Source organism: Puniceibacterium antarcticum, from assembly GCF_002760615.1.
Lineage (GTDB): Bacteria > Pseudomonadota > Alphaproteobacteria > Rhodobacterales > Rhodobacteraceae > Puniceibacterium > Puniceibacterium antarcticum.
Genome location: NZ_AWWI01000090.1, coordinates 1 through 41395 on the forward strand (window position 1 = coordinate 1; position 41395 = coordinate 41395).

Below are 41395 nucleotides of genomic sequence, written 5' to 3' on the forward strand. Positions count from 1 at the left end.
GGACCTCACCGACCGCCCCGTGGTCCGGCTGGTACAGCCCAACGCCCCGCAAGAGGAAAAGTGGGACCGCACCAAGGCGCAGATGTTCTTTGACCGTCAGGTCGATTTCACTGCCGCCCCGCCAGCCCCCGACAGCCCCACACCCGCCCTGACCATCTGGCCCGAAACTTCACTGCCCATGCTGCTTGCCTATGCGGACGGTGCACTTTCCGTGATTTCGGATGCCGCCGGGCCAACCACCCCCGTCATCGTCGGTGTTCAGCGCGAAGAGGGCGGCGCCTATTACAACTCCCTTGTTGTGACCGGCCCGAATGGCGCGATCCGTCAGATCTATGACAAGCACCATCTTGTGCCCTTCGGCGAATACATGCCTTGGGCCAGCCTGTTCGCGCGCTTCAACATCCTTGGGCTTGCCTCGCGGGCTGAGGGTGGTTTCAGTTCCGGACCTGGTCCGGCCATTCTGGACCTCGGCCCGCTGGGCCGCGCCCTGCCGCTGATCTGTTACGAGGCGGTCTTCCCTCAGGATGTCCTCTCTGCCCCCGAACGGCCCGACATGCTGCTGCAGATCACCAATGATGCCTGGTTCGGCGAATGGTCCGGCCCCTATCAGCATCTGGCCCAGGCGCGCATCCGCGCCATCGAACAGGGCCTGCCGATGCTGCGCGCCGCCAACACCGGCGTCTCGGCGATGATCGACGGGGCCGGGCGCATTCTGGGCCAGATCCCGCTGGGGCAGGCGGGCTATCTTGACGCGGCTTTACCACCCGCGCTGGCCCCCACGCTCTACAGCCGCACCGGGGATCTGCCGGTTTTCCTGCTGCTCTGCCTCCTCTGCGTTAGCACTGTCTTAATCTACCTGTGCAAATCACGTTGACCGGCCTGAACTGGCGGCGTAGGTCCCGTCTTAATGTAATTCCCGTCACAACGGCTTCCTGGCGTGACGGCTGACCCCAACGGAGCACTCCCCATGACGCGTAAGTCCTATATTTTCACTTCCGAGTCCGTCTCGGAAGGTCATCCCGACAAGGTCTGTGACCGCATCTCGGATGCCATTCTCGACGCCTTCCTGGCCGAGGATCCTTTGGCCCGCGTCGCCTGCGAGACGTTTGCCACCACCAACCGCGTCGTCATCGGCGGCGAGGTGGGGCTGAACGATCAGGCCAAGCTGACCCAATACATGGCCGCCGTGCCCGATATCGCACGTGCCTGCATCAAGGACATCGGCTACGAGCAGGACAAGTTCCACCACGCCACCTGCGAAATCACCAACCTGCTGCACGAACAATCCGCGCATATCGCGCAGGGCGTCGTGGGCGGCGACCGTGACGAAGGCGCCGGGGATCAGGGCATCATGTTCGGCTATGCCACAAACGAAACCGATGCGCTGATGCCCGCACCGATCCAGTTTTCCCACGCGATCCTGCGGCGTCTGGCAGAGGTGCGCAAGAATGGCACCGAACCCCTGCTGCGCCCCGACGCCAAATCGCAGCTCTCCGTGCGTTACGAAAACGGTATACCGGTCGGCGTGACGCAGATCGTGCTGTCCACCCAGCATGCGGATGAACGCCAGACATCTGCGGATGTGCGCGCCATCGTCGAACCCTACATTCGCGAGGTCCTGCCGGATGGCTGGATCACCGATGAAACCGAATGGTGGGTCAACCCGACCGGCACCTTCGTCATCGGCGGCCCCGATGGGGATGCCGGCCTGACCGGGCGCAAGATCATCGTCGACACCTATGGCGGCGCGGCCCCGCATGGCGGCGGCGCGTTCTCCGGCAAGGATCCGACCAAGGTTGACCGCTCTGCCGCCTATGCCGCGCGCTATCTGGCCAAGAACGTCGTCGCGGCCGGCATGGCCGACCGCTGCACGATTCAGCTCTCCTATGCCATCGGCGTCTCGCGGCCCCTGTCGATCTATGCGGATCTGCACGGCACCGGCGCGCTGGACCCGGAACAGATCGAACGCGCAATCCCCAAGGTGATGGATCTGACGCCGCGCGGCATCCGCACCCATCTGGAACTGAACAAACCGATCTATGCCCGCACCGCCGCCTATGGCCATTTTGGCCGCGCGCCAGAGGCGGATGGCGGTTTCTCGTGGGAACGCACCGATCTGGCCGAGGCGCTGCAAAAAGCGATCTGACGCCGCCGTATCACGATCTCAAAAGGGGGCGTCGCACTGCGGCGCCCCTTTTTCATGCCCCAACCGACGCTGCGCGATCTTTGAACGGCGCGGTTGCGTGCGGCGCAAAGCGGCAGTAAACGCCTGCGCATGGACAACGGTAAACATCCCTCGGGCGCCCCGTGGCGCAATTTTTACGGCCGCTTCAAGGGCAAGACCCTGCGCCCGAATCAAGAAACCTATCTGGACGAGGATCTGGGCGTCCTGTCGCCCGGTCCGATCAGCTGGGAAGAAAACCCCGACCGCACCCCCGTCGATCTGAGATCGGTGTTCGGCGATGTGCCGATCTGGCTGGAAGTCGGCTTTGGCGGTGGTGAACATCTGGTGCATCAGGCCGCCACCAACCCGGGCACCGGTCTGGTGGGCTGCGAACCCTTCATCAACGGCGTGGCGATGCTGCTGGGCAAGGTGCGCAAGGCCGGGGTGGAAAACCTGCGGCTTTATCCCGGCGATGTGCGCAACCTGTTTGATGTCGTGCCCGACGGCACCTTCGACAAGGCCTTTCTGCTTTACCCCGATCCTTGGCCAAAAAAGCGCCACCACCGCAGGCGCTTCGTCACGCCGGAATTCCTTGACCCGCTGCACCGCGCGCTGAAACCAGGCGCCGAATTTCGGGTCGCAACTGATATCCCAGATTATGTCCGCCAGACGCTTCTGGAAGTGCCCCGCGCCGGTTTCGAGTGGCTTGCCGAAGGGCCGCAGGACTGGCGCACCCCTTGGGGTGACTGGACCCGCACCCGCTATGAACAAAAGGCCCTGCGCGAAGGGCGCGTGCCGCATTACATGACCTTCCGCCGACTTTAGGGCGTGTCGGCGGGTGAATTCCATTTAACGCGACACGCTCTAAGGCGGGAATGCTTTAGGGTGCTGCGCGCCCCCCCCCCGAACCACAGCTCCCTGACGCGGGGCTTGCATGCGCCTATATGGAAAGAGAAGGAGCCGGGGATGTGGACGCCGTCCCGGCGTGCTGGTATCAGGCGCCTGAAACACGGAGAGTTCAAGATGTCCGCACATGGCACGCCCATTCCGATGACCGCCCATCCCTCCGGCGCCCTGAGCGGCGAGGCGCATGTTCCCGGCGACAAGTCGATCTCGCACCGCTCGCTGATCCTTGGCGCAATGGCGGTGGGCCAGACCCATATCACCGGGCTGCTGGAAGGCCAGGATGTGATCGACACCGGCCGCGCCATGCGGGCCTTCGGGGCCGAGGTCACGGATCACGGTGCGGGTGTCTGGACGGTTCAGGGCGTCGGCGTCGGCGGATTTGCCGAACCGGATCAGGTGATCGACTGCGGCAATTCCGGCACCGGTGTGCGGCTGATCATGGGCGCAATGGCCACCTCGCCGATCGCGGCGACCTTCACCGGGGATGCCTCACTCAACAAACGGCCCATGGCGCGGATCACCGATCCGCTCGGGCTGTTCGGCGCGCAGTCCTATGGCCGCAGCGGCGGGCGTCTGCCGCTGACCATTCTGGGCGCGCGGGACCCCTTGCCGGTGCGCTACACGGTGCCGATGCCCTCGGCGCAGGTGAAATCCGCGGTGCTTCTGGCCGGGCTGAATGCGCCGGGCGAAACAGTGGTGATCGAGCGCGAGGCGACACGCGACCATTCCGAACGGATGCTGGCGGGCTTTGGTGCCACCATTTCCACAGAGCTCACCAATGAGGGCCGCGTGATCACCCTGCAGGGCCAGCCAGAGCTGAAGCCCCAGACCATCGTGGTGCCGCGCGACCCCAGCTCGGCCGCCTTTCCGGTCTGTGCCGCGCTGATCGTCGAAGGCTCGGATGTGCTCGTGCCCAATATCGGACTGAACCCGACGCGCGCGGGCCTCTTCACCACCCTGCGCGAGATGGGCGCCGATCTCAGCTATGAAAACTTGCGCGAAGAAGGCGGCGAACCTGTCGCCGATCTGCGCGCGCGCTTTTCCCCCAATATGCAGGGGATCGAGGTGCCGCCAGACCGTGCAGCCAGCATGATCGACGAATATCCGGTGTTGTCGGTGGTCGCCGCCTTTGCGACCGGTGACACTGTCATGCGCGGCGTGAAAGAGCTGCGGGTCAAGGAAAGCGATCGCATCGATGCCATGGCCACCGGCCTGCGCGCCAATGGCGTCGCAGTGCAGGAGGGCGCGGATTGGTGGATCGTGACCGGACACGGCATGGGCAACGTGACGGGGGGTGCCACGGTGCAAAGCCATCTGGACCACCGCATCGCCATGTCCTTCCTGATCCTCGGCATGGCGGCGCAAAAGCCTGTGTCAGTGGATGATGGCGGCCCGATCGCCACGTCCTTCCCGATTTTCGAGCCGCTGATGGCGGGCCTCGGCGCGCGGATCGTGCGGACAGCGCCGCAGCAGGGTTAGGATCGGGTATGGCCTTCACAATCGCAATCGACGGGCCGGCGGCCGCAGGCAAGGGCACAATCTCAAAGGCTGTGGCGCAGCATTTCGGCTTTGCCCATCTGGACACCGGGTTGCTTTACCGCGCGGTGGGGCGGCGGATGCTCGACGGCATCCCGGCGCTGGACGCGGCGCGCGCGCTGATGGCGCAGGATCTTGACGCTGATGATCTGCGCACACCCGACGTGGCGCAGGCAGCGTCCAAGGTCGCCGTCATGCCGCAGGTCCGCGCCGAACTGATTGATTTCCAGCGTGCCTTTGCCCGCCGCGCAGGCGGTGCCGTTCTGGACGGGCGTGACATCGGAACGGTGATCTGCCCCGAGGCAGAGGCCAAGCTGTTTGTCACCGCCAGTGCCGAGGTGCGCGCACAGCGCCGCTTTGACGAACTCTGCGCCGCCGGGGTCAAAACCGATTATGACCGCGTTCTGGCCGATGTGCGGGAACGTGACGCCCGTGATATGGGCCGGGCCGACGCCCCCCTGCGCCCCGCAGCGGATGCGGTCAGGATCGACACGTCTGGGCTCGATATCGCCGCTGCCGTGGCACAGGCGATCACGGCGGTCACCCTCGCGCAGGGCAAGGGCTGAGCAACGGCATCCTGCCGACGCAAAGGGAACCCAGGACCGCTACACGTCTTCAAGCCTGTATGTGCCATTTGGCAGGTCCTCTGCATGGCGCACAAATCCGCGGTTCACCAGTCGCTTGAGCGTGCGGTGAAACGTGGGCTGGGACATGTGTTGGACTGTCGGATGCACGCGCACCCGGTCCGTCGTGCCCAGCACGCCCCGCTTGGGGTCTTTGATGGCATTTGCATGGAAGGCCAGCAGGATATCGCGTTCGTTCCTGCTCAGCTCCATGAGGCCATGGTCCTGTTCCAGCGCATCCAGAAGATCACGCAAAACAGCTATTCTACTCAATGTACTCGTCAAAACACGCTTCCCGGACCAAACGGTGCCAAAGGAAAACGCTACCACGTAAAATGCTTTGAAAGAAGCTCTTTAAAGCATTTCAACTCTGCCTTGAAATTGGGAATATCGCCACCCGTCGCCAATTCCAGAATTGAGGTCGGGAATGGCATTTCAGCTTTGAGTTGAAATGTCTTAAGGCGTTTCCGGGCTGGACGCAGCAAAGGGTTGCGGCCTCTCCCTCTTGCAGAACGCAAAGCGACAGGTCTCATGACCTCGGGGCGACCCCTGGGTGCAGCAGAAGGGCCATCCGCTGACGTAAATAATTCACTCAGGGCGCCCCTGCCGGACAAAGCCGGGCGTTGTGTGAAACACAGGTATCCGTGCGATCAGCCGGTCGCACAGGCAAGTGGTGCAGGCATCCCTTGGCCTCCATCAGTCCCCGTCGCACCACCCTGCTGGTGGCCGCCCAAGGCTGCGCCCGTGTCAGGACGCCTTTGACGATGTGACCGAGTAGATCGAGATCGACCGCAGGAGCAGCTTGATGGCCAGATCCTTGGCGGAGCGCCTGTCGGGCAAGGCCTGTTCGGCTTTTCCACTCGACAGGCTCAACACCCCGGCGGAGTCGTCGCTGGACAGGGACGTTGCCGTCACCTCGTCGGACAGCGGCGCGCTGTTCCCTTGCCCAATGCTGTCTGACGCATCACACAGTCTCATATTCAACTGATCGAACAACAGATCCGATACCGACGGAATGTCTTCGATCTCGCGCAACTGTCTGCGCAACTCGCGATTTTTGCGCGCAACTTGCGGTGCCTGATACGTGGTTTGGAACTCTTTAACATTCAACTCGTCAACCGGGAGACTGCCTATCTTCCGTGACATTTCCTGACTTCCTTATTCCGAAACGACCCGTTCCTATAATGATAAATGTAATTTTAGGTTGTCCACTTATGGTTGCAACAGATTGTATGTATACACCCAGAGTGGCCGGTATAGAAAAGCACGTCTTTTGGCACGTATGTGGTTATTTTTCAGACTTTTATTCTTACTTGGCGTCAGGCGTTACAGCATAGTTTTATTATGTGTTAAACTGTCGCGGCTTAGCGTCAAAGGCGCAAATTCTTGGCGCCGGTCCTTCCCGATCTGGTGCAGCGGCGACCTTCCCTTACGTCACTTTCTCCGCCGCCTCCCGGACTGATTCGCGCCTCTCTTTCGCGCCAGGGGTTTTATCCGGTGCCATCGGCAGGACCGGACCTGCGCCCAGCCAATGACACTGTGCGATTGCCGCGTTCGTCTCGGCCAGGGCAGGGCGTGCTCAAAGGAATGGCCGACCCACGCAACACCCCCGCCGACATCGCAAAACACTTGATCCTGCGGCCCGCTCGGGCTATAGCGCCCCGGTCGACATGGCGAAGAAGGCCACAGAACCAGAACCACAGGCAGGGTCGGACCACCACCGGCCCTTTTGCGTTTTTGGGCTGCCAAAGACCAACCCGTTCCGCCCAAGGCGGACACCCCCCAAAGACCGGCGGAGACAACCGCGCGGCCAGAAAACTGAAGTAGATAGGATATCAGACCCGTATGTGCGCTAAAGCATCCATGGAGGAATTCGAAGCCCTTCTGAACGAAAGCTTCGAAATGGACACCCCGGACGAAGGTTCGGTTGTCAAAGGCAAGGTCATCGCAATCGAAGCGGGACAAGCCATCATCGACGTCGGCTACAAGATGGAAGGCCGTGTCGAACTCAAAGAATTCGCGAACCCCGGCGAACAGCCCGACATCGCAGTCGGCGACACCGTCGAAGTGTTCCTCCGCCAGGTGGAAAACTCGCGTGGCGAAGCTGTCATTTCCCGTGAAATGGCCCGCCGCGAAGAAGCCTGGGACCGCCTCGAAAAAGCTTACGCAGACGATGCCCGCGTCGAAGGCGCGATCTTCGGCCGCGTCAAGGGTGGCTTCACCGTCGATCTGGGCGGCGCTGTTGCGTTCCTGCCCGGCTCGCAGGTTGACGTTCGTCCCGTGCGTGATGCAGGCCCGCTCATGGGTCTCAAGCAGCCGTTCCAGATCCTCAAGATGGACCGTCGTCGGGGCAACATCGTTGTGTCGCGCCGTGCGATCCTCGAAGAAAGCCGCGCCGAGCAGCGCGCCGAAGTCATCGGCAACCTCACCGAAGGTCAGGCCGTGGACGGCGTCGTCAAGAACATCACCGAGTACGGCGCGTTTGTCGACCTGGGTGGCGTAGACGGCCTGCTGCACGTGACCGACATGGCATGGCGCCGTGTGAACCACCCGTCCGAGATCCTCTCGATCGGCGAGACGGTCAAGGTTCAGGTCATCAAGATCAACAAAGAGACACACCGCATCTCCCTCGGCATGAAGCAGCTGCAGGAAGATCCGTGGGATATGGTTGCCGGCAAGTACCCGCTGGAATCCACCCATGCGGGTCGCGTGACGAACATCACCGATTACGGCGCGTTTGTTGAGCTGGAGCCGGGCGTCGAAGGTCTGGTTCACGTCTCGGAAATGTCCTGGACCAAAAAGAACGTGCACCCGGGCAAGATCGTGTCCACCTCGCAAGAGGTTGAGGTCATGGTTCTGGAAATCGATCAGGCCAAGCGTCGCGTTTCGCTGGGTCTCAAGCAGACCATGCGCAATCCGTGGGAAGTGTTTGCAGAAACACACCCCGAGGGCACGCAGGTCGAAGGCGAAGTCAAGAACATCACCGAATTCGGTCTGTTCATCGGCCTCGACGGCGAGATCGACGGCATGGTTCACCTCTCGGACCTGTCCTGGGACGAACGTGGCGAAGACGCCATCCAGAACTACCGCAAGGGCGACATCGTTCAGGCGGTTGTCTCCGAGACCGACATCGAGAAAGAGCGTATCTCCCTCTCGATCAAGGCTCTGGGCGGCGACAAGTTCTCCGAAGCTGTTGGCGGCACCAAGCGCGGTTCGATTGTGACCGTTGCCGTGACGGCGATCGAAGATGGCGGCATCGAAGTGGAATACGAAGGCATGAAGTCCTTCATCCGCCGCTCCGATCTGTCGCGTGACCGTGCTGAACAGCGCCCCGAGCGTTTCTCGGTCGGCGACAAGGTTGACGTTCGCGTCACCAATGTCGACGCCAAGACCCGCCGTCTGGGCCTGTCGATCAAGGCACGTGAGATCGCAGAAGAGAAAGAAGCCGTCGAGCAGTTCGGATCGTCTGATTCGGGTGCGTCGCTGGGCGACATTCTCGGTGCGGCGCTCAAGCGCGACGAGTGATCCGACCCTTCGGTTCGATCTGAGATGGAAGGCCCCGGGTATCCCGGGGCCTTTTTCACATGCGCCACACGCCGAATCACAACCGCGTCAGCATAGCGCGCGGGGGCTGGGGCCGGGTTGGGGTCGGGTAGAGGGTGGGCCAGGACCGGGCAGTTTCTGTGCCAAATCCAGCTTATCGGGCCGGGCGGGCGGCAAAGCGATTGCAATTAATGGATTTTCCCTGCAGATCATGGTTCCGTTTCACGGACTTCACCGTATAGTTCACACAGACGAAAAGTGGCCGCAAAGCGCGCACAGGGGGACGTAGACCATGATCAGGTCTGAATTGATCCAGAAGATCGCCGACGACAATCCGCATTTGTACCAGCGGGATGTCGAACGGATCGTGAATACGATATTCGACGAAATCACCGACGCCATGTCCCGCGGGGACCGGGTCGAACTGCGCGGCTTTGGCGCGTTTTCGGTCAAGCAACGCGATGCCAGGGTGGGACGCAACCCGCGCACCGGGGAATCGGTCGAGGTTGAGGAAAAGCACGTGCCTTTCTTCAAGACCGGTAAGCTCTTGCGCGACCGACTGAACGGAAAGTGATCTGATGCGCTATATCCGCTATGCCTTTCTGGCCTGTCTGGCCATCATCCTCGTCTCGGTGGCTCTGGCCAACCGGGGTGCCGTGACGCTGCAGCTGCTGCCGGTGGATCTGTCGATCCTGCTGGGCATGCAGGAAACCCTGCAGCTGCCCCTGTTCATCGTGATCTTCGGCAGCATCGTCGCCGGTCTGCTGATCGGGTTCTTCTGGGAATGGATGCGAGAGTACAAGCAACGCGCCGAAGCGGCGCGCCGCCAGGCCGAGATCAAGCGGCTGGAGCGCGAACTGCGCCGCGTCAAGGGAGAGCGCGACAAGGGCAAGGACGAGGTTCTGGCCCTTCTGGATCAGGCGGGCTGACCCAGTCGCCATTCCTGAGAGTTTGCGCTGTTGCGGGGGCTCTGCCCCCGTCACCCCTGTCGGGGCGACTCCCCCGGGATATTTATGGGCAGATGAAACGGGGGTGCCCATGCCCCTTTAGGAGGCTTCGTGTCGGATATTCGGGTAAAGATCTGCGGGCTGACGCGCGTCGATGATGTGATCGCCGTGGCCGAGGCCGGTGCAGCCTATGCGGGTTTTGTGTTCTTTGCCAAATCGCCGCGTGCGGTCAGCGTGGCGCAGGCCCGTGTCCTGGCGGTAGAGGCACCTGTGGGCCTTGCCAAGGTGGCGCTTGTGGTCGACGCCGAAGATGCCTTTCTGGACGAAATAACCGCTGCCGTGCCGCTGGACATGCTGCAGCTGCATGGACACGAATCGCCCGAGCGCGTGGCCGAGATCAAGCGCCGCTATGGTCTGCCGGTGATGAAGGCGGTCGGGATTTCCGATGCGTCGGATGTGGATCAGCTGGATATCTACAGCAAGGTGGCCGACCAGTTGCTGGTCGATGCCAAACCGCCCAAAGACGCCGTTCTGCCCGGGGGCAACGGGCTGACCTTTGACTGGCGGCTGATCTCCGCCCGGCGCTGGCCGGTGCCCTGGATGCTGGCCGGCGGGCTGACGCCCGAAACCGTGGCCACGGCGATTGCAGTGACCGGCGTGCGGCAGGTGGATGTCTCGTCCGGTGTGGAATCCGCGCCGGGTGTCAAAGAGGCTGATCTGATCCGCGCCTTTCTCACCGCCGCGAAATCCGGGCGCGGGGCGGTGCCGCGTCTATAGGGTGCGGAGCGCCGCAGCACTACAGCCAGTCTTCGCGCCCGGTACCTATCGCGTCAGAGACATTGGCAAAGCCGTCCCGGGCCAGCAGCTGATCCAGCCCTGCGGCAATCTCTTGCACCAGCGACAGCCCGCCATAGACCAGCGCGGAGTAGAGTTGCACCGCCGAGGCGCCTGCGCGGATCTTGGCATAGGCCTGTTCGGCAGAGCCGATACCGCCGACGCCGATCAGCGGCAGTGCGCCACCGGTCAGCTGCGACAGGCGCGCCAGCACGCGGGTGGATTTTTCGAACAGCGGCTGGCCGGACAGGCCACCGGCCTCGGGCGCATGGGGCGAGCGCAGAGCGTCGCGCGCCAGCGTGGTGTTGGTGGCGATGATGCCCGCCACACCGCTGGCCAGCGCCACCTCGGCCACGTCATTCAGGCCCTCTGCATCCAGATCCGGCGCGATCTTCAGGAACACCGGGATCTGGTTTGCCAGACCGTCGCGCGCCACCATCACCCCTGCGAGCAGGGCGGCCAGCGCATCCTTGCCCTGCAGGTCGCGCAGGCGTTCGGTGTTGGGCGAGCTTACGTTGACCGTGGCGAAATCCAGATGCGCGCCGCACTGGGACAGCACGGTGGCAAAATCTGCTGCGCGGTCGGCGCTGTCCTTGTTCGCGCCAAGGTTCAGCCCGATCACCGCATCGCGGGGGCGGGTGGCAAGGCGGGCGCCAATCGCCGCCATCCCATCATTGTTGAAACCAAAGCGGTTGATCACCGCGCGGTCTTCGGTCAGGCGGAAGAGCCGCGGTTTGGGGTTGCCGGGTTGCGGGCGCGGGGTGGCGGCGCCGACCTCGATAAATCCGAAACCGGCGCGGGACAGACCCGACAGCGCCGTGGCATTCTTGTCGAAACCGGCGGCAAGGCCGATGGGATTGCTCAGCGGCAGGCCTGCAACCGTGGTGCGCAGCCGGTCCGAGGTGACCAGACCGGGGGCAGGGGCCAGACCCAGCCGCAGCGCCTGCAGGGCGAGGCCATGGGCGACCTCGGGGTCGAACCGGCGCAGCAGGGACAGGCCAAGGCGTTCGCCGATCATGTCAGCAGCCCGTCGAACTGGTGCACGCCACCGATCAGCGGCAGGTCCCGCGCCCAGAGCACATCTTCGGCGCGCAGGGGCCGGTAGAGATGCGGGAACAGCGCACCGCCGCGCGATTCCTCCCACCTCAGCGCGTCGCCCAGCGTGTCGGCGTCGAGCGCCAGCAGCTTGAGCCCGTCGGCGCCTGCAAAATGCTTGGCCGCCGTTTCGGCGACCTGAGCGGCGGCAGAGATGTGGATATAACCATCGGAAAGGTCGATGGGCGCGCCATCGCTGACGCCGTCGCGGACAAAAGCGGCATATTCGTCGGCGCGGAAAATCTTGTATATGGGTGTCATGCGGCCGGTTTGCCCCGCCTGTGCCTGTGCGTCAAGCATCCATGAGGGCGCAGGCGATGGCATGACTTTGCGTAGGCTTTGACACATGCGATTCTGCGTTGCACCATCCGGGCAGGATCCCCACCGGATAGCAAAATCCGATACACCGACAGAGAGGAAACCACCCATGTCCCTTCGCCTTTTGACCAGCGCGGCCGTGCTGGCCCTGACCGCAGGTGCCGCAAGCGCTGACTATTCCCTGACCATATTGCACACCAACGATTTTCACGCCCGGTTCGAACCGATCAGCAAATATGATTCGGGCTGCTCGGCCGAGGACAACACGGCGGGCGAATGTTTCGGCGGCTCGGCCCGCCTTGTGACCGCGATCGAAGCGGCGCGGGCGAAGAGTGACAATTCCATCCTTGTCGATGGCGGCGATCAGTTTCAGGGCACGCTGTTTTACACCTATTACAAGGGCAAGCTTGCCGCCGAGATGATGAACAAGGTCGGCTATGACGCGATGACCGTGGGCAACCACGAATTCGACGATGGCCCCGAGGTGCTGCGCGGCTTCATGGATGCGCTCGATTTCCCGATCCTGATGAGCAATGCCGATGTGTCGGGCGAACCGCTGCTGGCGGATGTGCTGATGAAATCCACGGTGATCGAAAAGGCGGGCGAAAAGATCGGCTTGATCGGCCTGACGCCACAGGACACCGATGAACTCGCCTCGCCCGGGCCGAACATCACCTTCAGCGATCCCTCTGCCGCCGTGCAGGGTGAGGTGGACAAGCTGACCGCCGAGGGGGTGAACAAGATCATCGTGCTGTCGCATTCTGGTCTCAAGGTTGACGAACTGGTTGCCGCGAACACCACCGGCGTTGATGTGATCGTCGGCGGCCATGACAATTCGCTGCTGTCCAACACGATCGAGGGGGCCAAGGGGCCGTATCCGATCATGGTGGGCGATACCGCCATCGTGCAGGCCTATGCCTATGGCAAATTCCTGGGCGAGCTGAACGTGACCTTTGACGATGAGGGCGTGATCAAAGAGGCGGTGGGCGAACCCGTGTTGCTGGATGGTGGCGTGAGCGAGGATCAGGTGACCAAAGACCGCATCACCGAAGCCGCGGCCCCGCTGGAAGAAATCCGCAACAAGGTTGTGGCGGAGGCCGCAGCGCCCATCGTGGGCGACCGCGATGTTTGCCGCACCAAGGAATGCTCGATGGGCAATCTGGTTGCGGATGCGATGCTGGACCGGGTCGCGGATCAGGGCATCCAGATCGCTCTCTCGAACTCGGGCGGGCTGCGTGCCTCCATCGACGAGGGTGAGGTGACGATGGGCGAGGTGCTGACCGTGCTGCCGTTCCAGAACACGCTTTCGACCTTTTTCGTCAGCGGCCAGTCCGTGCTCGATGCGCTGGAACACGGCGCGAGCCAGCTTGACGAAAGCGCCGGCCGCTTCCTGCAGGTTGCCGGGATGAGCTATAGCGTGGATGCCGCGGCCGAGGTGGGCAGCCGGATTTCCGACGTCATGGTCGCAGGCGCGCCGATTGATCCGGCCAAGGACTATGGCCTTGTGTCCAACAACTACGTGCGCAATGGCGGCGATGGCTTCAAGATGTTCCTGGATGCCAAAAACGCCTATGACTTCGGCCCCGACCTCGCCGACGTGACGGCGGAATACCTTGCCGCAAACGCGCCCTATGCGCCCTACACCGATGGCCGCATCACAATAAAATAAGCCAACCCGCAAAGCTGATAAAGACGGCGCGCCAGAAGACCCTGGCGCGCCGTCTTTATTCACCCCTTCATCTGCCCCTAAATATCCCGGGGGAGTCCGCCGCAGGCGGACGGGGGCAGAGCCCCCGAGTCTATCGTTTGCCGCGCAGGCGCGGCGGGGGCAGAGCCCCCGAGTCTATCGTTTGCCGCGCAGGCGCGGCGGGGGCAGAGCCCCCGAATCTATTGTTTGCCGCGCAGGCGCGGCGGGGGCAGAGCCCCAGACTCCGTGCACCCGCCGCCAGTGTGCCCTCGACGGCAGCGCCCCCGCGCCGCGTGGACATCCCGCGGAACCCATGCCAGATTGCGTCGGCACTCAGACGGGGGACCCGCGCATGGTTTCGGTGCAGGAACAGTACGACACCTATCCCTATCCGGAACGTGATCCGGCGGACGAGGCAAACCGGCTGATCACCGGATCGCCGTCACATCCGCTGGAAATCGACCATTTCCTGTTTCAGGGGCGGCGCGACTGGTCCCAACCCTTGCGCGTGCTGGTCGCCGGTGGCGGCACCGGTGACGGGCTCATCCAGCTTGCGCAGGTGCTGACCTCTGCCGGGCGGCCCTATCAGATCACCTATCTTGACCTCTCCACCTCGGCCCGCGCCGTCGCCGAAGCCCGGGCGGAGGCGCGCGGGCTGGTCGGCATCACCTTCCTCACCGGCTCGCTGCTTGACGCGCCGCACCATGGCAGCTTTGACTATATCGACTGCTGCGGCGTGCTGCATCACCTGCCGGACCCTGCCGCAGGGTTTGGGGCCCTGCGCGCCGCGCTCGCCCCCGGCGGCGGCATGGGCTTCATGGTCTATGCGCCCTATGGCCGCTCCGGCGTCTATCCTCTGCAAGAGGCGTTTGCCGATCTGCTGCAGGACATGCCGCCCAAGGACCGGCTCGCCGCCGCCCGTGATCTGGTCGCGGCCCTGCCCGACGGTCACCCGTTCCGCACCAACCCCAACCTCAGCGACCATCTGCAAAGCGATGCGGGCTTTTACGACCTCCTGCTGCATTCCCAGGACCGCGCCTTTGATGTCCCCGCGCTAGAATCTGTGCTGGATCAGACCGGCTGGCGGCTTCTGTCCTTTGCCACACCGGCGCTTTACGACCTTGCGCGGATCACCACAGTCCCCAAGGGAATGGCGCCGGTCACCGCCTGGGGCATCGCGGAAAAGCTGCGTGGCACGATCAAGATGCATGTGGTCTATGCGGTGCCGTATGAAGAGGATCGCACCGTCGCACGCGGGCGCGACCGCAACCTGATCCCGCATCTGCGGGGCGTGGCTCCGGTGGCGCTCGGGCGCGCCGTGGCGCAGGGCAAACCGGTGCCGGTGCGCATGGGGCAGGTCTCCACCACCCTCCGCCTGCCGCGCGGCCTCGGGCGTGCCCTGTCGGCGGTGGATGGCCACCGCACTCTGACGCAGATTTCGGCCCTGTCGGGTCTGGACCCGGTTGTCTTTGGCGCAGGCTGGTCACAGGTGGAACGCGAACTCTGCGACTGGGGGCTGATGCTCTATTCCCGCCTCGGTGTGTGACCCCGTTACGGACGCTGTGCCCGCATCCTGCCGGGGGGGAGGCCACCCTTCCGGGGGGCTCTAGAGCGTGTCGCGTTAAATGGAATTCTCCCACCGACCCGACCGCGTTTGCGAATGCTGCCTCGGGCCGGTGGGTGAATGCTTTGATCTTATCAAACGCGACACGCCCTAGGCGCAGCTGTTTCAGGCCGCCCTGAACGCGCGCGACACGCTCCGCTCGCCGCCTCTCCCCGTGGGGCGGAGGCTCCCTGCGATTTGGTTTGTTGCAGCCTAGGCTCGAAACGCCTTACCCTCGCAACCCTGTCGGCCCTGTGCCACGCGCGCGGCGCAGGGCGACCAGCGCCAAGAACGCACTGCAGATCAGGATCAGCGATGCGGGCAGGGGCACGACCGGCGGCGGCGGGTCTGTTTCGCCACCGGGTGGTTTTTTCGTCGGGGGCGTTGTTGGCCCGAACGGAGGAGGGGAGGGGAACGGCGATCCACCGCCACCGCCCGTTCTCCGGAACGTCTGTGATCCCCGGTTTGCGGGGGACGCACCGGCCAATCCCGGACCGCCCAGTGATGGCCCAAGTCCGCCCAGTTCAGGGACAAAGCCCGTCGCATCCGGGAACATGCTCATATCATCGCCCAGAATGCAGGGCCCGATCAGGAACGAACCGGGTTCCGGAATGCTGCTGCAGACCTGTATCTCGGCATCGCCAAGGCAGCCTTTGACGTCGTTCGGCTCTGACGGCACGTTGGAATTCGCAGCAAGGCTCAGCCGGGCCGATTGAATGCCATCGCTGAAATTGCTGTCGAATATCCCCGGGATATAGGCTCGCGCTACAGTTCCGTCCTCATTGAAGGACACAAAAATGTTGTTTGTCTGGGAAAAGAACCCATCCACCGCTTCCAGCTTGGCCAGATACAGCAGGCCGGGCGCATCGTTCATGCGGCAGGCGCGCAGCTCGGGCAGGGTGGCCAGCGGTGTCGTTGCGGGATCGGCCTTGAATGCAACCCGCACAGCGTTGCTCACCTCTTGCGGCGTTGTCGCGTCGCTGGCCAGCTCGTCCTTGCAGGCGTCAAGCGTGCTCATCTCCGGCGCGATCAGACTGTCAGTCACATGGTGCCACGTGTCACCTGACACGGCGGAAAGTCTGGGCGTTACACCCTTGCGGAATGCCGCATCCAGAAGCGCGGCCGCCTCGCCGGTGATCAGCAGGCTGTCAGTGCTGATTTCCATCATATCCCGCAGGTCCATCACCCTGTCCCCCAGGTCGAGGGAAATCGGCGCGTCCAGCGTGGGGCTGTATTTCATCTGGATCCGGAACGACGTCTCACCGGGCAGATCAAAGGCCACAACCTCTGCATCAGGCGCCAAAGGCACCTCCATGTCCCCAACAGGCGCCTCCGTGTCCTCCATCGACGTCTCGGACACCTCCATGTCCCCCAGCGGGGCTTCATCGGTTCCTTGAACATTCGCCGCCGTACCGTCGGACATGGGCGCCTCAGACATGGGCGCGCTTGGCCTTGGCACGCCGAACACCGAGGTGTCAAAGTCGGACAGGACGGTTTCGGGGAACGCCGACGGAGGAACATCAAAGTCCGGCATGGCTGCGTCTGCCGTGTTCGCTACGGGAATCTGATCCTCCAGAGGGCTGGAAAGATGCGCGGTGGAAATGGCTTGTATGGACGTGGCCGGGCTGCGCACGATCCGCTCGAAATCAAGCGCATCGCCGTCCGCACTGGTGTAAACGGAGTTTTCAATTTCGATTCGCCGGCTGATAACGCAGGATTTTGTGTCACGGGTTGTCACGATCGACGCGCCGTTTGGCAGGAAACGCTGTCGGAGCGGCACGCCAAGGTCCTGAGGCAGAAGGTCGAATCCGTCCATCACCGCCGCCTGCGCCGCAGACATCGGGGCAAACGGGACGAGCAACATCACAAGCAAAAACAAACTGGTTATCACACGCATCTTGTTAACTTCTCAAAACAATCAAACACACACCAACGCAGGCCGGAAATCGCCGAAAAAAACAGACGTTTCTGAATCATGCCGTAAATCTAATTCTATATGAAAACCGGTGTAATATATAGCAGGCGTTTGGACAAGCTGCTGCGTTTTAGCCACTTTTCCGTGATCATAACTTACTCCTCATTTGGGAATTATGAACGTCCTCAGGCGGTTTCAACGCGTTGTGGCTTCAGTTTCATTTTGCCGACGGGTCCGGAAACACTCCATCCTGCATCGAATCAGCAGTGCACATCCGCTGCGATGTGCCGCTTCCGCGCCCGGACAGGGGCGCGGCTGCAGACAGCGAATCCTGGCCCTACAAACCTTGGCTGTTTCAAATCCCTCAAAAGTGATGTATGCGCGACCAATCTGAGACGTGACGCCCGACTCCGGCGCATGACATGATGAAAGGAGTCGGCGGCAATGGGGCCGCCATGCAAAACGGGAGACCCGGAGGGCCGGGAGAGCTCCCTTACAGGATACGCTTGATGTTCAACGTTACGACGAAATCCATGCAGTGGGGCGAAGAGACGCTTACACTGGAAACGGGCAAGGTTGCCCGTCAGGCCGACGGTTCTGTCATCGCCACTCTGGGCGAGACATCCGTGATGGCCAACGTGACCTTCGCCAAGAAGGCCAAGGAAGGTCAGGACTTTTTCCCGCTGACCGTCCACTACCAGGAAAAATACTATGCCGCGGGCAAGGTGCCAGGCGGTTTCTTCAAACGCGAGGCGCGCCCGACCGAAAAAGAGACGCTGACCGCGCGTCTGATCGACCGTCCGATCCGCCCGCTGTTTGTCCCCGGCTTCAAGAACGAAGTTCTGGTGATGTGCACCGTGCTGTCGCACGATCTGGTCAACGACCCGGACATGGTTGCGATGATCGCAGCCTCTGCCGCGCTGACCATTTCGGGCGCGCCCTTCATGGGTCCGATCGCGGGCTGCCGCGTCGGGTATGAGGGTGGCAACTACATCCTGAACCCTGAAATCGACGACATGCACAAGCTCAAGGACAATCCCGATCAGCGCCTTGATCTGGTTGTTGCCGGCACCAAAGACGCCGTGATGATGGTCGAGTCCGAAGCGTATGAGCTGACCGAAGAAGAAATGCTGGGCGCCGTCAAATTCGCCCACGAGCAGATTCAGCCGGTCATCGACCTGATCATCTCGCTGGCCGAAGCCTGCGCGAAAGAGCCCTTCGATTTCCAGGCGCCGGATTACTCCAACCTTTACGCCGCTGTGAAAGCCGCGGGCGAGGACAAGATCCGCGCCGCCTATGCGATCATGGACAAACAGGAACGCACCACCGCCGTTTCCGACGCCAAGACCGCGATCAAGGCAACGCTCAGCGAAGAGCAGCTTGCAGATGTAAACCTTGGCACCGCGCTGAAAAAGCTCGAAGCTTCGGTTCTGCGCGGCGATGTCGTCAAAACCGGCAAGCGGATCGATGGCCGCGCGCTTGACACCGTGCGCCCGATCGTCTGCGAAACCGGCCTGCTGCCGCGCACGCATGGTTCGGCTCTGTTCACCCGTGGGGAAACCCAAGGCCTCGTCGTGACCACGCTGGGCACCGGCGATGACGAACAGATGATTGATGCGCTGCAGGGCACCTACAAGTCCAACTTCCTGCTGCACTACAACTTCCCCCCGTATTCGGTGGGCGAGGTTGGCCGCGTCGGCAGCCCGGGTCGTCGTGAAATCGGCCATGGCAAACTGGCATGGCGCGCGCTTCAGGCGGTTCTGCCTGCTGCCACCGATTTCCCCTACACCATCCGTGTGGTGTCCGAGATCACCGAATCCAACGGCTCCTCCTCGATGGCGTCGGTTTGCGGTGGGTCGCTGTCGATGATGGATGCGGGCGTTCCGCTCAAATCCGCCGTTGCCGGTGTCGCAATGGGTCTGATCCTCGAAGAGGACGGCTCCTACGCGGTTCTGACCGACATCCTGGGTGACGAAGATCACCTCGGGGACATGGACTTCAAGGTTGCGGGTACCGAAAACGGCATCACCTCGCTGCAGATGGACATCAAGGTTGCCGGCATCACGCAGGAAATCATGGAAAAGGCACTGGCGCAGGCCAAGGCCGGTCGTCTCCACATCCTGGGTGAAATGTCCAAGGCCCTGACCGGTGCAGCTGAATTCAGCGTCCACGCACCGCGCATCGAGACCATGCAGATCCCCACCGACAAGATCCGTGAAGTCATCGGCTCCGGCGGCAAGGTCATCCGCGAGATCGTCGAACTCTCGGGTGCCAAGGTCGACATCAACGACGAAGGCATCATCAAGATCGCCTCTGCCAATGGTGAAGCGATCAAGAAAGCCTACGACATGATCTGGTCGATCGTGGCTGAGCCCGAAGAGGGTCAGGTCTATGACGGCAAGGTTGTGAAGATCGTCGATTTCGGCGCCTTCGTGAACTTCTTTGGCAAGCGTGACGGTCTGGTCCACGTGTCCCAGATCGAAAACCGCCGCCTGAACCATCCGTCGGATGTGCTCAAGGAAGGTCAGGACGTGAAGGTCAAGCTTCTGGGCTTTGACGAACGCGGCAAGGTCCGTCTGTCGATGAAGGTTGTGAACCAGGAAACTGGCGAAGAGATGACGCCTGAGCAGCAGAAAGAAGCTGCCGAAAGCTGATCTCTGACGGCTCTACCGCCTGAAGAAAAGAAAACCCCGGCGCGCTCGCGTCGGGGTTTTTCATGTGCGCAGGAAACGCCGCCTGAATTTCGAAAATTACGCAAAATCCTATCCGAAAGGATAGGACCTTAGCCGAACGGGTCGCTTGGCCCTCCCTATGCGCGAATGCATTCTTACCGCTGCAGGGTTAGAAAAAGCTCAAGTAGTTTGGTTCTGAGCGGATGTGCTGAAACGATCTGCGCACCTTTCCGGTCCTCCCTGGTTGTGTTGTGTTGAGTAGCGAGTTGAGTGGCGGTTACCGCGACCCGGGGTCAGGCTACCTACCTGAGTATTAACGAGTTTCCTCTATCCGCTGAACAGGTCGCTGGCTTTCGCCGCAAGACCTGAACCGGAGTTTATTGCGCCAGTGTATTGTCCGCAGCTGTGCACTGGTGCTTGTACTTTCGGATATCTGACGCTCATGGCGCGTGCGGACTTGCCTTGTGTAAAGGCTCTGATGCGCTCGTCCTCTGGCGTGCACCCCCAGATATCTGAAAAAAAGGCCCGGGCAACAGCCCGGGCCAGTCCAACAGGGAGGTGCATGTGATTACCCGCACATGCAACGGGGTTCGTTGGCTAACGCCTGTTCAACCTATAGGTTCCTTGAGGCGAAAGAAAAAGCAAGACCTTATGACACCAGCCGGTATCCGCCGGACTCGGTGACCAGCAAACGGGCATTCGACGGATCGGGTTCGATCTTCTGGCGCAGGCGGTAGATGTGGGTCTCCAGCGTGTGTGTGGTCACCCCGGCATTGTAGCCCCAGACCTCGTGCAGCAGCACATCGCGCGCCACGATGCCATCGGTCGACCGATAGAGGAACTTCAGGATGTTCGTCTCTTTCTCGGTCAGGCGAATCTTCTTGTCGTCATCGGTCACCAGCATCTTCATCGACGGCTTGAACGTATACGGCCCAAGCGTGAAAACGGCGTCTTCGGACTGTTCGTGCTGACGCAGCTGGGCACGAATGCGCGCCAGCAGCACCGGAAACTTGAACGGCTTGCTGATGTAATCATTGGCCCCCGCGTCCAGACCCAGAATCGTATCGGCATCGGTGTCATGCCCGGTCAGCATCAGGATCGGCGTCTTGACCCCCTGCTTGCGCAGAAGACGACACAGCTCGCGGCCATCGGTATCGGGCAGACCGACATCCAGAATGATCAGATCGTAATTCTGTTCCTTTGCGCGGCTCATGGCGCTGGACCCGTTCTCGGCCTCGAAAACTTCGAAATCCTCGGTCATCACCAGCTGCTCGGCCAGCGCCTCGCGCAGGTCGTCATCGTCATCGACCAGCAGGATATTCTTGAGCTGCGCCATGTTGCCTTCTCCTTGTGTTGTGATGCAGATGTGATGCGCAACGCTGCGGCGCAAGTTTTGCTGCAATGCTTTCACGGCCTCGTGTATCACAGGGCCAAATGTTACAGATTTGCGTCTGATTGTTTCAACCGGATGCAGGAAATGCCGCAACAAGGCCCGAGGAGCGCATGACCCTACGACCTGATCTGACCGAGGTTCTGGCCCGTGCCCGCGCCGATCTGCGCATGGGTGTGCCGGTGGTGCTTTGTGTGGCCCGCGCCAGCGTTCTGGTGCTGGCGGTCGAAACCCTGACGGCGCAGCGGCTGCGCGATGTGCACTCTCTGGGCGTGCAGACCGATCTGGCGCTGACCCGCTGGCGCGCCGAAACGCTCAAGGCGCGCGCCTACGATGGCGATCTGGCGCGCGTGGCGCTGCCCAAGGGTGCTGATCTGGCCTGGGTGCAGGGCCTTGCCGATCCCGCCAATGACTTGTCGGCCCCGATGAAAGGCCCGCTCCAGACCCGCCGCGACGGCGACGCCGATCTGCACCGCCTGGCCCTGACTCTGATCAAAAGCGCGCGCCTGCTGCCCGCCGCCCTTGTGGTCCCGCTTGAGGATGGCGCCGGTTTTGCCGCCTCCCATGACCTCGGCGTGATCGACGCGGCCGTGGCCGCGCCGCATCTGCTGACCCTCAGCGGGCTGGAGCGGGTGATCTCGGCCCGTGTCCCGCTGCGCGCGGCCAAGGATGCCCGCCTGCACATCTTCCGCCCCGAAGATGGCTCTGATGAACATTACGCCATCGAAATCGGTCGCCCGGACCGCGCCACACCGGTTCTGGCGCGGCTGCATTCTGCCTGTTTCACCGGCGATCTGCTCGGCTCGCTGAAATGTGACTGCGGCCCGCAGCTGAACGCCGCCCTCGCCCAGATGGGCCAAGAGGGGGCAGGCGTCCTGCTCTACCTCAATCAAGAGGGGCGCGGCATTGGCCTTGCCAACAAGATGCGCGCCTATTCCCTGCAGGATCAGGGCTTTGACACGGTCGAGGCCAACCACCGTCTCGGCTTTGAAGATGACGAACGCGATTTCCGCCTTGGCGCGCAGATCCTGCGCAAGATGGGCTTTTCGCAGGTCCGCCTGCTCACCAACAACCCCCGCAAGATCGAGATGATGCGCGCCTGCGATATCAATGTGACCGAACGCGTGCCGCTCAGGGTCGGCGAAAACCCGTTTAACGAGGCATATCTGGCGACGAAGGCCAAGAAATCCGGGCATCTTCTATAAGGACATTGCAGAGACGTGACATGGATGGCGCCCGCCCCGCAGTGTTTCCAAGGGGCTCGTGACGCCTCTCTTTGCGTGGGGTCTTGGCAGGGTGCCTTGGGCTGCTTACCTTCTGACACAACAGAAGGATTCCGCCATGAAATATTCCGTCCTCGACCTTGCCCCGGTCCCCGAAGGATCAGATGCCGCTGACGCATTGCACAACACCGGTGAACTTGCGCAACACGCCGAACGCCTTGGCTATCACCGCTACTGGCTGGCCGAGCATCACAACATGAAGGGCATCGCCAGCGCAGCCACCTCTGTGCTGATCGGCCATGTGGCGGGGCTTACGAAAACACTGCGCGTCGGTGCGGGCGGGATCATGCTGCCCAACCACGCGCCGCTGGCCATTGCCGAACAGTTCGGCACGCTCGCCACACTTTATCCGGGCCGGATCGACCTGGGTCTGGGCCGCGCGCCCGGCGGCGACATGGCTGTCATGCGCGCCATGCGCCTGCGTCAGGATGCGGGTGACCGCTTCCCTGAAGATGTGGCAGAGCTGCTGACCTATTTCGGACCAGAGGCCCCCAACGCCCCCGTCGCCGCCCATCCGGGGCAGGGGACCAACGTGCCGTTGTGGATTCTGGGCTCATCGCTTTACGGGGCACAGGTCGCGGCGCATTTTGGTCTGCCTTATGCCTTTGCCTCACATTTCGCGCCTGCGGCACTGGAACAGGCGGCGCAGATCTACCGTGCCAAATTCCAGCCCTCCGCAACGTTGAAAAAGCCGCATTTCATGCTGGCGGTGAATGTCTTTGCCGCCGACAGCGACGCCGAAGGTGCGCGCCTGCGCACCTCCATGCAGCAGGCCTTTTATCGTCTGCGCACCGGCACCCCGGGCAAGCTGCCCCGCCCTGTGGACCGGATCGAGGATGCAATGCCCGCCAGCGCCCTGCCTGCGGTGAACGAGGCGCTGCGCATCACCGCCGTCGGTGGCCCCGACACGGTGCGCCGTCAGCTCGGGGATCTGATCGCGCAGCACCGTCCGGACGAGATCATCCTGACCGGGCAGATCCACGACCATGCCGCGCGCCTGCACTCTTTCGAAATCGCGGCAGAGGCTCTTCAGGGGTTAAACGAAAGCCTCGCTGCGTGACGCCTGTCGATCTGGTTCTGACCCGGCGTGGCCTGCGGTTTCGCGGCCGCTATTGGCCCTGCACCATCGGGCGCGGCGGCGTCTCTGCGCGCAAGCGTGAAGGCGACGGCGCGACCCCGGTGGGCGAACACCGGATCGTCGGCATGCTCTATCGCCCCGACAGGCTTGCGCCGCCCACCGACTGGGCGGTGCCGATCCTGCCGGGCGATCTCTGGTCTGATGATCCGGCGCATGAAGACTACAACATGATGGTCCGCGCGCCCTATGCGCACAGCCACGAACGCCTACGCCGCGCTGATCCGCTCTATGATCTTGTGATCCTGACCGACTGGAACTGGCCCTACGCCGTCCGTGGGCGCGGCTCTGCCATCTTCCTGCACCAGCAGCGGCGCAAGGGGTTCCCGACCGAAGGCTGCGTCGCCTTTTCGCGCAAAGATCTGTGGCAGATCGCCCAGGGCATCACCTATGGCAGCCGGCTGATCGTGCCTGAAACTCTGGCCTCTGCCTGAAAGATGAGTGGCGGGTTTAGAACGTTCCGCCCTTCACCCTAAAAGCTGTAAGGCGGGACGCTTTAAGCCCGCCGAAACATACCACCAGCCATACGGTTTCCATACGCAAACCATACGCTTTCCAGCCGCCGGTTTCCGGGTGTTTCAGACAGGCTGCGCGTCCCGCAATTCGCGCTGCAGCCGCTTGGCTTCCTCGGCCTTGGGCTTGGAAAATCCTGCCAGCAGCAGATAGGCGACCGGCGTCAGATAGAGCGTCGAAACAGTGGCTAGACCGAGTCCCCCAACGATCACCCAGCCCAACGCCTCGCGCGCCTCGGCCCCCGCACCGGCGGACAGGATCAGGGGCACACCCCCCAGCACGGTCGAAATCATCGTCATCATCACCGGCCGCAGCCGGATGGTCGACGCGTCAAGTATCGCGTCGTGAACCGATGCGCCCTCATCCCTCAGCTGATTGGCAAATTCGACGATCAGGATTCCGTTCTTGGCCATGATTCCTATAAGCATCACCAACCCGATCTGGCTGTAGACGTTCAGGCTCAGCCCTGAAAACACCAGCGCAAAGGCCGCACAGGCCAACCCCAAAGGCACCGTCGCCATCACCACGATGGCCGAGATAAAGCTCTCAAACTGCGCGCTCAGCACCAGAAACACCACCAGAATGGCAAAGCCAAAGGTGACCAACAGCCCCCCTGCGGTCTGATCCAGCGTCGCCGCTTCGGCCAGCGGAACGATTCGGTTGTTCTCGGCCAGAACTTCTGCGCCCATTGCCTCGACCTGTGCCAGCGCATCGCCCAGGGCCAGCTCCGGCGTCAGCCCGGCGCTGATCGAAACCGACCGGCTCTGCCCCTCGCGGTTCAGCTCGGGCGCAATCGCCCGCTCTTCCAGCCGCACAAATGTCGACATCGCCACCATCTGCCCGTCCGCCGCCTGGACAAAGACATTCTCCAGGTCGCCGGGGTCGTTCACAGGGTCGGTGGTGGACAGCATCTGCACATCGTAGCTTTTGTCCTGCACAAAGACCGTGCCGATGGTCCGCCCTTCCAGAACGGCGCGCAGGGCATCGCCCAACCCACTGATATCTATCCCAAGGTCAGAGGCCCGCGTGCGGTCGATCTCGATGAACAGCTGCGGCTGTGTCGTCTCGTAATCCAGCCGCACCTGCCCAAACGCCGGGTTCTGCTCCATCCGCGCGACCAGCGTTTGCGCCACCTCGGAAAGCTGCGCATAGCTGTCCCCGGTGATCGCAAAGCTCAGACCGCTCCCCGCGCCCCGGATGCCCAGACTGTTGGGCTGAATGGCAAAGGCGCGCACACCGATGATGTTGCGCAGCTTGCCGTTGATCTCCTCCACGATCTCGGACTGTCCACGGCTGCGTTCGCCCCACGGGGCCAGCGACATCACCATGAAACCGCTGTTGTCCGACCCGCCGGATCCGGTGATCGAAAACACGCTGCGAATCTCGCCCGTATCGACCAGAGGCTGGATCGCACGCTCGATCTCCTGCATCTTTGAGGTGGTGTAGTTCAGCGACACGCCTTGCGGTGCGCTGACGCGCAGCAACGCCACGGCGCGGTCCTCGGGCGGGGTCAGCTCCTGGCGGATGCCGCCGCCGACAAACACCGCCGTCGCCGCAAACAGCCCCGCCGCCAGCACGATGACAAACGGCACGGCCAGCGCGCCTTTCAGCGTTGTCTTGTAAAATGCCGCCAGACGGTTGCCCAGCCAGATCATTGGCCCGCGCGGGTCCTTTTCCGGCTCCGCGGTCAAAAGGCGGCTTGCCAGAACCGGGCACAGCGTCAACGCCACAACCGATGACAACAGCACCGCAATCGCAAGCGTAAAGCCGAATTCGCGGAACAATCCGCCCGCCTGACCGGGCAGAAACGACAGTGGAATAAACACCGCCGCCAGCGTCGCGGTGGTGGTCACGACGGCAAAGAACACCTGCTGCGTGCCCAGCACCGCCGCCGCCCGTGGCCCCATCCCCGCCGCCCGCTGACGCACGATGTTTTCAAGCACGACAATGGCATCATCCACTACCATCCCTGTCGCCAGCACCAGCGCCAGCAGCGTCAGGATGTTGATGGAAAACCCCGCCATATAGATCGCCGCCAGCGTGCCGATCAGCGCCACCGGCAGGGTCAGCGTCGGGATCAGCGTCGCGCTGAAACTGCGCAGGAACAGAAAGATCACCACCACCACGATTGCGACGGCCATGCCCAGCGTGCTCAGCACCTCCTTGATCGACCCGTTGATGAAAACCGCATCATCCGAGGTGACAAAGATGTTCACATCCGGCGGCAGCGTCTTGCTCAGCTCGTCCACGACCTCGCGCACAGAGCTCGAGATTTCCAGCGTGTTCGACGTTGCCTGACGGATCACGCCCAGCCCCAGTCCGGTCTGCCCGTTGGCACGCAGGATCGTCTCGTTCGGGGCCGGGCCAAGCGTGACAGAGGCCACATCGCCCAGGATCACGTCATCCTTGATCTTCAGCGCCTCAAACGCGGCAGGGGTATTGACCGACGCCGTTGTGCGCACGTTGAGCGACTGACGCTCTCCGGTCAGATCACCGGCAGGCGCATCAAAGGCGATGGTCTGCAACGCCTCCTGCAGATCCGCCAGGGTCAGCCCGCGGCTTGCCAGTTCCATCTGGTCGATGTCGACGCGAAAGATCGGTTCGCGGTCGCCATAGATCTGCAGATCCGCCACCCCGTTGATCGAAATCATCCGGTCCTCGACCCGGTCCTGCACGATCTGGGTCAGCTCCTGAGGGGACCGGCTGGCCGATGTGACGGCAACCCGGATCACCGGCTGTGCATTGGCGTCGGCCTTGACGATTTCGGGGTCGTCGACATCATCGGGCAGGTTGTTGGCGATCCGCGCCACCGCATCGCGAGTGTCGCTCGCAGCAACATCCAGGTCCACGTCATCGTTGAATTCCAGCGTGACCCGGCTGCGGCCAAAGCGGGAATTGGACGATATAGCGCGCACACCCGCAACCCGCCCCACAGCCCCCTCAACGCGCGAGGTAATCTCCTGATCCACCGTTTCGGCAGAGGCGCCCTCGAACTCGGTGGTCACCGTGATCACCGGGCGGTCCACATCCGGCAGCTCGCGGATTTCGACGCCGAACAGGGCGGCAATCCCGGCAATCACGATCAGCGCATTCAGCACAAAGGCCAGAATGGGCCGCTGGACGAACAGTGCCGTGCCGGCGGTCTTTTGTGGGGTATCTGTCATGTCAGCCCTGTTTTTGCTGCAAAGTCGCGCTGATGTCCGTGGCAGGCTCGACCTCGGCCCCAGGGCGCAGGGTCTGCAGACCTTCGGTCACCACCTGCTCCCCGGGCGCCAGATCCGCCTCGACCAGGACAGCGTCGCTGTTGCGCTGGCGGATCACGATGGCGACGCGCTGGACTTTGCCATCGCGCACGGCCCAGACGAACGATCCCTCGCTGGACCACTGCACCGCCAGCGGGTTGATCGCCGGATAGTTTTCGCCCTCGAAATGCAGCAGGACGGAAAAGGCCATGCCCTCGCGCAGCCGGTCATCGGCGTTGTCAATCCGGGCCTGCACCCGCAGCGTGCGGCTAGAGCGGTCAACGACGTTGTCCAATGTGGCCACCGTACCGGTCATGACCTGCGCGCGGTTGGACAACGGCGAAAGCTCCACCGGCATGCCCGGTTTCAACTGGCCGATCACCCGTTCCGGCACGCGAAAATCGATCAGCAGCTGCGACCGGTCGGTCATGGTTGCGAGCTCTTCCTGCGCGGCAACGCGGTCGCCCTGATCGACCGCGAAGATGCCGATCCAGCCCGAAATGGGCGCGCGGATCACCCGCTGCGACAGGTCAAATTCCGCTTGGCGGATCTCCAGCTCGGCATTGCGCAGCGCCAGCTCTGCCTCGCGGATCTGGACCGAGGTGACGGCGCCGGAATTCTGCAGCGACCCCAGCCGCCCGACCTCGACCTTGGCGTCCTCAAGGGTCAGGTGGGCGCGGTCCAGCGCGATCTGCTCGGCCTCGTCATCCAGCCGCACCATGACGGCGCCTGCATCCACATAGCTTCCCGCGTCAAATGTGATCTCGCGGATGCGCCCCGTGGCTTCGGACCGCACGGTGACCGATTTCAGCGCGCGCCCGTCGCCCACGGCGGTGATCCGGTCGTTCAGCGTGCCCTGCATCACCTCGGCGGTGATCACCTGTGTGGCACCGCCCCCGCGCCTGTCACCTTCCTGCGCGGCCGGTTCCGCCGCCTGCGCGATGGTGATGCCAAGTGCGTCTGGCAGCCCGGTTTTCTCCAGCCACTGCGCGGCAGAGGGCACATATGTGATCCACAGCGTCAGCGTTGCGGCGATCACACCTGCGCCTAGCAGGATCTGTCTCAAGATGGCCATCGGTCGGGTCATTCCTCAATACGGCGTCGCTACAGGATAGGCACATAGCAGGTGACGGCAAAATGACAGTATGTCACGCATACATTACCGTTACCGAGCCGCCTGCGCGCGCCTGTTGTGGACTTATACGGGCAAATGCCGCCCCTACGTCGCAACTTGCCCGAATTTTGGTACCTCTGGAACCAGGATGCCGCGCTGACCTCTCTCAGACGTCATGCACTTTCAGCCAGTCCTGCAGGATCCGGTGCAGGCGTGCGCCGCTGAAGCTGGGGAAATGCCCGCCATGCACCACCCGCACCGGCAGATCCATCAGGCGCCGCATGGACGCGATGTAATCCGCAGCATCCGCATGATAGGTGTCTTCGATCAGCGGCCCATCATAAACGATATCGCCGGAAAAAAGCACCCCCGTCGCGCGTTCCAGCAGGGCAATGCCTCCCGGCGAATGCCCGGGCGTGTGCACCACCTCGAACAGCCGCCCGCCCGCATCGATCACCTCGCCATCCTCCAGCAGCCGCGTCGCGGGGGCAGGGGTCACGGTATAGCGCTCGGACCGGTAGGGTTCGGGCGGAAGCGTTTCAAAGATCTCGTCGGTGACATAGGGATCGGCCAGCACGGCGCGCCGATCCGGGTTGGCCAGCAGATGCGCCTCGGCGCGGTGCACGGCGCGATGGTCGAATTCGTGATGGCAGCCGATATGGTCAAAATGCGTGTGGCTCGCCACGGCCAGCAGCGGGCGTTCGCTGACCAGCGGCACCCAGTCGCGCAAGCTGACCACGCCCATGCCGCTGTCGACCAGCAGATCGCCGTCCGGCCCGCGCACATGCCAGCAGTTGCAGCGGTAAAACGGCAGGATATGCGGCTCGTCGATCAGGCTGATGCCGTCGTCCAGCCGGGTGACACGCCACCAGTCCTCGGGTCTTGCACGGATCATGTATCCTCCAGCAGCGTCAGATGTTCGGCGTCCAGCGCCAATGTGATCAGATCGCCCACATCCGCCGCCAGTCCCACCGGCAGACGCGCGCGCAGCGGGGTGTCCGGCGCAGCTTCGGGCAGGACCGTCACCTTGCGGTGCATCCCCTGAAAGACCGCCTCGATCACCCGCACCACCCCCAGCGACACCCCCGCACCGGGGCGCAGATGTTCGGGGCGCGCGCACAGCGTGACGCGCGCGCCCTCGGGCAGCTGCGTCGCCGGTCCCAGTGCGCCAAAGACCGTCATCGCCCGCCCGCCCTGCACCACACCGGGCACAAAGTTCATCTCGCCCAGAAAGGCGGCGGCAAAGCGGCTGGCGGGGCGGCGATAGACCCGTTCGGGCGGGCCCTGATCCTCGATCCGGCCCGCATTCATCACCACGATACGGTCGGCAATCGCCATGGCTTCTTCCTGATCATGGGTCACATGCACAAAGGTCGCGCCGACCCGGCGCTGAATCGCCTTCAGCTCGTCCTGCATGGCGCGGCGCAGGTTCAGATCCAGGGCGCCCAGCGGTTCGTCCAGCAACAGCACATCGGGCTCCACCGCCAATGCGCGCGCCAGCGCAACACGCTGCCGCTGACCGCCTGACAGCGCGGTGGGGCGCTTGGCACCCGCCCCGGCAAGGCCGACAAGCTCCAGCATCTCTTCGGCGCGGGCAAGGCGCCGGGACCGCCCCAGGCCGCGCATCCGCAGGCCAAAGGCCACATTGTCCAGCAGGCTCATGTGCGGAAACAGCGCGTAATCCTGAAACACCGTGGTCGTCGGGCGCCGCGCTGCGGGCACACCCACCATTTCGCGCCCGTCAATCCGCACCGCGCCACCGGTCGGGTCGGAAAACCCGCCAAGGATGTCCAGCAAGGTTGTCTTGCCACAGCCCGACGGCCCCACCAGCACGCAATATTCCCCCGCCTCGATCCCAAGGGTGACCCCCGCCAGCGCCATCGCATCGCCATAGCGCTTGGTCACGTCCACAATATCGATCGGTGCCGTCATCGCCGCCTCATCATGGTCAGTTCAACCCCCAGCACCGCCACGGCCGAGACCATGAAAACCAGCGATCCCACCGCGTTTGTCTTCGGGTTCAGCCCTGATCGCAACAGCGACCAGATTTCGACCGGCAGGGTCACGTCAAAGCGCGACAGCAGAAAGGCGATGATGAATTCATCCCAGCTGAAGGTCACGCTCAGCAGAAACGCCGCCAGCAGCGCAGGCAGGATCATCGGCGCGGTGATCAGCCACATCACTCGCAGTTCTGATGCGCCCAGATCCCGCGCCGCCCGCTCTGCAGCCATCTGCGCCGGGCCGATGGCGGCGGCGCAGATGGCGAAACACAGCGGCGTGTTGATCACGATATGCCCCACAGCCACCGTGCTCAGCGACAGCCCCTGTCCCATCAGGTTGAAACTCGCCAGCAGCCCAAGGCCAATCACCAGATAGCTGACCGACAGCGGCGCGGTCAGCGCGGCACGGATCGCGCGTGCCCCGGGCAAACGCCCCCCCGCCACCGCCCGCGCGGCCAGAAACCCCAGCGTGACCGCCACGGCAGAGGAGGCAAAGGCCACCATCAGCGAATGCGCAAGGGCGGCCATCAGATCGCTGTCACCCAGAACCTCGATATGCCAGCGCAGGGAAAACCCCTGAAACGGCGGAATCGGGAACCGCCCGTCCTGAAACGAATACAGCGCCAGCACCCCCACCGGCAGAAAGATGAACCCATAGAGCAGAGCCATGTAACCGGCGCAGATCAGGAACCGCATCATGGCGCCGGCGCCTTCATCCAACGCGCCATGCACAGATAGGCCAGTGTCACCGCCGCCATCAGGATGATCGACAGCGCCGCCGCCATCGGCAGATCCGCCCGCCGCCCGATCTGCAGCATCACCAGCTGCGGCAGCGCCAGATCATTGCCCCCGCCCAGGATCTGCGGCGTCACGTAATCCCCGATACACAGCGCAAATGTCAAAAACGCGCCGACCATCACCCCAGGCAGGGCCAGCGGCCAGACGACAAAGCGAAAGATCTGCAGCGGCCCCGCCCCCAGATCCGCCGCTGCACGGCGCAGGTTGGGCGGCAGCTGCACAAGGCTCGCATAGATCGTCAGCGTCAGCAGCATGGTGAAAAAATGCGTGAACCCGATCACCGTCGCGGCGCGCGAATTCGCCAGATCCAGCAACGGCAGACCCAGATCCCCCAGCCAGCCGTTCAGCACGCCCCGCTTGGCCAGAACCAGCGACCAGGCGTAAGAGCGCACCACATAAGAGGTCCAGAACGGCACCACCGCCAGCGCCAGCGCCAGACGGCGGAACCGGGGGGGCAGTTCCACCGCGATGATCCAGGCCAGCGGATAGGCCAGCGCGACAGACAGCACCGTGACGACCACGGTGATCTCAAGCGAATTCAGCGCCGCCTGCAGATAGGCCGGGCTGTTCAGGAACTGCGCATAATTTGCCAGCGTCCAGGCCGCCTGAAGCCCCTGATCGGTGCGCTGCCACAGGCTCAGCACCGCCATCACGCCAAAGGGCAGGGCAAAGAACACCAGCGTCCACAGCAGGGCAGGCGCGGCCAGTGCAAGCGCGCGCCGCCGGTCGCGACCCTCGATGCTGGGTGGCGGCCTCATGCTCTACACCGTCCCGCCTTTGACCTGAAATACACGCATCGCCTTTCGCGTTGGAGGTTCTGCCGACAGACAGCGAACAAGGGGTCCAATTTCAAGGCGGGTTGCCCTAGCGTGCAAGGAAGCGCGTCCAGACATCCTGCATCGCGGCGTCCAGTTCGGCATCCGGGGCAGGGTAAAGTTCGGTCTTGTTGAGGTAATCGGTCTGCTGATCCCAGCGCAGCGCGTCTTTCTGCGCATCCGTCATCATCGCCCCGGCCATGCTGTTGGCGGGCATCGCCCAGTAGCAGGACGAGGTCGCCAGCGCCGCCTGACCCGCGGGGGACAGGACATGCTTGACGAATTCCACCGCCAGATCGGGCTGCTTGCTATCGGCAAAGACCCCGATCGACTGCGACCAGCGCACCGCGCCCTGTTCGGGGATCAGCCAGTCCAGATCCGGCAGATCCGCCGTCAGCCCTGCCGTGACCCATTCACCGCCACCAAACAGGATATCCACCTCTCCGGTCGCAATCGCGGTCTGCGATGCGACCACTTCCCCGACCAAGGATGCATTGTCCTTGAGCTTCATCAGCGCCTCTTCGATGGCAGGCAGATCCTCCATCGTGATCTCATCCGTGTGAAGGCCCAGACCCTTCGCCACCATGCCGATCACCGGCAGGTAATAGTCATAAACTGCGATGCTGCCCGGCGCCTTGTCCGACCAGAGGCGGGTCATGTCCGCCAGATCGTCCGGACTGATCACCGCCGAATTATAAGACACGGTGTTGTAGCCAAACTTTTCCGAAATCGCATAGGTCTTGCCGTCGATGACGTGGTTCTCTTCCATCACAAGCTCGGGGAACAGCGAATCATAGGGCAGCTGATCTGTCGGCAGCGGTCCCAGGATTCCCGCCTCGACCACGCGCGGCACGTCGATCCCATCGACCACCAGCACATCCCAGTCGCCGGGCTGGCTCTGTTCGATCAGCGACAGCGCCGCCCCCGTGCCCTCGTATTCCTTGAGGTTCACCTTCATCCCAAACTTGTCCTCAAACGGCTTGATCAGCGCCTCGTCGGTATGGTCACACCACACCAGTGCATTCAGCTGCTTTTCCTGCGCGGCGGCGGCCTGCGTCAGAAGCGTGGTGCCGGCAAGCACGGCCAGCAGTCGGGTCGTCGTTTTCATTCTGGTGTTCCCTGTTCTTATTCGTCGCAGGGCCATCCCCGGCCCCCGTGTCCCGCACCTTCTACGCCCACGCGCCTTGCGACGCAGCGCCGTCGCCCGGACCTTGGCAAGTTTCCGCACAGGCTGGCAACTGCAGAGGTCGGATGACAGCGGTGCGCGGGGCGAATTCTTCCCCGGTGGTTCGACCCTGTTGCCCGATTGCCTGAACAAACGGCACACACACCCGTCGCCCCGTCGCTGTCAGGGCCGTCCGACCTGACACCCGATCATCCCAAGCAGACTCAGACCAAGGGTTTGACCGCGAAAGGGTCAGCCCCCGAACCTCAGGCCAAAGGCGGGATGGCCTAGGGGCGTACCCCGCGCGAAAGGTTCTCGCGCCAGCGGCGGATGAACTGCGCGCGCTTCTGCTGATCCAGCGCCACGATCAGCGCGGGCGACAGCCCGATGGGCCGCAGCGCGGTTTCCGACAGCGGCGGGCGATCTTCGGCGCCGGCCTTGTCGCTCAGCGCGGTGATCAGCAGCACATCGCTCAGCGCCGCCCGCCCCGCCGCCGACAGCAGGAAATCCAGCAGGGCCTCCGCCTGATCCGCGTGGGCCGCCGCCTTCGGGATCATCAGCGCGCGCGACAGCACCAGCGTGTAATCCTGCGGCAGCACGATGCCGATGCGCGGATCGCTCTGCGCGGCCACCTGCGCGTAGGATCCCAGCACGTTATAGGCGATCAGATAGGTGCCATTCGCTACACCGTCGATGATCTCGGCGGAACAGCAGGTCGCCACCGCCCCTGTCCGCCCCAGACTTTCCAGCAGGGCACCGAATGTGGTCGCCTCGCGCGCATCCGAAAAGGCGAACAGATACCCAAGGCCCGAGGATTCCACATCATAGGTTGCAACCTTGCCGGCATAGGGGGACGCGGTCGGGCGCAGCAGATCCAGTAGATCGAACCGCGTCAGCGGCACATCCTCAGGCGGCACCAGATCGCGGTTGTAGACGATCACGGCGGCCTCGCGGGTGATGCCCCACAGTTCGTCCCGCCAGCGCAGTGCTGCGGGCAGGGCGGTGGTCAGGGCCGACACATGCGGCGCAGCGCAGGCGTTGTTCACCAGCTGCACCATCTGATGCACCCCGGACGAAATCACCACATCTGCGCCCCTGCGCCCCGACGCACAGTCCGACAGCGTCAGATCATACAGCAGGTTCGACCCCCATTGTTCGTAATCCACCGCCAGATCCGGCCGCACCGCCAGAAAGGCGTCGATCACCGGGCTGAACACCTCGATATCCGTGGTTGATCGCACCAGCAGGCGCACAGTGGCCGTCTGGCGGCCAAAGGACCGCCGTATCTCCTGCGCGGTGGCGGGCAGGGCCAGAAGGCACAGGATCACACACAGGATTCTCATTCCAACCCCTCCGCCAGCGGCAAAATCAGGGCGGCGCGAAACCCAGCCTCGACCTGCTCCAGCACCAACTCACCGCCATAGGCCTGCGCCACTGCCGCCGCGATGGCCAGACCCAGACCAGACCCTTCGCCCCGTGTCACGCTGTCATGGGCGAACCGCCGACCCAGCCGCTCCAGCAGGGCCGCCGACGGCCCGCGCCCGCAATCCTCGACCCATAGAACCGCACGTCCCTGTTCGACCGACGCTCCGACCCGCACCGGCGCGCGCCCGTATTTCACCGCATTGCCCAGCAAGTTCTTCGCCGCCTCGGTCAGCGACAGCAGATCCCCCCGCACCATCACCGCGCGCTCTCCGATCATCAGCCGGATCTCGACCCCCGGCGCCGTCAGCGCGACATCCCCCGCCTCGACCACCTCAAGCGCGGCATCGCGCAGATCCACCGTCTCACGGCGCACGGATTCGCCCCGGTGGATCACCAGCGCGCGGCTCAGCATCTGATCCAGCAGATGCCCCAGATCCAGCGTGCGCCGGTGGATGCGCGTGACGATGGCATCGCGCCGCGCGCCGTCAGGCTCCCCCGCCGCCAGATCCGCCTGTGCGCGCAGGGCCGCGACCGGCGTGCGCAGCTGATGCGCCGTGTCCGATATCAGCCCGCGCATCGCGCGCACCTGCTGATCGATCCGGCCCATGAACCCGTTCAGCGCGCCCACCATCGCTTCGGTTTCTTTCGGCACCGGCACCGCGATGGGCGTCAGATCATAGGGATCGCGCCGCGCCACCGCCTCGGCCAGCCTGTCCAGCGGGCGCAGCGCCGAACGCACCACAAACACCGCAAGCAGCGACATCAGCACCCCCGCGCCCGCCAACACCACCAATGCGCGCTGCGTGATCTCAAGCGCCAGCGCGCGGCGCGCCCGCAGGGTCTGGCCCACGATCACCTGCACCGGACCCGATACGTTGCGCTCTGCAAACCGGCGGGTGACGGCGGCAAAGCGCGCGGCCTCTCCGGAAAAGGTGGCATCGTAGAAATCAAGACTGCGCGCCGGGCTGTCCGGGGGATCGGGCAGATCGCCGTAGCCGGTCAGCAACTCGCCTGCCGGGCCGGTCACGCGATAGGCAATGCGGTCCTCGGGGGCCAGCGCCAGCAGCTGGAACGCCGACACCGGCAGATCCACCAGCAGCTCCGTGCCCTCCACCGCGATAGACGCCGCGATTTCATTCGCCGCCCCGACCAGCAGCCGGTCATAGGCATCCTGCGCCGCCTGCCGCCCATAGGCAAAGGCCGCCACCGACACCAGCACACCCCCCACCGCCAGCAGCAACGCTACCGCCAGCGCCACACGCGCGACAAGCGACATCTGCCAGGGCGGGATGTGGCTATTCATCCACCACGATCCGATAGCCCAGCCCGCGCTGCGTCTCGATCCGCACGCCGCTGCCCGACAGCTTCTTGCGCAGCCGCGCAATGTACAGCTCGATCGCGTTCAGCCCCACATCGGCATCGTCAAAGGAAAACAGCCGCTCATACAGCCGCTCCTTGTCCATCAGCGTGCCCCGGTTGCGGATCAGCACCCCCAGCAGCGCAAATTCCCGACGCGTCAGCGCCAGCATCTGCCCCGCCACCGTCACCACCTTGGCTGTCGGGTTGAACACCAGATCCCCCAGCGTGATATCTTCGCTCTTTTGTCCCTGCTCGCGGCGATACAGCGCGTGAATCCGCGCCTCAAGCTCGCGCTGATCAAAGGGTTTCACCAGATAATCATCCGCCCCAAGGTTCAGCGCCGACACCCGGTCATCCACCGAAAACAACGCGGTCAGCATGATCACCGGCGTGCGCAACCCGCGGGCCCGCAGCTCCTGCAGCAGATCGGTGCCCAGACCGTCGGGCAGGTTTATGTCCAGCACGATCACATCATAATCCTGCACATCTACAAAACCGCGCGCCCCGTCCAGCGTGCCCGCCATGTCGCAAGCCATGCCCGCGCGCTCCAGCCGGATCACGATGGCCTCGGCCATGTCGCGCGTATCCTCGACCAGCAGCACCCGCATTTCTTGGCCTCCCCCCCCCATGCTGCGCCCCAAAGGGACCCCCGGTTTCGCAGTCCACGCAGGGTGTGACAGGTTGGTGACAGGTTCAAGGCCTATCACCCCTCAACCAGAAAGGCGCGAGGAGACCGGTATCCCTTCCGGAGCGCCTGCTGGACCAGTCGGCATTGCCGACACAGACCGACTTGGAGGAGTCACCGACATGACAATGACAACACCCCGCCTGACGCTTGCCGCCGCTGTCCTGGGCCTGTCCGCCCTGAGTGCGGGCGCGCAGGGCTTCACCCCCGAAAACCCCGAATGCATCGCCCCCGCAAACCCCGGCGGCGGCTGGGACTTCACCTGCCGTCAGGTCGGCAAGCAGCTGCAGGACCTTGGCCTGCTCGATCAGACCGTGCAGGTCGTCAACCTCGCCGGGGGCGGCGGTGGCGTGGCCTATGCGGAAGTTGTGAACAAGCGCAACGATGACAATGACCTGATCGTCGCCGCATCCTCCGCAACCTCGACCCGCCTCGCGCAGGGGGCCTTTCCGGGCAACACCATGGATCAGGTCCGCTGGCTGGCCTCCGTCGGTGCCGATTACGGCGTGATCGCCGTGGCGGCCGACAGCGAAATCGAAACGCTGCCGCAACTGCTCGACATCATGAAAAACGACCCCCGGGCGATTTCCGTCGCCGGCGGGTCTGCTGTGGGCGGCTGGGATCACCTCAAGGTTCTGATCGCTGCCGATGCTTACGGGATCGAAGATGTGCGCACCGTGAAATACATCGCCTTTGATGGCGGTGGCGAAGCTGTGACACAGCTTCTGGCCGGTTCCGTGCAGGCCTTCACCGGCGACATCTCCGAAGCCAAGGGTTTCGTCGATTCGGGCGATATCAAGGTGATCGCGGTGCTCGCGCCCGAACGCCTTGAAGGCGAGTTTTCAAAGTTCCCCACCGCCCGCGAACAGGGTGTCGAGGCGGTTGGCGCCAACTGGCGCGGCTTTTACGCACCGGGCGGCATGTCTGACGCTGCCTATGACTATTGGGTGGACAAGATCGCGACGCTCTATGCCTCAGACGAATGGAAAGCGACCATGGAGGCCAACGGCATCGCCCCGCTTGACCTGCAAGGCGCCGAGTTTCAGGCCTTCGTGGCGGATTCGGTGAACCAGATCCAGACCATCTCGAAAGAGATCGGGATCATCCGCTAAGCCAGCCTATCCCCCTGCGCCCGGACCATCCGTCCGGGCGCATCCCTGTTTTCCCGCATCGTCACCCCATTTCCGCGGCCCGCAGACTGCAGGCGCCGCACTCAAGGAGACCGCCATGAGCGATCGTATCTTTGGCGTGATCGGGCTGTTGCTGTCCGTGTTCTACATCTGGGCCGCCCTGATCATCGAGGAAAGCTTCCTCTCCGACGCCGTCGGGCCCAAGGCCTTTCCCATCATCATCGCCTGCGTGTTGGGCCTGTCCTCTATCGTCATCGCCCTGCGGCCCGACCCAGAACCGGTCTGGCCGCCGCTGGGCCAGCTGGCTGAAATTGCCGCTGCTGCCGTGGTGATGTTCCTCTATTCCATGCTGCTGCCGGAAATCGGCTTCATCTTTGCCACCATCCTCGCCGCCACCTACCTTGCCTGGCGTCTCGGCTCGACCCTGCTCGGGTCGGTCCTGACGGGTCTGGGCACGTCGATCGGCATCTACGTCATCTTTCACCTCGTTCTGGGTCTGTCGCTTGCGCGCGGCCCGTTCGGCTTCTGATCCGGAGATCCCCACATGGACACGCTCTCCTCTCTTGCCGACGGCTTTGCCATCGCTATCACCTGGGAAAACATGCTTCTGGCCCTGCTGGGCTGTTTTCTGGGCACCATCATGGGCGCGCTTCCGGGCCTCGGCCCGTCCAACGGCGTCGCGATCCTCATCCCGCTCGCCTTCACCCTCGGGCTTGGCGCCACGCCCTCGCTGATCCTGCTCACCTCGGTCTATTACGGGGCAATGTACGGCGGGCGCATATCTTCGATCCTGCTCAACATCCCCGGGGATGAACCTGCGATGATGACCTGCCTTGACGGCTATCCCATGGCGCAAAAGGGCCAGGCGGGCGAAGCACTGGCCATTTCCGGCATCGCCTCCTTCGTCGGGTCGTTCTTCGCCACCTGGGGTCTGATCTTCCTCGCACCGCAACTGGTCAAGATCGCGCTGCTGTTTGGCCCCGCTGAATACTTCGCGCTCTTCGCACTGGCCTTCGCGACCCTGGGCGGCGTCAGCTCGACCAATCAGGCGAAATCGGCCTTTGCCGCAGCGCTGGGCCTCGGCCTTGCGATGATCGGCGTCGATACGCAGACCGGCGTGCCGCGCTTCACCTTCGGTGAGGTGCATCTTTATGACGGTCTCGACTTCCTCGTCGCCATCGTCGGCCTGTTTGCCCTGTCCGAGGTGTTCATCTTCCTCGAACACCGCCACGGCAATGCCGACGCCGCCAAGAAGGCGGTGGTGATCGGCCGCCTGACCCCGCCCATGTCGATGATCAAACAGTGCACACCCACCATGCTGCGCGCGACCTTCCTTGGCTTCCTCGCCGGTGTCCTGCCCGGTGCCGGCGCTTCGCTCGGCTCCTTCATCTCCTACTCGATGGAGAAAAAGCTGGTGGACAAGGGCACCTTTGGCAAGGGCGATCCGCGCGGCGTCGCGGCCCCCGAGGCGGGCAACAACGCCGCCGCCGGTGGTGCGCTGGTGCCGATGCTGGCGCTTGGCGTGCCGGGATCCGGTACAACCGCCGTCCTGCTTGCCGTGCTGCTGTCGCTCAACATCACGCCCGGCCCACTGCTGTTCACGCAGAACCCGGATGTGGTCTGGGGCCTGATCGCGGCGCTGTTCATTGCGAACTTCATGCTGCTCGCGATGAACATCCCGATGGTCGGTCTGTTCACTCGCATTCTGATGGTGCCGCCCAAGGTGCTGATGCCCATCGTCGCCATGGTCAGCTTTGTCGGGATCTACGGCATTTCCGGCTCCACCTTCGATCTGCAGGTGATGATCGGGTTTGGCCTGCTCGGCTGGGTGCTGCGCAAGTTCGATGTGCCACTGGTGCCCATCATCCTCGGCACGCTGCTGGGCAACGCGATGGAGTCCAACATGCGCCGTGCGATCACCATCGACAACGGCGACTGGTGGACACTGGTGGACAGCCCGCTGGCCCTCACGCTCTGGGCCATCGCGATCATCGGCTTCATCCTGCCGGTGCTGGTGGGCAAGGTGATCAAGTCCAAGATGCGCCGGGACGACGAATCCTCGCTCTCTGACTGACCCCTTCGCCAGACAGGGCGCGCCCTGACAATGACCTTCCAGCCCCCGTGGATTTCCGCGGGGGCTGTTTTCTGCGTCGGATACCCGTGGTGCCCATCAGATCAGCCATCGGACTGAAAACTCTGGCGCGCGCGATTTTTGTGATCCAGTGGCGGTTTCTTTCGCCGTCCTGACAGATTACAACCCCCGCAGGAAAACAGGAGAACGCGATGCGCAGAGCCATCTTTGTCGCGCTGGCGGCAGTTGCGCTGGGAACTGCCTTTGGCGCCAAACCTGCAGCGGCCGCATGGCTTGGCCGCTTTGAGGTTTTTGGCGTCGAAGGCGAAGATATGCTGAAAATGCGGGGCGGGCCAGGCACGGGCTACAGCGTGATCGTTGGCCTGCCCAACGGCAGCGTGCTGCGCGTCTACAGCTGCCAGCAGACTGGCAGCACCCGCTGGTGCAGCGTCGCCCTGGACCGCGCGCGCGGGCTCAAGGGCTACGTCTCCTGGGCCTATCTGCGCAAGTTGTGACCCCCGCAGGGGTCACGCACCTGCCTCAGCTCAGGGTGAACGACACCGCGCCCAGCCCATCGATATGACCGGTCACCTCGCCCGCCGCGTCGACATAGCTCAGCGGGTGCAGCGATCCGGTGATCACAAACTGACCCACCCGCAAACCGCCGCAGTGATCGCCGATTGCCGCAATCAGCGCCTTCAATGTCGCCAGCGCTGATCCCCCGGGCACCTCGGTCGGCCCGTCCAGAAACAGGCTTTCCCCGGCCTGCATCCGCCCGGTGACTGTGCCGAAATCGCGCCCGTCCCAGTCGGTCAGCGGCGGGCCGACAATCAGGCCGTAATTGATCTGAAAATCCGCCAGCTTCGCAATCGCATCCTCGGCCAGCGGCCCGCTCAGCCGCGTGTCCACCAGCTCGATCACCGGTACTGGCTGCACGCAGCGCTCCAGCGCCGCGTCAAAATCGTCTGATCCGGGCGCGGGCAGGGGGGCGATGATCTTCCAGCCGACCTCCAGCTCGATCCCCATCCGATCCCCCAGCGCAACCGTCGCGCCCGAAGGCAGCGCATGCTGCGCGCGGATCGGGGCCATGATCGCGGCCTCCCCGGGTTTCAGCCCCACCTTGAACCCCGCCACATGTCCAAGGGCGGCAATCACCCGGGACTGTACGTAATAGGCCTCGGCCACGGTCGTGGGCACGGCGCCGTCGGGGGCAGAGCGCATGCCGCTCCGGTGGGCGGCAATCAACGCATCCGCAAAGGGATCAAATGGGGTCATGATATGTCCTGAAAAAGGGAAAGCAGGCGGCGTGCCGCCTCGGGGATCGGCGCGACCAAAGCGCAGGGCGCGCGCGGACGCAAGCGTTCTGCCGCCTCTCCCAGCGGACCACCGCCAATAATCACCGCCTCGGCCCCGGCGGCCTGCGCGCG

At 63.5% G+C, this 41395-nt stretch carries 36 protein-coding genes and 1 riboswitch; of the genes, 19 read left to right on the forward strand and 17 right to left on the reverse strand.

What is annotated here, in order from left to right; genetic code table 11:
- From lnt to P775_RS12550, 5 genes are all read left to right on the forward strand, one after another.
- Window positions 1-874: apolipoprotein N-acyltransferase (gene lnt, locus P775_RS12530; RefSeq protein WP_099911315.1), on the forward strand; the 874-nt coding region annotated here is incomplete at its 5' end.
- A gap of 39 nt (window positions 875-913) precedes the next feature.
- Window positions 914-961, forward strand: a riboswitch (SAM-SAH riboswitch).
- Window positions 962-967: 6 nt separating this feature from the next.
- Window positions 968-2146 (forward strand): methionine adenosyltransferase, encoded by a 1179-nt coding sequence (gene metK, locus P775_RS12535; RefSeq protein ID WP_099911316.1) that lies wholly within the window; start codon window positions 968-970, stop codon window positions 2144-2146.
- A 129-nt stretch (window positions 2147-2275) separates the two neighbouring features.
- The gene (gene trmB, locus P775_RS12540; RefSeq protein WP_099911317.1) at window positions 2276-2989 is read left to right on the forward strand and encodes a tRNA (guanine(46)-N(7))-methyltransferase TrmB; all 714 of its coding nucleotides are present in this window, start codon (window positions 2276-2278) and stop codon (window positions 2987-2989) included.
- A gap of 198 nt (window positions 2990-3187) precedes the next feature.
- Window positions 3188-4549 (forward strand): 3-phosphoshikimate 1-carboxyvinyltransferase, encoded by a 1362-nt coding sequence (gene aroA, locus P775_RS12545; RefSeq protein WP_099911347.1) that lies wholly within the window; start codon window positions 3188-3190, stop codon window positions 4547-4549.
- A gap of 8 nt (window positions 4550-4557) precedes the next feature.
- On the forward strand, window positions 4558-5172 hold the full coding sequence (locus P775_RS12550; protein WP_099911318.1) for a (d)CMP kinase: 615 nt from the start codon (window positions 4558-4560) through the stop codon (window positions 5170-5172).
- 39 nt (window positions 5173-5211) lie between these two features.
- On the opposite strand, the gene P775_RS12555 is transcribed toward P775_RS12550, so the two are convergent.
- Both P775_RS12555 and P775_RS12560 read right to left on the reverse strand, forming a co-directional pair.
- Window positions 5212-5484 carry a MarR family transcriptional regulator gene (locus tag P775_RS12555; protein ID WP_245875673.1) on the reverse strand — a complete coding sequence of 91 codons (273 nt, stop codon included), beginning with the start codon at window positions 5482-5484 and terminating at the stop codon, window positions 5212-5214.
- Between the two features lie 492 nt (window positions 5485-5976).
- Window positions 5977-6375 carry a hypothetical protein gene (locus P775_RS12560; RefSeq protein ID WP_099911319.1) on the reverse strand — a complete coding sequence of 133 codons (399 nt, stop codon included), beginning with the start codon at window positions 6373-6375 and terminating at the stop codon, window positions 5977-5979.
- Between the two features lie 699 nt (window positions 6376-7074).
- On the opposite strand from P775_RS12560, the gene rpsA reads away from it, so the two are divergent.
- The 4 genes from rpsA to P775_RS12580 all read left to right on the forward strand — a co-directional run bounded on the left by rpsA (window position 7075) and on the right by P775_RS12580 (window position 10496).
- Window positions 7075-8754 (forward strand): 30S ribosomal protein S1, encoded by a 1680-nt coding sequence (gene rpsA, locus P775_RS12565; protein WP_281256082.1) that lies wholly within the window; start codon window positions 7075-7077, stop codon window positions 8752-8754.
- 310 nt (window positions 8755-9064) lie between these two features.
- The gene (gene ihfB / locus P775_RS12570; RefSeq protein ID WP_089269119.1) at window positions 9065-9346 is read left to right on the forward strand and encodes an integration host factor subunit beta; all 282 of its coding nucleotides are present in this window, start codon (window positions 9065-9067) and stop codon (window positions 9344-9346) included.
- A gap of 4 nt (window positions 9347-9350) precedes the next feature.
- The gene (locus P775_RS12575) at window positions 9351-9701 is read left to right on the forward strand and encodes a LapA family protein (RefSeq protein WP_099911321.1); all 351 of its coding nucleotides are present in this window, start codon (window positions 9351-9353) and stop codon (window positions 9699-9701) included.
- 129 nt (window positions 9702-9830) lie between these two features.
- Window positions 9831-10496 (forward strand): phosphoribosylanthranilate isomerase, encoded by a 666-nt coding sequence (locus P775_RS12580; RefSeq protein WP_099911322.1) that lies wholly within the window; start codon window positions 9831-9833, stop codon window positions 10494-10496.
- A 19-nt stretch (window positions 10497-10515) separates the two neighbouring features.
- Here P775_RS12580 and P775_RS12585 read toward each other — a convergent pair whose 3' ends face one another.
- On the reverse strand, window positions 10516-11571 hold the full coding sequence (locus P775_RS12585; RefSeq protein ID WP_099911323.1) for a quinone-dependent dihydroorotate dehydrogenase: 1056 nt from the start codon (window positions 11569-11571) through the stop codon (window positions 10516-10518).
- Window positions 11568-11909, reverse strand: coding sequence for a DUF952 domain-containing protein (locus P775_RS12590; RefSeq protein WP_099911349.1), 342 nt, complete (start codon window positions 11907-11909; stop codon window positions 11568-11570). Before P775_RS12590 ends, P775_RS12585 begins: the two co-directional genes overlap by 4 nt.
- Before the next feature lie 166 nt (window positions 11910-12075).
- On the opposite strand from P775_RS12590, the gene P775_RS12595 reads away from it, so the two are divergent.
- The gene (locus P775_RS12595) at window positions 12076-13635 is read left to right on the forward strand and encodes a bifunctional metallophosphatase/5'-nucleotidase (RefSeq protein ID WP_099911324.1); all 1560 of its coding nucleotides are present in this window, start codon (window positions 12076-12078) and stop codon (window positions 13633-13635) included.
- A 370-nt stretch (window positions 13636-14005) separates the two neighbouring features.
- Entirely contained in the window at window positions 14006-15199 is a 1194-nt protein-coding gene (locus tag P775_RS12600) for a class I SAM-dependent methyltransferase (RefSeq protein ID WP_099911325.1), read from the forward strand.
- Window positions 15200-15485: 286 nt separating this feature from the next.
- Here P775_RS12600 and P775_RS12605 read toward each other — a convergent pair whose 3' ends face one another.
- On the reverse strand, window positions 15486-17153 hold the full coding sequence (locus tag P775_RS12605) for a hypothetical protein (protein ID WP_099911326.1): 1668 nt from the start codon (window positions 17151-17153) through the stop codon (window positions 15486-15488).
- 527 nt (window positions 17154-17680) lie between these two features.
- On the opposite strand from P775_RS12605, the gene pnp reads away from it, so the two are divergent.
- On the forward strand, window positions 17681-19825 hold the full coding sequence (gene pnp / locus P775_RS12610; RefSeq protein WP_099911327.1) for a polyribonucleotide nucleotidyltransferase: 2145 nt from the start codon (window positions 17681-17683) through the stop codon (window positions 19823-19825).
- Between the two features lie 667 nt (window positions 19826-20492).
- Here the strand turns inward: pnp and P775_RS12615 are convergent.
- Window positions 20493-21179, reverse strand: a complete 687-nt coding sequence (locus tag P775_RS12615) for a response regulator transcription factor (protein WP_099911328.1) — start codon at window positions 21177-21179, stop codon at window positions 20493-20495.
- A 167-nt stretch (window positions 21180-21346) separates the two neighbouring features.
- On the opposite strand from P775_RS12615, the gene ribA reads away from it, so the two are divergent.
- The 3 genes from ribA (at window position 21347) to P775_RS12630 (ending at window position 24085) form a co-directional block, all read left to right on the forward strand.
- Complete coding sequence (gene ribA, locus P775_RS12620; protein ID WP_099911329.1) at window positions 21347-22438, forward strand: GTP cyclohydrolase II; 1092 nt, start codon at window positions 21347-21349, stop codon at window positions 22436-22438.
- A gap of 136 nt (window positions 22439-22574) precedes the next feature.
- Complete coding sequence (locus tag P775_RS12625) at window positions 22575-23576, forward strand: LLM class flavin-dependent oxidoreductase (RefSeq protein ID WP_099911330.1); 1002 nt, start codon at window positions 22575-22577, stop codon at window positions 23574-23576.
- Window positions 23573-24085 (forward strand): L,D-transpeptidase family protein, encoded by a 513-nt coding sequence (locus P775_RS12630; RefSeq protein WP_099911331.1) that lies wholly within the window; start codon window positions 23573-23575, stop codon window positions 24083-24085. Before P775_RS12625 ends, P775_RS12630 begins: the two co-directional genes overlap by 4 nt.
- A 144-nt stretch (window positions 24086-24229) precedes the next feature.
- Here the strand turns inward: P775_RS12630 and P775_RS12635 are convergent, their stop codons facing one another.
- The 10 genes from P775_RS12635 to P775_RS12680 all read right to left on the reverse strand — a co-directional run bounded on the left by P775_RS12635 (window position 24230) and on the right by P775_RS12680 (window position 36690).
- On the reverse strand, window positions 24230-27328 hold the full coding sequence (locus P775_RS12635) for an efflux RND transporter permease subunit (protein ID WP_099911332.1): 3099 nt from the start codon (window positions 27326-27328) through the stop codon (window positions 24230-24232).
- A 1-nt stretch (window position 27329) separates the two neighbouring features.
- Window positions 27330-28481 (reverse strand): efflux RND transporter periplasmic adaptor subunit, encoded by a 1152-nt coding sequence (locus P775_RS12640; protein WP_099911333.1) that lies wholly within the window; start codon window positions 28479-28481, stop codon window positions 27330-27332.
- Window positions 28482-28686: 205 nt separating this feature from the next.
- Window positions 28687-29415, reverse strand: coding sequence for an MBL fold metallo-hydrolase (locus tag P775_RS12645; RefSeq protein WP_099911334.1), 729 nt, complete (start codon window positions 29413-29415; stop codon window positions 28687-28689).
- On the reverse strand, window positions 29412-30452 hold the full coding sequence (locus tag P775_RS29870; protein ID WP_099911335.1) for an ABC transporter ATP-binding protein: 1041 nt from the start codon (window positions 30450-30452) through the stop codon (window positions 29412-29414). Before P775_RS29870 ends, P775_RS12645 begins: the two co-directional genes overlap by 4 nt.
- Window positions 30449-31219 carry an ABC transporter permease gene (locus P775_RS12655; protein ID WP_099911336.1) on the reverse strand — a complete coding sequence of 257 codons (771 nt, stop codon included), beginning with the start codon at window positions 31217-31219 and terminating at the stop codon, window positions 30449-30451. Before P775_RS12655 ends, P775_RS29870 begins: the two co-directional genes overlap by 4 nt.
- Window positions 31216-32076, reverse strand: a complete 861-nt coding sequence (locus tag P775_RS12660) for an ABC transporter permease (protein WP_099911337.1) — start codon at window positions 32074-32076, stop codon at window positions 31216-31218. The genes P775_RS12655 and P775_RS12660 overlap by 4 nt, the downstream gene beginning before the upstream one ends.
- 106 nt (window positions 32077-32182) lie before the next feature.
- The gene (locus P775_RS12665; protein WP_180287428.1) at window positions 32183-33241 is read right to left on the reverse strand and encodes an ABC transporter substrate-binding protein; all 1059 of its coding nucleotides are present in this window, start codon (window positions 33239-33241) and stop codon (window positions 32183-32185) included.
- 344 nt (window positions 33242-33585) lie between these two features.
- Window positions 33586-34641 carry an ABC transporter substrate-binding protein gene (locus P775_RS12670; RefSeq protein WP_099911339.1) on the reverse strand — a complete coding sequence of 352 codons (1056 nt, stop codon included), beginning with the start codon at window positions 34639-34641 and terminating at the stop codon, window positions 33586-33588.
- A complete protein-coding gene (locus P775_RS12675; protein WP_099911340.1) occupies window positions 34638-36026 on the reverse strand; it encodes a sensor histidine kinase in 1389 nt (462 codons plus the stop codon). The genes P775_RS12670 and P775_RS12675 overlap by 4 nt, the downstream gene beginning before the upstream one ends.
- Window positions 36019-36690 carry a response regulator transcription factor gene (locus tag P775_RS12680; RefSeq protein WP_099911341.1) on the reverse strand — a complete coding sequence of 224 codons (672 nt, stop codon included), beginning with the start codon at window positions 36688-36690 and terminating at the stop codon, window positions 36019-36021. The genes P775_RS12675 and P775_RS12680 overlap by 8 nt, the downstream gene beginning before the upstream one ends.
- Window positions 36691-36889: 199 nt before the next feature.
- On the opposite strand from P775_RS12680, the gene P775_RS12685 reads away from it, so the two are divergent.
- The 4 genes from P775_RS12685 (at window position 36890) to P775_RS12700 (ending at window position 40483) form a co-directional block, all read left to right on the forward strand.
- Window positions 36890-37879: a Bug family tripartite tricarboxylate transporter substrate binding protein gene (locus P775_RS12685; protein WP_099911342.1), complete on the forward strand. Its 990-nt coding sequence runs from the start codon at window positions 36890-36892 to the stop codon at window positions 37877-37879.
- 115 nt (window positions 37880-37994) lie between these two features.
- Window positions 37995-38426: a tripartite tricarboxylate transporter TctB family protein gene (locus P775_RS12690; RefSeq protein ID WP_099911343.1), complete on the forward strand. Its 432-nt coding sequence runs from the start codon at window positions 37995-37997 to the stop codon at window positions 38424-38426.
- Between the two features lie 15 nt (window positions 38427-38441).
- On the forward strand, window positions 38442-39971 hold the full coding sequence (locus P775_RS12695; RefSeq protein ID WP_099911344.1) for a tripartite tricarboxylate transporter permease: 1530 nt from the start codon (window positions 38442-38444) through the stop codon (window positions 39969-39971).
- Between the two features lie 209 nt (window positions 39972-40180).
- Complete coding sequence (locus P775_RS12700; protein WP_099911345.1) at window positions 40181-40483, forward strand: SH3 domain-containing protein; 303 nt, start codon at window positions 40181-40183, stop codon at window positions 40481-40483.
- Between the two features lie 25 nt (window positions 40484-40508).
- Here the strand turns inward: P775_RS12700 and P775_RS12705 are convergent, their stop codons facing one another.
- Window positions 40509-41243, reverse strand: a complete 735-nt coding sequence (locus tag P775_RS12705) for a hydratase (RefSeq protein WP_099911346.1) — start codon at window positions 41241-41243, stop codon at window positions 40509-40511.
- Window positions 41244-41395: the final 152 nt, after the last annotated feature.

Excerpts from the sequence above, each read along its gene's own strand:
- metK (WP_099911316.1), top strand. The coding sequence starts at position 968 with ATGACGCGTAAGTCCTATATTTTCACTTCCGAGTCCGTCTCGGAAGGT.
- trmB (WP_099911317.1), top strand. The coding sequence starts at position 2,276 with ATGGACAACGGTAAACATCCCTCGGGCGCCCCGTGGCGCAATTTTTAC.
- aroA (WP_099911347.1), top strand. The coding sequence starts at position 3,188 with ATGTCCGCACATGGCACGCCCATTCCGATGACCGCCCATCCCTCCGGC.
- P775_RS12550 (WP_099911318.1), top strand. The coding sequence starts at position 4,558 with ATGGCCTTCACAATCGCAATCGACGGGCCGGCGGCCGCAGGCAAGGGC.
- P775_RS12560 (WP_099911319.1), bottom strand. The coding sequence starts at position 6,375 with ATGTCACGGAAGATAGGCAGTCTCCCGGTTGACGAGTTGAATGTTAAA.
- rpsA (WP_281256082.1), top strand. The coding sequence starts at position 7,075 with ATGTGCGCTAAAGCATCCATGGAGGAATTCGAAGCCCTTCTGAACGAA.
- ihfB (WP_089269119.1), top strand. The coding sequence starts at position 9,065 with ATGATCAGGTCTGAATTGATCCAGAAGATCGCCGACGACAATCCGCAT.
- P775_RS12575 (WP_099911321.1), top strand. The coding sequence starts at position 9,351 with ATGCGCTATATCCGCTATGCCTTTCTGGCCTGTCTGGCCATCATCCTC.
- P775_RS12585 (WP_099911323.1), bottom strand. The coding sequence starts at position 11,571 with ATGATCGGCGAACGCCTTGGCCTGTCCCTGCTGCGCCGGTTCGACCCC.
- P775_RS12590 (WP_099911349.1), bottom strand. The coding sequence starts at position 11,909 with ATGACACCCATATACAAGATTTTCCGCGCCGACGAATATGCCGCTTTT.
- P775_RS12595 (WP_099911324.1), top strand. The coding sequence starts at position 12,076 with ATGTCCCTTCGCCTTTTGACCAGCGCGGCCGTGCTGGCCCTGACCGCA.
- P775_RS12600 (WP_099911325.1), top strand. The coding sequence starts at position 14,006 with ATGGTTTCGGTGCAGGAACAGTACGACACCTATCCCTATCCGGAACGT.
- P775_RS12605 (WP_099911326.1), bottom strand. The coding sequence starts at position 17,153 with ATGCGTGTGATAACCAGTTTGTTTTTGCTTGTGATGTTGCTCGTCCCG.
- pnp (WP_099911327.1), top strand. The coding sequence starts at position 17,681 with ATGTTCAACGTTACGACGAAATCCATGCAGTGGGGCGAAGAGACGCTT.
- P775_RS12615 (WP_099911328.1), bottom strand. The coding sequence starts at position 21,179 with ATGGCGCAGCTCAAGAATATCCTGCTGGTCGATGACGATGACGACCTG.
- ribA (WP_099911329.1), top strand. The coding sequence starts at position 21,347 with ATGACCCTACGACCTGATCTGACCGAGGTTCTGGCCCGTGCCCGCGCC.
- P775_RS12625 (WP_099911330.1), top strand. The coding sequence starts at position 22,575 with ATGAAATATTCCGTCCTCGACCTTGCCCCGGTCCCCGAAGGATCAGAT.
- P775_RS12635 (WP_099911332.1), bottom strand. The coding sequence starts at position 27,328 with ATGACAGATACCCCACAAAAGACCGCCGGCACGGCACTGTTCGTCCAG.
- P775_RS12640 (WP_099911333.1), bottom strand. The coding sequence starts at position 28,481 with ATGGCCATCTTGAGACAGATCCTGCTAGGCGCAGGTGTGATCGCCGCA.
- P775_RS12645 (WP_099911334.1), bottom strand. The coding sequence starts at position 29,415 with ATGATCCGTGCAAGACCCGAGGACTGGTGGCGTGTCACCCGGCTGGAC.
- P775_RS29870 (WP_099911335.1), bottom strand. The coding sequence starts at position 30,452 with ATGACGGCACCGATCGATATTGTGGACGTGACCAAGCGCTATGGCGAT.
- P775_RS12655 (WP_099911336.1), bottom strand. The coding sequence starts at position 31,219 with ATGATGCGGTTCCTGATCTGCGCCGGTTACATGGCTCTGCTCTATGGG.
- P775_RS12660 (WP_099911337.1), bottom strand. The coding sequence starts at position 32,076 with ATGAGGCCGCCACCCAGCATCGAGGGTCGCGACCGGCGGCGCGCGCTT.
- P775_RS12665 (WP_180287428.1), bottom strand. The coding sequence starts at position 33,241 with ATGAAAACGACGACCCGACTGCTGGCCGTGCTTGCCGGCACCACGCTT.
- P775_RS12670 (WP_099911339.1), bottom strand. The coding sequence starts at position 34,641 with ATGAGAATCCTGTGTGTGATCCTGTGCCTTCTGGCCCTGCCCGCCACC.
- P775_RS12675 (WP_099911340.1), bottom strand. The coding sequence starts at position 36,026 with ATGAATAGCCACATCCCGCCCTGGCAGATGTCGCTTGTCGCGCGTGTG.
- P775_RS12680 (WP_099911341.1), bottom strand. The coding sequence starts at position 36,690 with ATGCGGGTGCTGCTGGTCGAGGATACGCGCGACATGGCCGAGGCCATC.
- P775_RS12685 (WP_099911342.1), top strand. The coding sequence starts at position 36,890 with ATGACAATGACAACACCCCGCCTGACGCTTGCCGCCGCTGTCCTGGGC.
- P775_RS12690 (WP_099911343.1), top strand. The coding sequence starts at position 37,995 with ATGAGCGATCGTATCTTTGGCGTGATCGGGCTGTTGCTGTCCGTGTTC.
- P775_RS12695 (WP_099911344.1), top strand. The coding sequence starts at position 38,442 with ATGGACACGCTCTCCTCTCTTGCCGACGGCTTTGCCATCGCTATCACC.
- P775_RS12700 (WP_099911345.1), top strand. The coding sequence starts at position 40,181 with ATGCGCAGAGCCATCTTTGTCGCGCTGGCGGCAGTTGCGCTGGGAACT.
- P775_RS12705 (WP_099911346.1), bottom strand. The coding sequence starts at position 41,243 with ATGACCCCATTTGATCCCTTTGCGGATGCGTTGATTGCCGCCCACCGG.